At 62.9% G+C, this 56771-nt stretch carries 51 protein-coding genes (2 of these 51 cut by a window edge); 24 read left to right on the top strand and 27 right to left on the bottom strand.

Annotation, left to right across the window (positions count from 1 at the left end; all coding sequences use genetic code 11):
- Positions 1–1459, bottom strand: the 5' portion of a protein-coding gene (locus tag NKJ00_RS19310; protein ID WP_352441277.1) for a tetratricopeptide repeat-containing sulfotransferase family protein. The gene continues 215 nt to the left of window position 1, outside the view; the window shows 1459 of its 1674 coding nt (coding positions 1–1459); it begins with the start codon at positions 1457–1459; its stop codon lies off the left edge, out of view.
- Positions 1460–1577: 118 nt separating this feature from the next.
- On the opposite strand from NKJ00_RS19310, the gene NKJ00_RS19305 reads away from it, so the two are divergent.
- Positions 1578–2690 (top strand): pyridoxal phosphate-dependent aminotransferase, encoded by a 1113-nt coding sequence (locus NKJ00_RS19305; RefSeq protein WP_352630816.1) that lies wholly within the window; start codon positions 1578–1580, stop codon positions 2688–2690.
- Between the two features lie 36 nt (positions 2691–2726).
- On the opposite strand, the gene NKJ00_RS19300 is transcribed toward NKJ00_RS19305, so the two are convergent.
- Entirely contained in the window at positions 2727–3719 is a 993-nt protein-coding gene (locus tag NKJ00_RS19300; RefSeq protein WP_352630814.1) for a bifunctional helix-turn-helix transcriptional regulator/GNAT family N-acetyltransferase, read from the bottom strand.
- Positions 3720–3882: 163 nt separating this feature from the next.
- On the opposite strand from NKJ00_RS19300, the gene NKJ00_RS19295 reads away from it, so the two are divergent.
- The 6 genes from NKJ00_RS19295 to NKJ00_RS19270 all read left to right on the top strand — a co-directional run bounded on the left by NKJ00_RS19295 (position 3883) and on the right by NKJ00_RS19270 (position 10561).
- Positions 3883–4191, top strand: a complete 309-nt coding sequence (locus NKJ00_RS19295; protein WP_352630812.1) for an acylphosphatase — start codon at positions 3883–3885, stop codon at positions 4189–4191.
- A 45-nt stretch (positions 4192–4236) separates the two neighbouring features.
- Positions 4237–4887, top strand: a complete 651-nt coding sequence (locus NKJ00_RS19290) for a TetR/AcrR family transcriptional regulator (RefSeq protein WP_128303020.1) — start codon at positions 4237–4239, stop codon at positions 4885–4887.
- 67 nt (positions 4888–4954) lie between these two features.
- A complete protein-coding gene (locus tag NKJ00_RS19285; protein WP_128303019.1) occupies positions 4955–6118 on the top strand; it encodes an isovaleryl-CoA dehydrogenase in 1164 nt (387 codons plus the stop codon).
- Positions 6119–6120: 2 nt separating this feature from the next.
- On the top strand, positions 6121–7728 hold the full coding sequence (locus NKJ00_RS19280) for a carboxyl transferase domain-containing protein (RefSeq protein WP_352441280.1): 1608 nt from the start codon (positions 6121–6123) through the stop codon (positions 7726–7728).
- A 195-nt stretch (positions 7729–7923) separates the two neighbouring features.
- Positions 7924–8292, top strand: a complete 369-nt coding sequence (locus tag NKJ00_RS19275) for a hypothetical protein (RefSeq protein WP_352441363.1) — start codon at positions 7924–7926, stop codon at positions 8290–8292.
- A 286-nt stretch (positions 8293–8578) separates the two neighbouring features.
- Positions 8579–10561, top strand: coding sequence for an acetyl/propionyl/methylcrotonyl-CoA carboxylase subunit alpha (locus NKJ00_RS19270; protein ID WP_352630809.1), 1983 nt, complete (start codon positions 8579–8581; stop codon positions 10559–10561).
- Positions 10562–10651: 90 nt separating this feature from the next.
- Here the strand turns inward: NKJ00_RS19270 and NKJ00_RS19265 are convergent, their stop codons facing one another.
- Both NKJ00_RS19265 and NKJ00_RS19260 read right to left on the bottom strand, forming a co-directional pair.
- A complete protein-coding gene (locus tag NKJ00_RS19265; protein ID WP_109662624.1) occupies positions 10652–11773 on the bottom strand; it encodes an ABC transporter substrate-binding protein in 1122 nt (373 codons plus the stop codon).
- Positions 11774–12163: 390 nt separating this feature from the next.
- A complete protein-coding gene (locus NKJ00_RS19260) occupies positions 12164–12430 on the bottom strand; it encodes an SEL1-like repeat protein (protein ID WP_352550635.1) in 267 nt (88 codons plus the stop codon).
- A gap of 449 nt (positions 12431–12879) precedes the next feature.
- On the opposite strand from NKJ00_RS19260, the gene NKJ00_RS19255 reads away from it, so the two are divergent.
- From NKJ00_RS19255 to NKJ00_RS19235, 5 genes are all read left to right on the top strand, one after another.
- Positions 12880–13221, top strand: coding sequence for a DUF2147 domain-containing protein (locus NKJ00_RS19255; protein ID WP_352550637.1), 342 nt, complete (start codon positions 12880–12882; stop codon positions 13219–13221).
- A 225-nt stretch (positions 13222–13446) separates the two neighbouring features.
- Positions 13447–13605, top strand: a complete 159-nt coding sequence (locus NKJ00_RS19250; RefSeq protein ID WP_164892865.1) for a hypothetical protein — start codon at positions 13447–13449, stop codon at positions 13603–13605.
- 39 nt (positions 13606–13644) lie between these two features.
- A complete protein-coding gene (locus NKJ00_RS19245) occupies positions 13645–13839 on the top strand; it encodes a hypothetical protein (protein WP_128303015.1) in 195 nt (64 codons plus the stop codon).
- A 116-nt stretch (positions 13840–13955) separates the two neighbouring features.
- A complete protein-coding gene (locus tag NKJ00_RS19240) occupies positions 13956–15419 on the top strand; it encodes an AMP nucleosidase (RefSeq protein ID WP_245486076.1) in 1464 nt (487 codons plus the stop codon).
- 70 nt (positions 15420–15489) lie between these two features.
- Positions 15490–16536, top strand: coding sequence for an endonuclease/exonuclease/phosphatase family protein (locus NKJ00_RS19235; RefSeq protein WP_352550640.1), 1047 nt, complete (start codon positions 15490–15492; stop codon positions 16534–16536).
- 4 nt (positions 16537–16540) lie between these two features.
- Here the strand turns inward: NKJ00_RS19235 and NKJ00_RS19230 are convergent, their stop codons facing one another.
- The 3 genes from NKJ00_RS19230 to NKJ00_RS19220 all read right to left on the bottom strand — a co-directional run bounded on the left by NKJ00_RS19230 (position 16541) and on the right by NKJ00_RS19220 (position 19159).
- Positions 16541–17140 carry a DUF922 domain-containing protein gene (locus tag NKJ00_RS19230; RefSeq protein ID WP_023812834.1) on the bottom strand — a complete coding sequence of 200 codons (600 nt, stop codon included), beginning with the start codon at positions 17138–17140 and terminating at the stop codon, positions 16541–16543.
- A gap of 129 nt (positions 17141–17269) precedes the next feature.
- Positions 17270–18949, bottom strand: a complete 1680-nt coding sequence (locus NKJ00_RS19225; RefSeq protein ID WP_352441285.1) for an electron transfer flavoprotein-ubiquinone oxidoreductase — start codon at positions 18947–18949, stop codon at positions 17270–17272.
- A gap of 63 nt (positions 18950–19012) precedes the next feature.
- The gene (locus NKJ00_RS19220; protein WP_155930595.1) at positions 19013–19159 is read right to left on the bottom strand and encodes a hypothetical protein; all 147 of its coding nucleotides are present in this window, start codon (positions 19157–19159) and stop codon (positions 19013–19015) included.
- A gap of 10 nt (positions 19160–19169) precedes the next feature.
- On the opposite strand from NKJ00_RS19220, the gene NKJ00_RS19215 reads away from it, so the two are divergent.
- The 3 genes from NKJ00_RS19215 to NKJ00_RS19205 all read left to right on the top strand — a co-directional run bounded on the left by NKJ00_RS19215 (position 19170) and on the right by NKJ00_RS19205 (position 21818).
- Positions 19170–19814 (top strand): hypothetical protein, encoded by a 645-nt coding sequence (locus NKJ00_RS19215; protein ID WP_352550641.1) that lies wholly within the window; start codon positions 19170–19172, stop codon positions 19812–19814.
- Between the two features lie 226 nt (positions 19815–20040).
- Positions 20041–20910, top strand: a complete 870-nt coding sequence (locus NKJ00_RS19210) for a uracil-DNA glycosylase (RefSeq protein WP_352630804.1) — start codon at positions 20041–20043, stop codon at positions 20908–20910.
- 92 nt (positions 20911–21002) lie between these two features.
- On the top strand, positions 21003–21818 hold the full coding sequence (locus NKJ00_RS19205; RefSeq protein ID WP_352630802.1) for a helix-turn-helix domain-containing protein: 816 nt from the start codon (positions 21003–21005) through the stop codon (positions 21816–21818).
- Positions 21819–22032: 214 nt separating this feature from the next.
- Here the strand turns inward: NKJ00_RS19205 and NKJ00_RS19200 are convergent, their stop codons facing one another.
- Positions 22033–23010: a DMT family transporter gene (locus NKJ00_RS19200; protein WP_352630800.1), complete on the bottom strand. Its 978-nt coding sequence runs from the start codon at positions 23008–23010 to the stop codon at positions 22033–22035.
- A complete protein-coding gene (locus tag NKJ00_RS19195; RefSeq protein WP_352630798.1) occupies positions 23007–25313 on the bottom strand; it encodes a xanthine dehydrogenase family protein molybdopterin-binding subunit in 2307 nt (768 codons plus the stop codon). The genes NKJ00_RS19200 and NKJ00_RS19195 overlap by 4 nt, the downstream gene beginning before the upstream one ends.
- Before the next feature lie 156 nt (positions 25314–25469).
- Here NKJ00_RS19195 and pepN point away from each other — a divergent pair, with 156 nt between their 5' ends.
- From pepN to NKJ00_RS19180, 3 genes are all read left to right on the top strand, one after another.
- Positions 25470–28115, top strand: a complete 2646-nt coding sequence (pepN, locus tag NKJ00_RS19190) for an aminopeptidase N (protein ID WP_352630795.1) — start codon at positions 25470–25472, stop codon at positions 28113–28115.
- A gap of 181 nt (positions 28116–28296) precedes the next feature.
- The gene (locus tag NKJ00_RS19185; RefSeq protein ID WP_352630793.1) at positions 28297–30618 is read left to right on the top strand and encodes a PAS domain-containing sensor histidine kinase; all 2322 of its coding nucleotides are present in this window, start codon (positions 28297–28299) and stop codon (positions 30616–30618) included.
- A gap of 106 nt (positions 30619–30724) precedes the next feature.
- On the top strand, positions 30725–30985 hold the full coding sequence (locus NKJ00_RS19180; RefSeq protein WP_023812822.1) for a type II toxin-antitoxin system prevent-host-death family antitoxin: 261 nt from the start codon (positions 30725–30727) through the stop codon (positions 30983–30985).
- Between the two features lie 485 nt (positions 30986–31470).
- Here the strand turns inward: NKJ00_RS19180 and NKJ00_RS19175 are convergent, their stop codons facing one another.
- The 4 genes from NKJ00_RS19175 to NKJ00_RS19160 all read right to left on the bottom strand — a co-directional run bounded on the left by NKJ00_RS19175 (position 31471) and on the right by NKJ00_RS19160 (position 38495).
- Entirely contained in the window at positions 31471–34431 is a 2961-nt protein-coding gene (locus NKJ00_RS19175) for a bifunctional [glutamine synthetase] adenylyltransferase/[glutamine synthetase]-adenylyl-L-tyrosine phosphorylase (RefSeq protein ID WP_352609845.1), read from the bottom strand.
- Positions 34431–35909 (bottom strand): sensor histidine kinase, encoded by a 1479-nt coding sequence (locus tag NKJ00_RS19170; RefSeq protein ID WP_352609846.1) that lies wholly within the window; start codon positions 35907–35909, stop codon positions 34431–34433. The genes NKJ00_RS19175 and NKJ00_RS19170 overlap by 1 nt, the downstream gene beginning before the upstream one ends.
- 7 nt (positions 35910–35916) lie before the next feature.
- Positions 35917–36591, bottom strand: a complete 675-nt coding sequence (locus NKJ00_RS19165; protein WP_023812818.1) for a response regulator transcription factor — start codon at positions 36589–36591, stop codon at positions 35917–35919.
- Positions 36592–36941: 350 nt separating this feature from the next.
- Positions 36942–38495, bottom strand: coding sequence for a Do family serine endopeptidase (locus tag NKJ00_RS19160; protein ID WP_352441296.1), 1554 nt, complete (start codon positions 38493–38495; stop codon positions 36942–36944).
- A gap of 196 nt (positions 38496–38691) precedes the next feature.
- On the opposite strand from NKJ00_RS19160, the gene NKJ00_RS19155 reads away from it, so the two are divergent.
- Complete coding sequence (locus NKJ00_RS19155) at positions 38692–38961, top strand: CopG family ribbon-helix-helix protein (RefSeq protein WP_023812816.1); 270 nt, start codon at positions 38692–38694, stop codon at positions 38959–38961.
- A complete protein-coding gene (locus tag NKJ00_RS19150) occupies positions 38958–39266 on the top strand; it encodes a type II toxin-antitoxin system RelE/ParE family toxin (RefSeq protein ID WP_128303003.1) in 309 nt (102 codons plus the stop codon). Before NKJ00_RS19155 ends, NKJ00_RS19150 begins: the two co-directional genes overlap by 4 nt.
- Here NKJ00_RS19150 and NKJ00_RS19145 read toward each other — a convergent pair.
- The 9 genes from NKJ00_RS19145 to NKJ00_RS19105 all read right to left on the bottom strand — a co-directional run bounded on the left by NKJ00_RS19145 (position 39263) and on the right by NKJ00_RS19105 (position 47149).
- Entirely contained in the window at positions 39263–39727 is a 465-nt protein-coding gene (locus tag NKJ00_RS19145; RefSeq protein ID WP_352609848.1) for a cytochrome c-type biogenesis protein, read from the bottom strand. The two genes, NKJ00_RS19150 and NKJ00_RS19145, sit on opposite strands and share 4 nt — an antisense overlap.
- Positions 39724–41715 carry a heme lyase CcmF/NrfE family subunit gene (locus tag NKJ00_RS19140; RefSeq protein WP_352609849.1) on the bottom strand — a complete coding sequence of 664 codons (1992 nt, stop codon included), beginning with the start codon at positions 41713–41715 and terminating at the stop codon, positions 39724–39726. The genes NKJ00_RS19145 and NKJ00_RS19140 overlap by 4 nt, the downstream gene beginning before the upstream one ends.
- 32 nt (positions 41716–41747) lie before the next feature.
- Positions 41748–42191, bottom strand: a complete 444-nt coding sequence (gene ccmE / locus NKJ00_RS19135) for a cytochrome c maturation protein CcmE (RefSeq protein WP_352609850.1) — start codon at positions 42189–42191, stop codon at positions 41748–41750.
- 8 nt (positions 42192–42199) lie between these two features.
- Complete coding sequence (ccmI, locus tag NKJ00_RS19130) at positions 42200–43339, bottom strand: c-type cytochrome biogenesis protein CcmI (RefSeq protein WP_023812811.1); 1140 nt, start codon at positions 43337–43339, stop codon at positions 42200–42202.
- Positions 43340–43432: 93 nt separating this feature from the next.
- On the bottom strand, positions 43433–43870 hold the full coding sequence (locus NKJ00_RS19125) for an RT0821/Lpp0805 family surface protein (protein ID WP_352609852.1): 438 nt from the start codon (positions 43868–43870) through the stop codon (positions 43433–43435).
- Positions 43871–44054: 184 nt separating this feature from the next.
- On the bottom strand, positions 44055–45488 hold the full coding sequence (locus NKJ00_RS19120; RefSeq protein ID WP_352609853.1) for an ATP-binding protein: 1434 nt from the start codon (positions 45486–45488) through the stop codon (positions 44055–44057).
- Positions 45472–46137, bottom strand: coding sequence for a response regulator transcription factor (locus NKJ00_RS19115; protein ID WP_023812809.1), 666 nt, complete (start codon positions 46135–46137; stop codon positions 45472–45474). Before NKJ00_RS19115 ends, NKJ00_RS19120 begins: the two co-directional genes overlap by 17 nt.
- 126 nt (positions 46138–46263) lie before the next feature.
- Positions 46264–46566, bottom strand: a complete 303-nt coding sequence (locus NKJ00_RS19110) for a hypothetical protein (protein WP_352609854.1) — start codon at positions 46564–46566, stop codon at positions 46264–46266.
- A gap of 175 nt (positions 46567–46741) precedes the next feature.
- Positions 46742–47149, bottom strand: coding sequence for a DUF3168 domain-containing protein (locus NKJ00_RS19105; protein ID WP_352609856.1), 408 nt, complete (start codon positions 47147–47149; stop codon positions 46742–46744).
- A 295-nt stretch (positions 47150–47444) separates the two neighbouring features.
- On the opposite strand from NKJ00_RS19105, the gene NKJ00_RS19100 reads away from it, so the two are divergent.
- Positions 47445–48233, top strand: coding sequence for a 2-keto-4-pentenoate hydratase (locus tag NKJ00_RS19100; RefSeq protein ID WP_352630791.1), 789 nt, complete (start codon positions 47445–47447; stop codon positions 48231–48233).
- Here NKJ00_RS19100 and NKJ00_RS19095 read toward each other — a convergent pair.
- The 5 genes from NKJ00_RS19095 to NKJ00_RS19075 form a co-directional block, all read right to left on the bottom strand.
- Positions 48230–49033 (bottom strand): ABC transporter permease, encoded by an 804-nt coding sequence (locus NKJ00_RS19095; RefSeq protein ID WP_352630789.1) that lies wholly within the window; start codon positions 49031–49033, stop codon positions 48230–48232. The two genes, NKJ00_RS19100 and NKJ00_RS19095, sit on opposite strands and share 4 nt — an antisense overlap.
- Positions 49033–49866 carry an ABC transporter permease gene (locus NKJ00_RS19090; RefSeq protein WP_127292559.1) on the bottom strand — a complete coding sequence of 278 codons (834 nt, stop codon included), beginning with the start codon at positions 49864–49866 and terminating at the stop codon, positions 49033–49035. The genes NKJ00_RS19095 and NKJ00_RS19090 overlap by 1 nt, the downstream gene beginning before the upstream one ends.
- A 25-nt stretch (positions 49867–49891) precedes the next feature.
- Positions 49892–51007 (bottom strand): ABC transporter substrate-binding protein, encoded by a 1116-nt coding sequence (locus NKJ00_RS19085; RefSeq protein ID WP_128363576.1) that lies wholly within the window; start codon positions 51005–51007, stop codon positions 49892–49894.
- 67 nt (positions 51008–51074) lie between these two features.
- Positions 51075–52169: an ABC transporter ATP-binding protein gene (locus NKJ00_RS19080; protein WP_352630786.1), complete on the bottom strand. Its 1095-nt coding sequence runs from the start codon at positions 52167–52169 to the stop codon at positions 51075–51077.
- Between the two features lie 119 nt (positions 52170–52288).
- A complete protein-coding gene (locus NKJ00_RS19075; RefSeq protein WP_352630784.1) occupies positions 52289–53185 on the bottom strand; it encodes a LysR substrate-binding domain-containing protein in 897 nt (298 codons plus the stop codon).
- Between the two features lie 84 nt (positions 53186–53269).
- Here NKJ00_RS19075 and NKJ00_RS19070 point away from each other — a divergent pair, with 84 nt between their 5' ends.
- From NKJ00_RS19070 to NKJ00_RS19060, 3 genes are all read left to right on the top strand, one after another.
- Positions 53270–54898, top strand: a complete 1629-nt coding sequence (locus NKJ00_RS19070; protein WP_352630782.1) for a zinc-binding metallopeptidase family protein — start codon at positions 53270–53272, stop codon at positions 54896–54898.
- Complete coding sequence (locus tag NKJ00_RS19065) at positions 54885–55817, top strand: dimethylarginine dimethylaminohydrolase family protein (RefSeq protein WP_127267591.1); 933 nt, start codon at positions 54885–54887, stop codon at positions 55815–55817. Before NKJ00_RS19070 ends, NKJ00_RS19065 begins: the two co-directional genes overlap by 14 nt.
- A 239-nt stretch (positions 55818–56056) precedes the next feature.
- A protein-coding gene (locus NKJ00_RS19060) for an FAD-binding oxidoreductase (protein WP_352630779.1) crosses the window boundary here: on the top strand, positions 56057–56771 show its start. It continues 725 nt past the right edge of the window; the window shows 715 of its 1440 coding nt (coding positions 1–715); its start codon is at positions 56057–56059; its stop codon lies beyond the right edge, outside the window.

Below are 56771 nucleotides of genomic sequence, written 5' to 3'. Positions count from 1 at the left end.
CCTCGACCAGCGTTTCGTAGCGATTTTCGAAGATAAGGCCTGGAAAAACCTCGTTCCAATGGCGCATCAGTCGGTCATACTCGCGGTAGTACAGACCTAGTATCCGCAAATCAGTATTGTAGCTGTGTCCTTTGTTGAAGCTCTGGACAAAGCAAGAGACGCAATTGTCGATGGCATCACGGCGACAATGAATGATGCGCGCGTTGGGAAAGAGAAGGCCGATAAGGCCGATCATTTCAAAATTGTGCGGCATCTTGTCCACCACGCGAAGCGCGGCAGGCGCCCACTCCCTAAGGTAGGACAGATGCTCTTCCGCCAACTTTCTGGACAGATCTTGCGTGACCGACATGACCGGCCGGCTCAAATCGCCGGCCGATGAGGTTTTAAGGCCGATTGCATTGGCGACCCGCCTTAATTTGTTAAGCTCGCCTGCCCCTTGAACATCGGGATGGCTGGCGCAGATCTGTTCCGTGAGCGTTGTGCCCGACCGCGGCATACCGACCACGAACACAGGCACTTCGGAAGGATTTCCATAGCCGGCCCTGGCCGCCAGAAAGTCCGGCGTGAAGGTTTCAATCAGGGAGTCGATCCAGCGGCGATACAGATTGATGTCGAAGGTGTAGCCGGAGGCCCGTTTCCCCCTATTGAAATGGTCGAATGCCTCACTGTAGCGCTTGAGGTCGTTCAGTACCTTGCCGGCAGCGTGATGGAGCTTGTAAGCACCGTCCGGATCAAGCTTGGGATTGCCGAGTTCACGCAGGATGGATTGGAGTTCCTCCGGCTCTTCGGTGAATTTTTTCGTCTGTACGAGGTCGTGGTAGGCAGCCGGCACGTCGATGCGACGTCCGATTGCTTCTTTCAGAAAGGCGGCGGCCTCATCCATGCGCCCCAGGCCGCTGAGCGCGCTGGCCAGCCCCGCCCGCACTTTGGGATGATCGCGGTTGATCTTGAGCGCTTTCTCGTAAAGCGGCAAAGCCATGTCGGGTTTGTCAAACTTGGTGTAGGCGCGCCCCAGTGCACAAAGCACTTCGATAAGTCTGGGCTGCAGTTCCAAAGCATACAGCATATGCTTGATGGCTGGCGAATATTCGCTGACCTTCACATAGGCCTCGCCGAGGCTGAGGTGGTAGTAAGGGTTTTTAGGTTCCTCGCCGACCGCCCGCGCGAAATATCGCAAGGCCATCTCGTCATCGTAACGCTGGTACAGGGTCCCCAGGATGTACAGAGCGAGCGGATGGTTTGGCGTGCGCGCCAGCACCCGAAGGCACAGGTCCTGAGCCTCGTCGAGCCGCTGGGCCTGCTGAAGGGCATAGGCCTGGTTCAGCAGCGCTTCGTCGGCCTGCGCTCGCGATTGAGCGTTTCCTTGGCTCACTGTCGGCTTGAGTATCGGCCCCTTCGCTTTCGGCGTGGGCCCGGGCTTGATGTGCTTTGACCAAGCAGGCGGGAGACGGTTGTTCATGATATCTCGCTAGCAAAAAGAGCCGGATGAATCCAGCGTTACGGATCTGCCCAGCGGCAACTTGCACCGACCCATCCGGCGCGCTAGCAAGAAGGCCCTTTTCAAACGAGCTTCCACCATGCCCCAGCGCCCTCCCCTCATGCCGCTCATCGCAGCGCTTCCCTCGACGGTGCCGTTTGTCGGCCCCGAAGCGCAGGAGCGCGAGCGTGGCCGCGCTTTCCGCGCCCGCATCGGCGCCAATGAGAGCAGCTTTGGTCCCTCGCCGCGCGTCACCGCCCGGATGGCCGAGATCGCCGGCGACATGTGGATGTATTGCGATCCCGACAATCACGATCTGAAGCTGGCGGTTGCCGCCCATCACGGCCTAGAAGCCGAGAACGTCGTTGTCGGCGAGGGCATAGATGGCCTGCTCAGCCTTGTGGCACGCATGTACGTCGCGCCCGGCGATGCTGTGGTCACCTCGCTCGGCGCTTACCCGACCTTCAACTTCCACATTGCCGGTGTCGGCGGGCGGCTGGTGACAGTTCCTTACGAGAACGACCGGGAAAGCCTGGATGGCCTGCTGGCGGCGGTGCGCAAGGACAAGGCCCCGCTGGTCTATCTCTCCAACCCGGACAATCCAATGGGCAGTTGGTGGGAGGGGAGCGAGATCATCCGCTTCATCGAGGCGCTGCCGCAAACCACCATGCTTGTGCTCGACGAGGCCTATGGCGAACTCGGGCCGGCCTCGGCGCTGCCGCCGATCGATATCTCCAGGCCAAACGTCATCCGCATGCGCACCTTCTCGAAGGCTTACGGGCTGGCGGGCATACGCTGCGGCTATGCGATCGCCGAGGCCCAGGTGATCCGCGACTTCGAGAAGATCCGCAACCATTATGGCGTCAGCCGCATGGCGCAGATCGCCGGCGTCGAGGCGCTCGCCGACCAGGACTATCTCAGAAGCGTGGTGGCGCGGGTCGCGGCCGGCCGCCGACGCATCGCCGGCATTGCCGAAGCGAACGGGTTGAAGCCACTGGCGTCGGCGACCAATTTCGTCACCATCGATTGCTGCGGCGATGGCGCCTTCGCGCTGAAAGTTCTGCAAGGCCTGCTGTCGCGCGACGTGTTCATCCGCAAACCGATGGTGCCACGGCTCGACCGCTGTATCCGCGTCAGCGTCGGTCTCGATCACGAACTCGATATTCTTGCCGAGGAGTTGCCTGGCGCGCTGGCAACGGCGCGGGGGAACTAGAATCGCGTCTGCAAGCAAACCGGCAGCAAAAGCTGCCTACAAATCCATTTCCCAGGTCTGGCCGGTCAGATCCTTGCCGAAGCTGTGGTGGTGCTCCTGCGAGACCAGCCTGAAGCCGGCACGTTCGTAGATCGCGCGCGCCGCAACGAGGATATCGTTGGTCCACAGCACCAGCTTGGCGTAGCCGCAAGCCCGGGCCTGGTTCACGCATTCCGCGACCAGTCGTTTGCCGATGCCGAGGCCGCGCGCCGGCGACTCGACATGCAGCATTCTCAGCTTGGCCACTTCGTCGTCCTGATGAACCAGGAACACCGCGCCGACCGGCTCACCACCGCGCTCGGCGATCCAGCAGAAATCGCGGCCGGGCACGAAATTGCGAATGAAATCGGCGCCGATCTCGGCGAGCATGGCCTCGAACTCGATCGTCCAGCCATATTCCTCGGCATAGAGTTGGGCCTGGCGCTGCACGACCCAGCCGACATCGCCGACGCGATGCGGCCGCAACGTCACCTCGCTGCTGTCACGGGTGGGATCGCCCAGCAATTCCCCCGCCTTGCGCAAGGCGCTGCGCAGTTCATGCAACCTGTCGTCGGGGACGCTTTCGATCAGCCGCGCCGTGTCCCGATCGGCCGCCGCTTGCAGTCTGGCAAGCGCTGCCTCGCCTCGTGAGGTCAGCGAGAGGACCCTTCGGCGCCCGTCAGCCGGGTCCGTTCTGGCCTCGGTCAGCCCCTGGCCCGCGAACTTGCGCAGGATCCGCGTCAGATAGGCGGCATCGACACGCAACTGTCTTGATATTTCAGAGGCCGCCGGGCCATTCTCCAGCCGAAAAGCCCCAGCCAGGAAACCTCGCTCGCCCGCGATTTCGGCGGAAGCCGGGTTGCTGCGGTGACCCAATTCGAACAGCACGCGCGCCTCGGTCAAAGTGAATGCACTTTGTGTCAGCGTCTCGTCGAGAAGGCCGACGGTGCGCGTGTAGAAGCGATTGAAGCGCCTGACATCGGCCACCAATGCGTTGCGTTCGTCCAACATCCAGCCAACTCCCAATAGGGCAGCTCCATTTTTCAAAATTAATGGACTGAGTCAATGAAATTTCAAAGCCAGAGGGCCCAGCTATTGCGTCGTGCGCGCAACTCTCATGTTGCATTCCCTGAGCCATGCACCAGATTTTAACGAGACAGGCTTGGAGAGATTCATGACTGGTCATCGCAGGAAAGTGCAGGCGCGCATCTACGGCAATGTGCAAGGCGTCGGCTTCAGAGCATGGGCCCGGGATGAGGCCACAGGCCTTGGTCTTGCGGGCTGGGTTTGCAATGAAGCGGATGGGGCCGTAACGACGCAAATTGCAGGCCTTGATGAAGCGGTCTCGACAATGATCAAGCGCCTCTGGGAAGGGCCGGCCGGAGCTTCTGTTTCCAAGGTCGACATCGAGGAGTTGGTGGCAGAAAACGCTTCTGTTGGGTCAGGATCGTTGCATGAAGGTGAGTTTGGATTGGCGTCTTGAATTAATTGAACGTTCGTTTTATTATTGCTTCGCAGAGGAGCTGACATGGCACGCACCGCTGGGTCCGATGGCGAAAAGACAGAAGCGACCATCCGTGAGGCGGCGGTCAACCTCATCGCGCGCCTTGGCTACGAAGCGATGTCGATGCGCCAGTTGGCCGCCGAGGTCGGCGTCCAGGCAGCCGCGCTCTACCGCTACTTTCCAACCAAGGAAGAGCTTCTGTTCACGCTGATGCGCGAGCACATGGAAGGTCTGGCCACAGCATGGGAAGCAGCCCGGCCGGCGGATGGAGATCCGGCGCAACTGCTCTCCGCCTATGTGCGCAATCACATCGCCTTTCATATCGAGCGACGGCACGCCACGCATGTGTCGAACATGGAATTGCGCAGTCTGTCGCCCGAACGGCTGACACAGATACTGCGTATGCGCACGGCTTACGAGAAGGAGTTGCGCGCCATCCTGCGCGACGGCGACGAGACGGGCGCTTTCAGCATCGACGACACCGGGCTGACGGCCATGGCGCTGATCCAGATGATGACCGGCGTCATCGTCTGGTTTCGGCCGGGCGAACGGCTGTCCATCGCGGAAGTGACCACGACATATCTTTCAATGACAATGCGGCTCGTCGGCGCGAAGATCGACGCCTACAGCGCCGCGCGTCCCTTCGGACGCGCAAAGGACGCTGCAGCATTTTGATTTCGCGCATGATCCCTTTCCGAAAATCAAAGTCGATTTTTCGGGGTCATGCGCAGGGAGGAGAAAAATGTACACCAACACGCTCAGCTTCGGGCATGACGAGGAGATCGAGGCGCTGCGCGACATGGTGCGGCGCTTCGCCCAGGATCGCATTGCGCCGATCGCCGCCGACATCGATCGCTCGAACGAATTCCCGGCGCATCTGTGGGGCGAACTCGGCGCGCTCGGCCTGCTTGGGATCACCGCCAACCCCGATTTCGGCGGCAGCGGCATGGGTTATCTCGCGCATGTGATCGCCGTCGAGGAAATCTCGCGCGCTTCGGCCTCGGTCGGCCTCTCCTACGGCGCCCACTCCAATCTCTGCGTCAACCAGATCAACCGCTGGGCGACGACGGCGCAGAAGGAAAAATTCCTGCCGCCACTGTGCTCGGGCGAGCGTGTCGGCGCGCTGGCGATGTCGGAATCCGGCGCCGGCTCGGACGTCGTCTCGCTCAAGCTGCGCGCCGAAAAGCGCAACGACCGCTACGTGCTCAACGGCACCAAGATGTGGATCACCAACGGGCCTGACGCCGAGACCCTGGTCGTCTACGCCAAGACCGACCCGGACCTGAAATCGCGCGGCATCACCGCTTTCATCGTCGAGAAGGCTTTTGCCGGGTTTTCCGTGGCGCAAAAGCTCGACAAGCTCGGCATGCGCGGCTCCAACACCGGCGAACTGGTGTTCAGGGATGTCGAGGTGCCCTTCGACAATGTGCTGCATGAGGAAGGGCGCGGCGTCGAGGTGCTGATGTCTGGCCTCGACTATGAGCGCACGGTGCTCGCCGGCGGCCCGATCGGCCTTATGGCGGCGTGCCTCGACGTGGCGGTCCCCTATGTGCACGAGCGCAAGCAGTTCGGCCAGGCGATCGGCGAGTTCCAGCTGGTGCAAGGCAAGTTGGCCGACATGTACACGACGATGAACGCCGCGCGCGCCTATGTCTATGCCGTCGCCGCAGCCTGCGACCGCGGCCAGACGACACGCAAGGACGCCGCCGGCTGCGTGCTGTTTGCCGCCGAGAAGGCGACGCTGATGGCGCTCGACGCCATCCAGCTGCTTGGCGGCAATGGCTACATCAACGACTATCCGACCGGCCGCCTGCTTCGCGACGCCAAGCTCTATGAGATCGGCGCCGGCACCAGCGAAATCCGCCGCTGGCTGATCGGCCGCGAGATCATGGCGGAGGGGGTGTAGGTATGGCCACATTGCAAACCCAGATCTCCCCTTCCTCCGAAGCATTCCGCGCCAATGCCGAGCGCATGCGGGCGCTGGTCGCCGACATTGCGGAGAAGGCGGGCACCGTCGAGCGCGGGGGCTCGGATGAGGCGCGCGAGCGGCATGTTTCGCGCGGCAAGCTGTTGCCGCGGGAGCGCCTGGCCCAGTTGCTCGACACCGGCTCGCCCTTCCTCGAGATCGGCCAGTTCGCGGCATGGTCGATGTATGGCGAGGAGATCTCTTCGGCCGGAATGATCGCCGGCATCGGCCGCGTCGAAGGCACCGAGGTCATGGTCGTCGTCAACGACGCCACGGTGAAGGGCGGCACCTACTATCCGCTGACGGTGAAGAAGCATCTGCGCGCGCAGGAGATCGCGCTGCAGAACAATTTGCCTTGCATCTACCTCGTCGACAGCGGCGGCGCCAACCTGCCCAATCAGGACGAGGTGTTTCCCGACCGGGAGCATTTCGGCCGCATCTTCTACAACCAGGCCAATATGTCGGCATCAGGCATTCCGCAGATCGCCTGCGTCATGGGTTCCTGCACGGCGGGCGGCGCCTATGTGCCGGCGATGTCGGACGAAACGATCATGGTGCGCAACCAGGCAACCATCTTCCTCGGCGGTCCGCCGCTGGTGAAAGCGGCAACCGGAGAGGATGTCAGTGCCGAGGATCTTGGCGGCGCCGATGTGCACACCAGGCTCTCCGGTGTTGCCGACCACTATGCGCTGGACGACGACCATGCGCTCGCCATCTGTCGCCGCATCGTCAAAAACCTGAATCGGAACAAGACTGTAAGCCTAAACTTACAGAGATCGATTCCGCCGCTTCATCCGGCGGATGAACTCTACGGCATCGTGCCGACCGACCTGCGCCAGCCCTATGACGCACGCGAGGTGATTGCGCGCATCGTCGACGGTTCCGAATTCGACGAGTTCAAGCAGAATTACGGCACCACGCTGATCACCGGCTTTGCCCATCTCCATGGCATGCCGGTCGGCATCATCGCCAACAACGGCGTGCTGTTTTCCGAAAGTGCTGTGAAGGGCGCGCACTTCATCGAACTGTGCTGCCAGCGCAAGATCCCATTGGTCTTCCTGCAAAACATCACCGGCTTCATGGTCGGTCGAAAATATGAAGCAGGCGGCATCGCCAAGGACGGCGCCAAGCTGGTGATGGCGGTCGCCACCGCCCGCGTGCCGAAAGTGACCGTCATCATCGGCGGTTCGTTCGGCGCCGGCAATTATGGCATGTGCGGCCGCGCCTATTCGCCGCGCTTCCTGTGGATGTGGCCGAACGCCCGCATCTCGGTGATGGGCGGCGAGCAAGCAGCAACGGTGCTTGCCATGGTCAAGCGCGAAGGCATCGAGCGCAAGGGCGGGGAATGGAGCGCCGAGGAAGAGGCGAAATTCAAGAAGCCGATCCTGATGAAATACGAGCATGAGGGCCATCCGCTCTATTCGTCCGCACGCCTCTGGGACGACGGCATCATCGACCCTGCGAAGACCCGCGACGTGCTGGCGCTCAGCCTGTCCGCCGCGCTCAACGCCGAAATCGAGGACACGCGCTTCGGCGTGTTTCGGATGTGAGAATGGACGGTCAACTTCGACGGACAAACGGCGGAACTATACCGGCAGGCCGTTGCTGCCGTGCGAAAAGGCTGAACTGTATGGACCAACCGATTCATCAGCATAGGCGGCTTCGAATCTCAAACAGTGAACTGGCGGCGAGGCAAAATATTCGATACTGCTTATCCAGCATGGGGCAATGGGGACGGGCTGGAAATGAAACTGAAATATTGCCAGGGAACGGCTGCTTCGATACTTTCAGTATTTCTAATATTAACCGCGACCGGCATCGGCTCGGCGGAATCGCTCGCGGGACGCAAGGGAGACGTGCGTTTTCCGCCGACCTTGGGTTCGGGCGAATGCAACGTTGCCTACAAGGGCTACGTCGCGGCGAGCGGCCATTCGGCTTACGCCACAACCTTTTATTCGCGTGTCGTCGACCTCTACATTGTCTGCGGGACGAAGCTCGACGCGCCGTCCCAGAAGGCGGCGGAAGAGACGGCGCTGCGCAATTGCCAGGCCGGCTTGACACGGTGGAAGCTCAAGACCGCGAGTGGCGGCTGCGCAATTTCGTCATCGAAATAGATACTACCGACCGCAAGGTAGAGCACTCCCTTGGTAAGGGAGAGGTCTACGCCGAGGGCTGGAATGGCTCGCTGGACAGTACCCCCCTCTGTCCTGCCGGACGTCTCCCCCGCATTGGGGGAGATCGACTGTCGCTATCGCTTTCGCCAAATTCCAACATTGAAAGTTCGCAGCGAGGGCAAAGCTGCCAATCTCCCTCCTTGCGGGGGAGATGTCCGGCAGGACAGAGGGGGGTGTTGAAGCGCCCTGCTTCCCATGGACTGCGAGCCTTACATGCGGAGGCTCCATGTTTGCCAAGATCCTGATTGCCAATCGCGGCGAGATCGCCTGTCGTGTCATCCGCACGGCTCGGAAACTGGGTGTGCGCACTGTCGCCGTCTATTCGGATGCCGACGCGAGATCCCTGCATGTCGAGATGGCCGACGAGGCGGTGCATATCGGCCCCTCGCGCGTCGGCGAAAGCTATCTGCGCGGTGATAAGATCATCGCCGCGGCCTTGACTACCGGCGCACAAGCCATTCATCCCGGCTACGGCTTCCTGTCGGAAAATCCCGATTTCGCCGACCAGGTGACGGCGGCGGGGCTCATTTTCATCGGCCCGTCGGCGGCCTCGATCCGTGCCATGGGGCTGAAGGACGCGGCCAAGCGTCTGATGGAAAAAGCCGGCGTTCCGGTCGTTCCGGGCTACCATGGCGAGGCGCAGGAGATCGTGCTACTTGCCTCCAAGGCACGCGAGATCGGCTATCCCGTGCTGATCAAGGCACGCGCTGGCGGCGGCGGCAAGGGTATGCGCCGGGTCGAGCATCCCGATGAGTTTTCCGAAGCGTTGTCCAGCGCGCGGCGCGAGGCGAAAGCTGCGTTCGGCGACGACCGTGTGCTGGTCGAAAAATATGTCGACAAGCCGCGCCATATCGAAGTGCAGGTGTTCGGCGACAATTTCGGCAACGCCGTGCACCTCTACGAGCGCGACTGCTCGGCGCAGCGCCGCCACCAGAAGGTGATCGAGGAATCGCCCGCGCCCGGCATGACCGAGGCTTTGCGCAAGGCGATGACGGATGCGGCGGTGAAGGCCGCCAAGGCGATCAATTATTCAGGCGCCGGCACCATCGAGTTCATCGTCGATGCCTCGCAAGGCCTGAAAGCCGACCGCTTCTGGTTCATGGAGATGAACACCCGTCTGCAGGTCGAGCACCCCGTCACCGAAATGGTGACCGGCACCGATCTGGTCGAGTGGCAGTTGCGGGTCGCCAGCGGCGAAAAGCTGCCGAAGACGCAAAGCGAGATCGCGCTTACCGGCCATGCCTTCGAGGCGCGCATCTATGCCGAGGACGCGGCAAAAGGTTTTCTGCCGGCAACGGGCACGCTGCATCATCTGAGATTTCCAGACGCGGCCCCGCAAGGCGCCACGATGCGCATCGAGACCGGCGTGCGGGCGGGTGACGCCATCTCGCCGTACTACGATCCGATGATCGCCAAGCTGGTCGTCCACGCCACGGACCGCCAGGCGGCTCTGGAAGCGCTTGGCGCGGCGCTATCCCGGACCGAGATCGCCGGCTCGACCGTCAACACCGCCTTTCTTGCCGCTCTCGCCGCCGATCCGGATTTCGCCGCAGGCGACGTCGACACCAGCCTGATTGGCAGACACCAGGCGGCTTTGACGATCGTCCCGCCGCCGAGCGGAGAAACCATAGCCGCGGCCGCAGTCGCAGCCTCGGGGGCCGGAGCATCGCCGTTGTCAGACGATCCGTGGTCGTCGCTTGCCGGTTATGCCCATTTCCACAGCGTGGCGCGACGCACATGGCTGAAGTTCGGTGAAGACGATATCGCGGCGAAGGTTTCGGTGCGGCCGGATGGGCGCTTCCAGGTCGCGCTGGACAAGCCCTATGACGATACCAATTCGCATGATTTTCGCGCCGCGCCACGCCTCGCCCGCTGGCCAGGCCACATCACCGTGTTCGAAGGCGCCGTTGGCTACACCTTCGCCGTGCCGGACCCGTTGGCGCGGGCCGATGACGCGGCGGCAAGCACCGGCAGCCTGCGTGCGCCGATGCCGGGACTGGTCAAGCTGGTGCGCGTGGGAAAGGGCGATGCCGTGATCAAGGGCCAGCCGCTGCTGATCCTGGAGGCGATGAAGATGGAGCACACCATCTCCGCGCCGCATGACGGCGTGATCGCCGAGATCGCCACCGAGGGCGCGCAGGTGACCGACGGGACGGTGCTGGTGCGGTTCGTCGAGGAGCACAACGCCGCGACCACAGCAGTGAGCTGACGGTTCGGAAGGCCAACGACAGGGCAAACAAGAAAATGGCCGGGACGAACCCGGCCATTTCTCTATGCTATCCAGTCGCCAGGGCGGCGATTACTGCGCAATCGGCGCGTATTTGCCGTCATGCCACTGGTTGATGTCGTAGCTGGCATTCTTGAGGTCGCCCTTCTCGTCGAAGGTGACATCACCGACAACGGTGCTGATCGGCGTGCCGTTCTTCAACGCTTCGGCAACCTTGGCCGGGTCGTCGCTGCCGGCACGCTTGATGCCTTCGGCGAATGCCTGGATGGTGGCGTAAGAGAACAGCGTGAAGCCCTCCGGCACGAAACCGCCGGCCTTGATCTTCTCGACGGCAGCCTTGGCTTCCGGCTTTGCCTGCGGATCCGACGGGAAGACGAACATGGTGCCCTCGCCGGCCGGGCCAGCGACCTGCCAGAATTCCGGCGAGGCGATGGAGTCCGGCATGATCAGCTGGAACTTCAGGTTCTGTTCCGCCGACTGACGCAGGATCAGGCCAGCTTCAGGATGGTAGCCGCCGAAATAGACGACGTCGGCTTTCAAGTCCTTGAGCTTGGTGACGAGAGCCGAATAGTCCTTCTCGCCAGCGTTGATGCCGTCATAGTAGACCTCCTTGAGGCCGCCGGCATTCATCGTTGCCCTGACGGCGTCAGCCACGCCCTGTCCGTAGGCGCTCTTGTCGTGCAGGACGACGACATTCTTGCCGGCAAACTTCTTGGCGATCCATGGGCCGATGAAGGCGCCCTGCGCATCGTCACGCGTGTAAAGGCGCATGATCGTCGGCCAGCCGGCCTTGGCGGCCGCGTCGGTCAGCACCGGGTTGGAAGAAGCCGGGCTCATCATCAGCGCGCCGGCTTCGGCATAGACGGCCGAGGCCGGAATGCTCGAACCGGAGCAGGCATGGCCGTCGATGAACTTGACGCCATCGGCGACGACGCGGTTGGCAACCGACACGGCCTGCTTGGGATCGCACTGGTCGTCTTCGATATCGAGCTTGATCATCGACCCGTTGACGCCGCCAGCGGCGTTGATCGCGTCGGCAGCGGCCTGTGCGCCCTGCTTGAACTGATCGCCGATGGTGGCGAGCTGTCCGGTCATCGGGCCGATCACCGCAAAGGTGATGTCATCGGCGAATGCAACCGGCGTGCTCATCATCAGGCCGAATATGGCCGCGTTCAAAATACTCAATTTTTTCATGATGGTAGAACTCCTCCACTCACGCGCGGCCGCCCCGGCCCCGCTTCTTCCAGAGAGGCCGGACAATTTCATCCTTCATTCGGCCTGTCTAGGCGCATTGGCGCCGCTCGATTGGGCCTGCGAGACGTCATCCACGCAAAAAGCCACGCCAGCCTTGTTCCGGCTGGTCGTGGCTTTTTTGCCCGTCGAGCAATCTCCAGGCGCCCCCCGCCTAAAAATCCCGCTCAGCTTCCCTGTGTCGCGCACGACTGGGCCTTGCGGCCTGCCGCGTTCTCTTTCTTGACACCGTGACCGTCTTGCGCGGCCTTCGTTCCGCCGGGTCTGGCCGTCTGTGCGGTCTTGATCCCGGAGCTTCCCTGTCGTCGATAGCCTGTCTGCGATCGGCAGATTTCAGTGCATGGTCATCCATTCGCGGGCTTCGCGCAGCGCCGTGGCGATCTCGACCTTCGACATGGCGGCCGACATTTCCGAGCGCAGTTCGGCAGCGCGGGCCGAGCCCTTGATTGCGGCGATGTTGAACCATTTGTGGGCGGCAACGACATCGGTCTCGCAATCGCGGCCGGTCGCATACATCATGCCCAGTTCGAAAAGGATGTCGGCCTGGGCAGTTGCTCCCATGGCGCCGAAACCTGCTTCAAGCATTTCAAAACGTGCCATTTCAATCCCCTGTTTTCCGGCCCCTGTCAGGCTCCCGAGAGCTGCCTTCTTTCGTCTTGCCGGCTGCTCTTCCGATGCTTTCGAGAATGCCGTGCAGGCTTGAATCCGTCGTTAAATGGCGTGCTTAATTTGAGGAAAACAAAGCTAAAACAAGAGGTAAACGCCGAAAATCGTTAAGGATACAAACCCAGCAATTCAGCCTGCTTGCGTCAAATTTGACGAGAGTTTTCTCACGCGGAGGCAAGACTTCGCTAACCACGGCAGACAAAGGCGATGCGCCGAACGTTTCATTTCGTCGTCGAGGAGGCGCTTTCAGGCGGCTTCAAAATCCCAAAGTCTTCCGCTACGGCACCGCTTTTGTTTTGCCGGGAGCTGGATTAGCTTACGTTTGCGTAAGCGGCAGACCGGCGAGGCGGAGCATCCGGCCGGACATCCACAGGGAGGAAGACATGTTTCGAAAACTGAGCCTGGCCCTTGCGGCCACATTGATCGTGGCGGGTGCGGCATGGGCCGATCCGATCGAAGGCAATTGGAAGACGCAGGCCGGCGAAACCGCGGCCATCGCCGGCGGCGGCTCGTTTTCCATCACCCTCAGGTCCGGGAAATATGCCGGCAAGACCATCGGCTCGCTCAAGGCGACGGGCGACAACAAATATGCCGGCAACATCACCGATCCGGCAAACGACAGGACCTATTCGGGCAAGGCGACATTGTCGGGCAGCTCTCTCAAGATGAGCGGCTGCGTGCTGGGCGGACTGATCTGCAAGAGCCAGACCTGGCATAAGCTCTGATCGACCGCACCCTTACGACATGATGACGGGGCGTCGACGGGCCCCGTTTTCGTTTTGTCGACACATGCTGCGCCGGTGATGCTCGATACCCGCCGGCGGCTATCCAAACCGACGCCGGCGCCGTCGAAACCCCGTCAACCATCTTGAACCGCAGATGAACGCCGGCATCAGAGCCGGTTCAGTTGCATCAGGGCATTCTCCGGCGTGTTGAAGGAGACCGACCCAATGCTTGCTCGCCGCTTCACCATCGTCTGCCTGCTGGTGAGCCTGTTTGGAATGTTCTTCGCCATCCTCGTCGCCGAAGCGGGCCGTCCGGCCCGCGCCTGGGACGAAGCCAGTTCCGGAACCTGCCGCCTCGCCTGCCCCACCCATCTTCGCAACTGAACAAAGAACCAAGACCTCGAAAAGAAAAGCTGAAACACCATGAACCGCATCGCCGCCAACGCTCTCAAGACCATTCGGCTTCTGCCGCGGGCGGCGCTTATCCTGGCGGTTCTGGCCGCTCCGGTTCTGGCCGTGCCGATGATGCGCTCCGATGCCGGCTCGACGATCGACGCACCTGCCCTGAAGAAGTCCGGCGTCGGCTTTGTGCTCCTGGTCAGCCTGCAGCGCGGTTGAAGAAAAACGGCGCTTTGGCCGCCTTCGGTCGCGACACCCCTCCCAAGTGCCGATCCAAGTCTCTATATTGAGCCATGGAAAAGCGAATCTACCCACAAGCCATCGAATCTGTCGTCATGCCGGAGCCTTTTGGCCGGCAAAGCTTTGATAGCGCCGAAAAAGCCGTCAAGGCACTGCAGGCGCTTTACGACCGCAACACCAAATTCCTGCGCGACTCCTTCGCAGAGCTGGCGGCAGCAGGCGGCGACAATGGCAAGCGCTACCGGGCCTTCTATCCGGAGATCGGCGTCACCACCAACTCATTCACCCAGATCGACTCGCGCCAGGCCTATGGCCATATGCCGACGCCTGGGCATTTTTCCACCACCATCACCCAGCCGGGCCTGTTCGAAAGCTACCTCGTCGAGCAGTTGCGCCTGATCATGCGCAATCATGGGGTTGCGGTCACGGTGTCGGAATCGACCACGCCGATCCCGCTGCATTTCGCCTTCCTTGAAGGCACCCATGTCGACGGCGCGACGGCGGAGCGCATCAAGCGGCCGATCCGCGACCTGTTCGACGTGCCGGATCTCGACGGCACCGACGACCAGATCGCCAACGGCACCTTCGAAGTGGCCTTTGGCGAGCCGAGGCCGTTGGCGCCCTTCACTGCGCAGCGCATCGACTATTCGCTGCACCGGCTGTCGCACTATACGGCGACCACACCGCAGCAGTTCCAGAACTTCGTACTGTTCACCAATTATCAGTTCTACATCGACGAGTTCGTCGCCCGCGCCCGCGACCTGATGGCCAATGGCGGCGGCGGATACACGGAGTTCGTCGAGCCGGGCAATGTCATCACCAAGAGCGGGCAAAGCGCGCCCAGCGAAGGCGTTGCACCGCCGCGCCTGCCACAGATGCCGGCCTATCACCTGAAGAAGTCGGGACATGGCGGCATCACCATGGTGAATATCGGCGTCGGGCCTTCCAACGCCAAGACCATCACCGACCATATTGCGGTGCTGAGGCCGCATGCCTGGGTGATGCTCGGCCACTGTGCCGGCCTGCGCAACACCCAAGCGCTGGGCGACTATGTGCTGGCGCATGCCTATGTGCGCGAGGACCATGTGCTGGACGACGATCTTCCGGTCTGGGTGCCGATCCCGCCGCTGGCCGAGATCCAGGTGGCGTTGCAGGAAGCCGTCGCCGAAGTCACCGGCCTTACCGGCTACGACCTGAAGCGCATCATGCGCACGGGCACCGTCGCCACCATCGACAATCGCAACTGGGAACTGCGCGACCAGCGTGGCCCGGTCCAGCGTCTGTCGCAATCTCGCGCCATCGCACTCGACATGGAATCGGCGACGATTGCCGCCAATGGCTTCCGCTTCCGCGTTCCCTACGGCACGCTGCTGTGCGTTTCGGACAAACCGCTGCATGGCGAGTTGAAGCTGCCCGGCATGGCGACCGAATTCTACAAGCGCCAGGTGGCGCAGCACCTGACCATCGGCATCAGGGCGATGGAGAAGCTCGCGGAAATGCCGATGGAGCGGTTGCATTCGCGCAAGCTCAGAAGTTTTTCGGAAACGGCGTTCCAGTAGGCCGATACCACGCATCGCGTAGGCATTTCTCATCTTGATTGGGCCGCATTTCTGCCGATAAGCAGGCGGCATGGAGAGAGCGAGCTTCGGGACATTGCTGATTTCGGTTGCATTCCTGGCAATGCTGGCCTGTTCGATCGCGCTGGTGGCCGGGTTTTTCGGAACGCTGCATCCCGCCTTCGATTCCTTCTCGCATTTCCGCGTCCACCTTGCCGTGCTGATGGCGCTTTGCGCACTGCCGCTGCTGGCCACGACATTTCGCCTGCAGGCGGCCGTGGCACTGCTTTTTGCCGTGGCGGCCTTCGCCACCACTTCCGGGTCGCTGTCCTTCTCCCGCCTGTGGCCGGTTCAGGCCGCCTATGAAGCCAAGAACGAAGACCGCGCGATCTACAAGCTGCTGCAGATGAACCTGCGCTACGACAATCCGACGCCGAAGAAGGTGCTGTCGCTGATCGGCCGGACCAATCCCGACGTGATCACCCTGGACGAGGTATCGGCGATGTGGGCGACCGAGCTTGGCTATATCAGCAGCGCCTATCCATACCGGATCCTCTGTCCTTATCCCAACGGCATATTCGGCGTCGCGCTGCTCTCGCGGCGGCCCTTTGCCGCCGACACCGAGGCGCGTTGCGAAAGGCGCGGCGCCATGGCGACAGCGACCGTCGACTTCGGCGGCATCGACGTCGATGTCGCCGCGATCCATCTCAGTTGGCCGTGGCCACGCGAGCAGTACTGGCAGATCGGCGAGTTGACGGAGCCGCTTTCCGCGCTCGGCGAGACGGCCATCATGGCGGGCGACTGCAATGCTGCGCCGTGGAGTGCCGCCGTGCGGCGGGTCGCGGCGCTTGGCGGGCTGACCGTGATGCCGTCCGCCGGCCCGACCTGGATCCACATCAAGCTGCCGGACTTGCTGCGGCGCTTCGCCGGCCTGCCGATCGACCAGGTTTTCAGCAAGGGCGGCGTGACCATCCATTCCGCGACACGGCTGGAGGACACGGGCTCGGATCACCTCCCGGTCATGGTGGAGTTCTCACTCAGGCTGAACCAGCAAAAGCCGCTCGACGAACATGAAACCGCGACCGCGGCCATAAGCCAGACCGGCAAGACGCCAGGCTGAAGGATCAGGGCCTGACCAAAGCGATGACGAGATGCTGGACATGGCCGCCATCGCGATGCTCGCGCGCATCGAAAGCGAGCTGCTTGGCCTCATATGCGGCATTGGTGGCCTTGATACGTCGCTGTGCCTCGCGACGTGTCTTGTAGCAGAACCGGTCGTCGGCAATCCTGAGGCCGGAGATCGATCTTTCCGTGGCCCGCATCATCTCCCTGGCGATGCGGCCATGGGTTTCCTCATGGGCGCGGACGCCGGCGAAGAACCGCGTCCAGCGCTTCCGGAGCGTCGGAGTGGTGGCCGAGGCGACACGCGGAAACGTATAGAAGAGATTGAGCGTGCCGTTGGCACGCCGCAAGCGGCAAACGCCATTGTCCTGGCTGGTGTCAAGGTCCCAGTCCACTGCGTAGCCGGTCAGCGCGATGGCATGCGTCATGAAGCCGTGCTTCGGCCCCTTGCGGTCCATAGCCTGCATCAGCGCCAGCCCCGTGTTCCCGGTGATGTCGTAGGTCCGCGTCTTGACCACCACCCTGGTGCCGGCCGAGGCCGCCGAAGCCAAACCGAACAGCGCACCGATCGCCACAAGGCATGCCAGAACCGCCAAGCGCATTGGCCATCTCCTTATCGTCAAGGAATGGAACCATAAGCGTGCGGCAGTTTCAACAGTCCTAATGTTTCACATGCCACGGGAGACCCCGAGCCGTCGTCGGGGTCTTTGCACGCTGTGGCCGGCGCGGGCCTACATGCCCTGGTAGACCGGGCCTTCTCCGCCTTGCGGCGGCACCCAGTTGATGTTCTGGTTCGGGTCCTTGATGTCGCATGTCTTGCAGTGGACGCAGTTCTGCGCGTTGATGACGAAGCGCACATCCTTGGCCGTGGGATCGGCGGCGGCATTGCCATCCTTGTCGACCCACTCGTAAACCCCGGCCGGACAGTAGCGCGTCGAGGGGCCCGCAAAGACATCGTGCTCGGACCGCTTCTGCAGTTCCATGTCGCCGACAAGCAGGTGGACCGGCTCGTTTTCCTCGTGATTGGTGTTGGACAGGAACACCGAGGACAGCCTGTCGAAGGTCAGCACGCCATCGGGCTTCGGATAGGCGATCTTCTTGTGCTGGGCGGCAGGCTCGAGCGTCGCATAGTCGGCCTTGCCATGCTTCAGCGTGCCGAAGGGCGAGACACCGAACAGCGTGTTCAGCCACATGTCGAGGCCGCCGAGGCCGACCCCGACGATCGTGCCGAAGCGCGACCACAGCGGCTTGACGTTGCGCACCTTCTTCAAATCCTTGCCGATGTCGGTCGCGCGCCAGGCTTCCTCGTAGGAAGCGAGTTCGTCGTTGGCGCGCCCGGCACCGATCGCCTCTGCGACATGCTCGGCCGCCAGCATGCCGGACAGCACGGCATTGTGCGAGCCCTTGATGCGCGGCACGTTGACGAAGCCCGCCGCACATCCCATCAGCGCACCACCGGGAAAGGAGAGTTTCGGCACCGACTGCCAGCCGCCCTCGGTGATGGCGCGCGCGCCATAGCCGAGGCGCTTGGCGCCGTCGAAAGTCCCGCTGATCGCCGGATGGGTCTTGAAGCGCTGGAATTCCTCGAACGGCGACAGATAGGGGTTCTTGTAATTGAGGTGGAGGACGAAGCCGACCGCCACCTGATTGTCCTCGAGATGGTAGAGGAACGAGCCGCCGCCGGTCTTCAAGTCAAGCGGCCAGCCGAAGGAATGCTGGACCAGCCCCGGACGGTGGTTCTCCGGCTTGACCTGCCAGAGTTCCTTCAGGCCGATGCCGTATTTGCCCGGTTCGCGGCCATCGGAAAGCTTGTATCTGGCGATCAGTTGCTTGGCGAGCGAGCCGCGAGCGCCCTCCCCGATCAGCACATATTTGCCCATCAGCGCCATGCCGGGTGCGAAGCCCGGACCGTGCGTTCCGTCCTTCTCGATGCCCATGTCGCCGGTGACGACGCCGGTGACGGCGCCTTGCTCATTGTAGAGCAGGCCGGCAGCGGCAAAGCCCGGATAGATCTCGACGCCGAGCGCTTCGGCCTTGGTCGCCAGCCAGCGGCAGACATTGCCGAGCGAGACGATGTAGTTGCCGTGATTGTTCATCAGCGGCGGCATCAGCATGTTGGGCAGGCGAAACGAGCCGGCAGGGCCAAGGACCAGGAAATGGTCTGATGTGACCGGCGTCTTAAAGGGATGGCCGTCCTCATCGCGCCAGCCCGGCAAGAGCCTGTCGATGCCGATCGGATCGACAACGGCGCCGGAGAGAATATGGGCGCCGACCTCACCGCCCTTCTCCAGGACGACGACCGAAAGCTCGGGATTGACCTGCTTGAGGCGGATCGCGGCGGCGAGGCCCGCCGGTCCGGCGCCGACGATAACCACGTCGAATTCCATGCTTTCGCGTTCGATGTCGCTCATCAACCCCTCCGCACTGGCTTATCCCATTCGGGTATCTTGCTGGCTCCCGCGCTGCATAGCGCATCAATTGACGACAGGAAACCGGCGCATACGTGACAATGCCGTTTTGGCCAAAAAGTCGCGCATTGCGAGGCTGGAAGACTGCTTTTCGCCCGGCATTGCCTGCGAGGCGCGCGTTTTTAATTGTTCGACGGCTTGCTTATCGGCCATACTTCACGCCATGCGCATTCCTGGGCCAGCCGGCTTTTCATCGACGCGCTTTCTTTTCCCGCCCGGCCGGATCCGCCGGGCGCTCCTTTTGGCCCTTCTGATGCTGGCGCCGCATCACGCTGCCGCCGACGAAGTGAAGGTCTGGGCGGCAGGCGCCTACTCCTTCTCCGACGAGCTTGGCGGCTTCCGCATCACCGGCGCCTCGGGCATCGGAACGAAGGACGATCCGTTCGTCATCACCGAAGAGCTGAATTCGTCAACGCCGGTGACGCTGACGATCCGCACGACAAAGCCGATCCAGGCCTTCGGCAAGGCCGGCGAATTCGCAAACGGCATGATGTATATGCGCATCGATGTACTCAACAACAGCGGCCAGGCCTGGGTCGAATTCCAGTTCGAATTGCAGGAGATCCTGAATCGGCCGAGCGTGTTCGGCGACGGGCTTTCCTTCGACCAGCGCAACAAGACGCCGGACAATATTTTGTCGAGCAATTTCGCCGATTTCGATCGCGATTTCGAACCCTATGACCGGCTGCTGTTCAGGAATGGCAAGGTCGACCCGCTGAAAACCGCCAGGTTCGAATTCCTGATGACCGACTACACGCCGCGCTGGACTTTCTATCTGGTGCAGGATCCGCGCATACCAACGGGGTAGACGATAGGAATTTTTTCTTGACTCGGTGACCTCAGCTATGGTACATTTTTGCCTATGGTGCTGATTTGCGCCAGTGACCCGCCGGACAGGCGGGTTTTTCGTTTGATGCTCCGTCAGCCGACGCGCCGGCGAAAGGCTCCGAAGGAACCCGTTAACCCGGGTTCGTTGCCCTGGTAGAGAAACTGCCAGCCTTGCAAATTGCCGCCACGCGGACGAATGTGAATCGATGACTGCCGCTTCCCCAACCAACAGACCTGATATCGCCGACCTGCTGGCCTTTTATGCCAGCGTTGGTGTCGACGAGGCGCTCGAAGAGCAGCCGGTGAACCGGTTCACCGAGGTCTCGCCAAAGCCGATGGAGCGCGCGCCGACCGCAGCGCCTTCGGGTGACACCGCCGCACAGCAGCGTTCGACAAATCGCCCCGAAGGGGGCGACAGGCCAAATGCGCCACCTGTTTTGCGCGCACCGTCGGCCACGGTTCCCGACGAAATTCAGGCAGCACTTGCCCGCCAATTGGCAACGACGGCAACAACGCTTGACGAGCTTCGCCAGCACATGGCGGCGTTCGACGGCTGCAATCTCAAGGCCACCGCCAAGAGCTTGGTGTTCGCCGACGGCAACCCGGAAGCCGCCGTCATGCTGGTCGGCGAGGCACCCGGCCGCGATGAGGACATCGAGGGCCTGCCCTTCGTCGGCCGATCGGGCCGGCTGCTCGACCGCATGCTGGCGGCGATCGGACTCGACCGCACTTCAGTCTATATCGCCAATGTCATTCCCTGGCGGCCGCCGGGCAATCGCACGCCGACGCCGCACGAAACCGAGATCTGCCGGCCCTTCATCGAGCGGCAGATCGAACTGGTCAATCCCAAGGTGCTGATCAACCTTGGCGGCCCGTCAGCCAAGACCTTGCTCAACACCTCGGAGGGCATATTGCGGCTGCGCGGCAATTGGCGCGTTCACACGACGGCATCCGGCATCGCCATTCCGGCAATGCCCACGCTGCACCCGGCCTATCTCTTGCGAACGCCCGCGCACAAGAAGCTGGCGTGGCGGGATTTTCTCGAGGTGAAGGCAAAGCTGCGGGAAGTTGGCTGAGGCTTGGCGAGTAGCCAATCTCCGACATGGATGCCGTACCGATAACCTCCGAGGTAATTGAAATACGTCTGCTCTCGACCTAATCATGCCTCATGACAACACCCCAAACGTCCGCCGGCAGCCTCATTCGCGAATGGCGCACCCGCCGCCGCATGTCGCAGCTCGACCTCGCCATGGAGGCCGAGATCTCGCAGCGGCATCTGAGCTTCGTCGAAAGCGGCCGCGCCGCGCCCTCGCGCGACATGGTGCTGCATCTGGCCGAGCAATTGTCGATACCGCTGAGGCAACGCAATCAATTGCTGCTCGCCGCCGGTTTTGCGCCCAGCTTCGGCGAACGCTCCCTGACCGACACGACGCTGGCGCCGGCGATGGCGGCCGTCGAGATCGTCCTCAAAGGCCACGAGCCTTTCCCGGCACTCGCCGTCGACCGCCACTGGAACCTGGTTTCGGCCAATGCCGCCATTGCACCCTTCCTTGACGATGTCAGCGAGGCTTCGCTGCTGACGCCGCCGGTCAACGTGCTTCGCCTCAGCCTGCATCCCGGCGGCATCGCACCGCGCATCGTCAACCTTCAGGAATGGCGAACGCATCTGCTCGAGCGCCTGAAACACCAGAACGATGCCAGCGGCGACGAGGTGCTGATCGAACTCGAGCGTGAGCTAAGGACTTATCCGTCCGGCTTGAAAGGCAGCCGGCCGACACCGGTCGAGCCAAATGCCATCGTACACCCGCTCAGGCTGGCCTATGGCGATCAGGTGCTGTCATTCATCAGCACCATCACCGTGTTCGGCACGCCGCTCGACGTGACGCTGTCGGAACTGGCGATCGAATCGTTTTTCCCGGCCGATGAGCAGACGAGGACTGTGCTGGTGCGATTGGCGAAGGAACGGGCTGCGAAGGTGTCGTAGTCGGCAAGGCCGAGGGACAGCACCCCCCTCTGTCCTGCCGGACATCTCCCCCGCAAGGAGGGAGATTGGCAGCTCAACCGCTGGCTCTCGCTTTCAATGTTGGTGATTGGCGAAAGCCGATGTGACATCTGATCTCCCCCCTTGCGGGGGAGATGGCCGGCAGGCCAGAGGGGGGTGTAAAGGATCGCCAGCTTTTCAAGCTTCGTTTAAATAGTCACCCCTGCGGCGACGCCGCCTTGCGCGTGCGGGTGCGCTCCAGGCCAAGCTGGCGTTCGCGCCAGATGATGAAGATGCCGGCGGCGACGACGATCAGGCCGCCGACAAGCATATGGAGCGTGGCGACGTCGCCGAAGACGAGATAGCCGACGACGACGCCGAGGATCATCGAGGTGTATTCGAACGGCGCCACCACCGAGGCCTCGGCATGGCGATAGGCCGCCGTCATCAGGATCTGGCCGAGGCCGCCGCAGAAGCCGGCGGCAACAAGGAGAGCTGCCTGGAGCGGCGTCAGCGCCTGCCAGCCGAATGGCAGCGACAGCAGCGACATGACGCTCGCCGTCACCGAAAACCACAGCACGATGGTCGCTGTGCGCTCGCTTTGCACGAGATTGCGCACCAAGAGCATGGCGACGGCCGAGATCGCCGCCGCGACAAGAGCGGCCATGACGCCGAGCACTTCCTGGTCGTCGAGCGCCTCGTCTGAACTCAGCAGCGTCAGTTCCGGCCAGGAGATGATCAGCACGCCGACCAGGCCGACCGCGACCGCACTCCAGCGATAGACACGGATGGCCTCGCCGAGGAAGATGGAGCTGAACACCACCACCAGCAGCGGCTGCGCGTAGTTCAGCGTGATCGCTTCCGGCAGCGGCAGTCGGGTCAACGCAAAAAAGCCGAGCCCCATGGCGCAGACGCCGACCAGGCCGCGGGCGATGTGGTTGAACGGACGCCTGGTGGTGAAGGCAGTGCCGAGTTCTTTCCTGAAAGCCAGGAAGGCGATGATCGGGAAGATGGCGAAGAAAGAGCGGAAGAAGACAATCTGGCCGGCCGGAACCGTGCCTGCGGCTTTGATGCAGGTCTGCATGCCGACGAAGACCGCCACCGACACGATCTTGAGCATGATGCCGGTAAGCGTGTCGTGCCCGCCGGCATCATCGCTGGCTGTGGCCGGGGGGCTGCCGGGGCCTGCTGTCACGCTCCCGACGCTTCTCGGATCGTCGCCCAGATACGCGCGGGCGTTGCCGGCATGTCGATGTGCTTGACGCCATAAGCGCGCCAGAGCGCGTCGGTCACCGCATTGAGTGCCGCCGGGGTCGAGCCGATGGTGCCGGCCTCGCCCGCGCCTTTGATGCCGAGTGCATTGGTGGTCGAAGGCACGTTGCGGGTCTCGAAATGGAAGAACGGGAAATTGTCGGCGCGCGGCATGGCGTAATCCATGAAGCTCGCCGTCAAAAGCTGTCCATCCTCGCCATAGATAGTGTCTTCGGTCAGTGCCTGGCCGATACCTTGCACGACGCCGCCATGCACCTGGCCGGCGAGCAGGATCGGGTTCACGGTGACGCCGAAATCGTCGACGATGGTGTAGCGGACGATCTCGGTCGCGCCGGTGTCGGGATCGATCTCGATCTCGCAGATATGGGTGCCGTTGGGATAGGTGCATTCGTCCTGCACGAACTCGCCAAAGCCCTTGAGATCGTCCGGCGTCTTGGCGGCCTTGGCGATAGCGGAAAAATCGAGCGAGCGATCGGTGCCGACGATGCGGGCGACACCGTCGGACAATTCGATGTCGCCGGCAGAAGCCTCCAGTTCGTCGGCTGCGATGCGCTTGATCTTGTTGGCCAGATCCTCGCCCGCGCGGGAAGCCGATACACCTCCCAGCGGAATGGAGCGCGAGCCGCCGGTGCCGCCGCCGGCCTTCAGCTCATCGGTATCGCCCTGGCGGACATGAATCTTGTCGATGTCGAGATTGAGCTTTTCCGACAGGAACTGCGCATAGGCGGTGGCGTGTCCCTGCCCGTTGGTCTGGGTGCCGATCTTCAGCGTCACCGTGCCGTCGCCATTGAGTTCGACGAAGGCCGGTTCGGAGCCCGGAAAGGCACAGGCCTCGATATAGGTCGCCATGCCGAGGCCGCGGATTTTTCCGCCGGCCTTCGATTGCGCCAGCCGCTCCGGAAACGCTTTCCATTCGGATTGCTCGATGGCGCGCTCCATATGGCCTTCGAATTCACCGGTGTCGTAGAGGCGGCCGGTTTGCGTCCGGTAGGGAAATTGCTCCGGCCGGATGAAGTTGCGGCGGCGGATCTCCTCGACAGGCAGGCCGAGATCGTGGGCGCAGGCATCGACCAGCTTTTCCAGCAGGAAGGCTGCTTCCGGTCGGCCGGCACCGCGATAGGCATCGACCGGGCAGGTGTTGGTGTAGAGGCCGGTCACCGAGACGTCGAGCGCCTGGATATCATAGACACCGGTCGACATGGTGACGCCGATATAGGGGATGAACGGACCGTATTGCGAGATATAGGCGCCGATGTTGGCGAGCAGGTCCACCTTCATGCCGAGAAAGCGGCCGTCCTTGTCCAGCGCCATTTCGGCCGTGACGAAATTGTCGCGCCCTTGCGCGTCGGTCAGGAAGTGTTCCGTGCGGTCGCCGGCCCATTTCACCGGGCGGCCAAGCCGCTTTGCCGCTTCCAGCACCAGCGGATATTCGCGGTAGACGAAGCTCTTCGGCCCGAAACCACCGCCGACATCAGGCGTGATGACGCGCAGCTGGTCTTTCTTGATCTTGAACACGCTGGCCAGGATATACTGCATGGAGTGCACGCCTTGCGACCCGGTGGTCAGCACGAAGCGCTTCTCCTCGACGTTCCATTCGCCGATCGCGGAGCGCGGCTCCATGTAGTTGCACACCAGCCGGTTGTTGACGAACTCGATGCGGGTGACATGGGCGGCCTTGGCGAAAGCCGCTTCGGTCTTTTTCTTGTCGCCCATGTGGTAGCTGAAGGCGCGGTTGGAACCAAGCTCCGGCCAGACCAGCGGCGTGCCTTCGGCAAGTGCATTTGCCGTCCCCGAGGCCGCGTCTTCGCCGTCATAGTCGACATCGATCAGTTCGGCGGCATCCTGCGCCAAGGCTCGGCTGTCGGCGACGACGAAGGCAACGGCATCGCCGACATAGTTGACGCGGTCGCGGCACAGGATCGGGATGTCGCGCGTCGGAGCCTTGGTGCCGTCCGGCTGTTCCTGCATGACGCCGGATTTCAGATCGCCGAGATGGGCAAGATCCTTGCCGGTCAGCACCAGATGGACGCCAGGTGCCGCCTTCGCCGCCTCGGTCGAACCGATGGTGAAGCTGGCCTTGGCGACCGGCGAGCGCAGGACATAGCCATGCAGGACGCCAGCCGGCTGGATGTCGTCGGTATAGCGGCCCTGGCCCTGGATGAAGGCGGCATCCTCGCGCCGCAGCACGGATGCGCCCATGCCGAATTTCGGTGTGACGACGGTCATGGATGCCTCGTGATGATGACAGGAGAAGGAACGCCTGAAATAGGCATTGCCTCAGTTTTGTCGAGGGGCGGTTTCGTGTAAAGAGCGCGGACTTTAAATTTCTTGGACCAGCGGACACAATCCGCCGCCAACGCAATCGACAGGAAAACCCACGGAATGCGCACGGACACCGGCCAGGTCTTCAAACTCGAAGACTATCGCCCCAACGACTACCTCATTCCGAAAACCGACCTTACCTTCCGCCTTTCGCCAGACGCAACGCGTGTCACCGCCGTGCTCACGATAGAGCGTCGTGACGACGTCTCCGTGTCGGCACCGCTGGTGCTCGACGGCGACGGGCTGACCCTCAAGCGCATAGAGATCGACGGCAACAAGGTAAAGCCGGCGGATCTGCTGGCGACGCCCGATCAACTGACCATCCTCAAGCCGCCGGCGGCGCGTCGCTTCCAGTTGCTCATAGAGACCGAGGTGGCGCCGGCCGGCAACGAAGCCCTGATGGGCCTCTACCGCTCGAGCCATGTCTACTGCACGCAATGCGAAGCCGAGGGCTTTCGCCGCATCACCTATTTCCTCGATCGTCCCGACATCCTGTCCGTCTACACGGTGCGCATAGAGGCAATACGTGACGAAGCGCCGCTGCTCCTGTCCAACGGCAACCCGGTCGACAGGGGCGACCTCGGCGACGGCTGGCACTATGCAGTGTGGCACGACCCTTTCCCCAAGCCGTCCTATTTGTTCGCGCTGGTGGCCGGCAATCTCGGCCAGCTTGCGGACAGTTTCGTCACGCTATCGGGCCGCACGATCGAACTCGGCATCTATGTCGAGCCCGGCAAGGAGAACCTGGCCGGCTACGCGATGGATGCTCTGAAGCGGTCGATGAAATGGGACGAGGAGGCGTTCGGCCGCGAATACGATCTCGACGTCTTCAACATCGTCGCCGTGTCCGACTTCAACATGGGCGCGATGGAGAACAAGGGCCTTAACATCTTCAACGACAAATATGTGCTGGCCGACCGGGAGACCGCGACGGACGCCGATTTCGCCAATATCGAGGCGATCATCGCGCATGAGTATTTCCACAATTGGACAGGCAACAGAATCACTTGCCGCGACTGGTTCCAGCTCTGCCTGAAGGAAGGCCTGACGGTTTTCCGCGATCACGAATTCTCTGCCGACCAGCGTTCGCGCGCGGTCAAGCGCATCGCCGAAGTGCGCACCTTGCGCGCCCACCAGTTTCCCGAGGACCAAGGTCCGCTGGCGCATCCGGTGCGGCCGCGCCGCTACCGCGAAATCAACAATTTTTACACCGCGACGGTCTACGAGAAGGGCTCCGAAGTGGTGCGCATGATCCGCACAATTCTCGGTGCCGACGTCTTTCGCGCCGGCATGGACCTCTATTTCGAGCGGCACGACGGTGACGCGGCGACGATCGAGGATTTCATCAAGGTGTTCGAGGATGCGTCCGGCCGCGACCTGTCGCAGTTCGCGCTCTGGTATCATCAGGCGGGAACGCCGAACCTGACGATCAGTTCGACGCACAATCCGGCCGCGCAAGAATTCACGCTCGAAATCGAGCAGTCGGTGCCGCCGACACCGTCCGAAAGCCGCAAGCGGCTGATGCACATCCCGCTGGCTTTCGGCCTGATCGGCGCCGGCGGCAAGCCTGTGCCGTATAGCGGCGTCGAAGGCGCCAGCGTCGAGGACGGCGTCATCCATATCCGCAAGCGTCGCCACACGGTGCGGTTCTCAGGCGTCACCGAGCGCCCGGCCGTGTCGCTCAACCGCGGCTTTTCGGCGCCGGTGACATTGTCCGTCGAGCAGAAAGCCGACGACCAGTTCTTTCTCGCCCGCCATGACAGCGACGCCTTCTCGCGCTGGCAGGCCTTCAACACATTGCTGACTGATGCACTGATATCAGCCTTCCGCGAGGTCCTCGGCGGCAAGCAGCCGGCCTTTGCACCGCGGCTGATCGAACTCGCCGGCAGCATCGCCGGTGACGAGACGCTGGAGCCGGCCTATCGAGCACTGGCGCTGGCATTGCCCGGCGAAGCCGACATCGCCCGCGACATCGGCAGGAACATCGACCCCGATGCCATCTATGCCGCTCGCGAGGCACTGGCGTTGGCGATCGGCACTGCGAACCGGGACGTTTTTTCGGGCCTCTACCGCAGCCTTGCCGACAGAGAAGCGTTCAGCCCCGACGCGGCGAGCGCCGGACGACGCGCCTTGCGCAACACCTTGCTGGATTATCTGTCGCTGCAGCCGGGTGGAGCAGCACTCGCCGCCGGGCATTTCCAGTCGGCGACCAACATGACCGACCGCGCGGCAGCACTTGCCGTGCTCGCGCATCGTCACCACGGTTCGCCCGAGACGGTCGAGGCGCTGGCGGCTTTCGAGACGACCTATGGGTCCGACCCGCTGGTCATGGACAAATGGTTCCAGATCCAGGCCAGCGTTCCGGGGCCGCAAACCGTCGACACCGTGAAGGCCCTGACCAACCACCCGGCCTTCTCGATGGGCAATCCAAATCGAGTTCGCTCGCTGATCGGCACCTTCTCCAGCGCCAACCAGACCGGCTTCCATCGTGCTGACGGCGAAGGCTACTGGTTCTTTGCTCAGACTGTGCTCGAGGTCGAAAAACGCAACCCGCAAGTGGCGGCAAGGCTGGCGACGGCGCTCAGATCGTGGCGTTCGCTCGAACCTTTGCGGCAAGCCAAGGCCAGGGAAGCGCTGCTGTCGATCGCCGGCGCCGAAAACCTGTCGGCGGATCTGCGCGATATCGTCGAGCGCACGCTGGCGTAGGGAGAGCGATCTCCCCCTTGTGGGGGAGATCGACCATTTTGGCGTTATTTTAGTCGATTTTTAATCTTTTTTCGCCGGACCACTGGACAAGGCGAATCACCTTTGATTCTTTACTGACGATTCGGATGTGCGGCGTTTGCCGGATCACCAAGCAGCATAGGCAATTCGGGGAGTGCCATTTATGGCGAAGGCGGACGCGTGGGGCGCGCCCGGAGGGACGGTTTTTGCGCATCGCGAGACGCGCGGCGACGGTCTTGCCGGGAATACGCGGCTCATCGCCGAACCGGCCTACCGGCGGCTTCTGGCCGCCGAGCCGCTGCTGCGCCGATCAATACCCGCCCTCATCATCACATTCCTGATCGTCATCGCGGCGCTGCGCGTGCTGTCACTGATGAACGAGCGCGACGATGTCGAGCGCAATGCCAAGGCGATCCTGACGCTGGCGGCGGGCCAGCTGGCCAGTTCGCTCGCCACCACCTCGGAAACGGCGCCCGGCGCCATACAGGATCTGCTGGAGACCACCAGCCGACAGGGCGCGATGGGCCGCAGCCATGTGCTTGTCATCACCGACAGCGCTTTCAAGATCGTCGCGGTGACGCCGCGCTCGATGTCATGGCAGGGCCATTCGCTGGACGGCCTCGTCGAGGGCGGCCAGCCCTTGTTCATGTTCGGCGATCGTGCCGGCGTCATGGACGTCAACATCGACGGACGGGACTGGTACGCGGCGGTCAGCCTGGCGAATGGCGGCAGGGGCGCATCGGCGGCCCTGGTGCCACAGGACGCGGTTTTCGATGCCTGGCGCAAGACCGTTTCGCTGAACGTCACCCTGTTCGTGCTGACGGCCGGCGTGCTGATCGTCATCCTCTACGCTTATTTCGGCCAGGCCGCGCGTGCGCAGGCGGCCGACCGCATCTACCTCGAAGCGCATCAGCGCATCGACATGGCGCTGGTTCGCGGCCGCTGCGGCCTGTGGGACTGGGACATGGTGCGCGGCAAGATGTACTGGTCGCGCTCGATGTACGACATGCTCGGCTACAAGCCGTGCGAAACGATGCTGTCCTTCGGCGAGGTCGATCAGATCATCCATCCCGAGGACGGCGACCTGTTTGAACTCGCCAACAGAATTGTCGCACGCGAGATCGACCATATCGACCAGGTGTTCCGGATGCGGCATTCCGACGGCCAATGGGTCTGGATGCGCGCGCGGGCACAAGTCATCGATCCGGAGGCCCCGGAGATCCAGTTGATCGGCATCGCCGTCGACGTCACCGAACAGCGTCATCTGGCGCTGCGTTCCGAGGCGGCCGACCTTCGCCTCAGAACGGCGATCGAGAACATCAACGAATCCTTCGTGCTGTGGGATTCGACGCAGCGCCTGATCATGTGCAATTCCAAATACCAGCAGGACAACGGGCTTTCGGACCGCGACGTGATGCCGGGCACCGCGCGCGCGGCGCTGGAAGAACGCATGCTGGCCTTTGCTTCCGAACGGCGGCTTGCCCACACCAGCGGCCTGCAGGGCGGCGCCACTTTCGAGCGGCAGCTGGCCGATGGCCGCTGGCTGCAGGTCAACGAACTGAAGACCCGGGACGGCGGCATCGTCTCGGTCGGCTCCGACATCACCCAGATCAAGCTGCACCAGGAGAAGCTGGTCGACAGCGAGCGACGGCTGATGGCAACGATCCATGATCTCAGCCTCGCGCGGCGGGCCGAAGAGGAGCGTTCGCGCGAACTGGTCGACCTCAACCGCAAATACATGAAGGAAACCGAACGCGCCGAAGCGGCGAACCGGGCCAAATCCGAATTCCTGGCCAACATGTCGCATGAGTTGCGCACGCCGCTGAACGCCATCATCGGCTTCTCCGAACTGATGGAACAAGGGCTGTTCGGCCCGCTCGGATCGGAGCGCTACGAGGAATATGCCACCGACATCAACAGCAGCGGAAAATATCTGCTGGGCGTCATCAACGACATTCTCGACATGTCCAAGATCGAGGCCGGCCAATTCTCGCTGGACCGGGAAGAGATCGATCTTGGCCCGCTGATCAGCGAAACGGTTCGCGTCGTCTCGCTGCAGGCGGCGCAAAAGGCCATCACCGTGGAAACGCGCATTGCCGATGCGCTGACGCTGGTCGCCGATCGCCGCGCGATCAAGCAGATCGTCATCAACCTTTTGTCCAATGCGGTGAAATTCACCGGCCAGGGCGGCCACATATCGGTCAGGGCCCGCAACACATCCGGCGCGCTGGTGCTGACGATCGAGGACAATGGCTGCGGCATTCCCAAGGAGGCGCTCGGCAAGCTAGGACGGCCCTTCGAGCAGGTGCAGAACCAGTTCTCCAAGAGCCATGCCGGGTCTGGCCTTGGCCTTGCCATCTCACGTTCGCTGGCCGAGCTTCAGGGCGGCGCGCTGAAGATCCGGTCGAGCGAAGGTGTCGGCACGATCGTGTCGGTGCGCATTCCGGTGAAGAGGGCCGTGCCGGCGATCAAGGTTGCAGCGTGAATATTTTATCACCATCCCAGGCCTGATCCACCTCATGGACGCGAGGTGAACGCTTTGACAAAGTTATCTATTTTATCCACCTTAGATAAGAAAGGTAGACTTTGTCATGCGAGTGACTTCAACAGAATTCCAGCAGAATGTCGGGCGTTTTCAGGACGCTGCCCAGCGTGCGCCGGTCGCAATCACAAAGAATGGCCGGACCCACACGGTACTCCTGTCGGCGGCGATGTTCGAGGTGTTGGTCAAGGGACGAGTCGCCCGTAACGCGGAAGAACTGGATGATGAGACGCTGAACGCCATCGCCGAAAGCGCCGTACCGAGCGAATATGCCGGGCTCGATGCGATGCTCAAAGACTGGACACCGTGAGCCTGCCCAAACCTATCCCGGGTCTGGTGATTTCCTATTCTTACCTCTGGGTGAGAGAACACGAAAGGGTGCCGAAGAAGGTCGCAAAAACCGACCATGCGCCATTGTCGCCGCGCGCCGGGTCGTGGAGGGCCGTGAAGTCATAACGGTCGTTCCGGTCACACACTCGCCACCGGCTGATCCTGCCGATGCAGTAGAAATACCTGCGCCACTCAAAGCCCATCTCGGCCTCGATGACACGCCGTCATGGATCGTCGTGACCGAAACCAATGACTTCCTCTGGCCGGGTCCCGATCTCAGGCCCATCGCGGGAAGCAAACCGTCCCGATTCGACTATGGTATGCTGCCGCCGCGCTTCTACGCCTATCTGCGGGAGAGAATTTTGCAGGCTCACGCACGCCGCGCGCTCCGGCAGATTCGGCGAACAGAGTAGCTGCATGAGACTGGAAAACACGAAACGTCTTCAATTCCAAGGGACGATCGCTTCACGGTGATCCCGAACGAAACAAAAGATCAAAGTCCTTCCTGACCTTCTGCGACGTCTCCTTGAGGTGTGCTTCCAGCACACCGAAATCCGGCAAGTCGGTCACCGCCAGAAGCAGATCCGAAAGCCCCGGCGGAACGTCGTCGCGCTCGAAGGCTCCGGTGAGGCACAGCCGCGTCATCTGGGTCAGTGCAAGATAGAGCGCGTAGGCATCGCCAAGCTCCTGCCTTATCCCGGCATCGGCGAAGCCCGATGCAAGGCGCGACAGGATCTCGGCGGTGCCGGTGGCGCGGCGCCCGGTCTCGACGTGCCCGGTGATGACGGCCACCTGGGCGATGAATTCCAGATCGATCAATCCTCCGGGAATAAGCTTGATGTCCCAGAGATCGCGCGGCGGCTTTTCCTTCTCGATCATACCCCGCATGTCCGCAGCCTCGGCCATCACCTTGGCGGCGTCGCGCGGCTGTCCAAGCACCGTCGCCACTTCCGCTTCAACCTCGCCGCACAGGCTGGCGTCGCCGGCAATGGCGCGGGCGCGGGCCAGCGCCATGTGTTCCCAGGTCCAAGCTTCCTGGCGCTGGTATTTCTTGAAGGCATCGATATGGGTGGCCACCGGCCCCTTGTTGCCGGACGGCCGCAGGCGCAGGTCGAGTTCGTAGAGCACCCCCTCCGCCGTCGGCGCGGACACCGCCGCGATCAGCCTTTGCGTCATGCGGGTGTAGTAATGCGAAGGCGCCAGCGGCTTGTCGCCGTTGGACTCTTCGGCATCCGGCGCGTGGTCGTAGAGCAGGATCAGGTCGACATCCGATCCGGCAGTCAACTCGCGGCTGCCGAGCTTGCCCATGCCGAGCAGCGAAACCACGCCGCCGGCAATGATGCCGTGGCGTGCCGCGAATTCGGCCGTCACCGCCTTCAACGCAGCCTCGATGGTGAGATCCGCCAGATCGGAAAAGGCGCGGCCGGCCCGCGCCGGATCGATCGAGCCGGCGAGCAGCCGGACACCAATCAGGAATTTCTGCTCGGAGGCAAAAATGCGCAGCCGGTCGAGCACATCCTCGTAAAGTCGGTCGCCCTCGACGAAGGCGGAAAGCCGCGCCGACAGATAGGCGCGGTCCGGTAGTTCGGTGAGCAAGGCCGGGTCGAGCAAACCATCGAAGACATGCGGCCTGCGGGTGATGATCGCCGCCAGCCGGGGGGCGGCCCCCATGATCGTCGCCAGAAGCTTCAGCAGGGCAGGATTGGACTGCAGCAGGGAGAACAGCTGGATGCCAGCCGGCAGGCCGGCGAGAAACTCGTCGAAGCGCATCAGAGCTTCGTCGGCCCGGCGCGTCTGGCCGAAGGCGCGCAGCAGCGCCGGCGTCAGTTCCGTCAGCCGCTCGCGTGCCTCCGCCGACTGGGTGAGGCGATAGCGGCCGAAATGCCAGCCACGGATGACGCGGCAGATGTCGCTTGGCCGCTGAAAGCCGAGCCCGTGCAAGGTCTGCAGCGTATCGGGATCGTCGACATCGCCGGTGAAGACCAGGTTGCCGATGCCGGTCGATAGTTCGGGTGCTGTTTCGAACAGTGCCGCGTAGTGGCGTTCGACCTGCTGCAGCGAGGCACGGAACGCTTGGGAAAAGGCAGAAGCGTCGGCAAAGGCGAGCATGCGGGCGATGCGCTCCAGGCCTTCATCATCTTCCGGCAGTGTGTGCGTCTGCTCGTCGGCAACCATCTGCACGGCATGTTCGACGCGGCGCAGGAACCAGTACTGGCGGGCAAGCGCATCGCGCGCCTCGGTGGTGATCCAGCCGCGGGTCGCAAGCTCACCGAGCATCGGCACGGTCTCGCGGCCACGCAGTTCAGGGAAGCGTCCGCCGGCGATGAGCTGCTGGGTCTGGACGAAGAACTCGATCTCTCGAATGCCGCCGCGGCCAAGCTTAACGTTGTGGCCTTTGACCGCAATCTCGCCATGGCCCTTGTGGGCGTGGATCTGGCGCTTGATCGAATGGACGTCGGCAATCGCCGCGTAGTCCATGTATTTGCGCCAGATATAGGGCTGCAACTCCTTGAGGAAGGCCGCACCCGCGGCCAGATCGCCTGCCACCGGGCGTGCCTTGATCATCGCGGCGCGCTCCCAGTTCTGGCCGCGTGCCTCATAGTAGCGCAATGCCGCCTCGACCGGGATCGCCAGCGGTGTCGAACCGGGGTCTGGGCGCAGTCTCAGATCGGTGCGGAAGACATAACCGTGTTCGGTGCGGTCCTGCAGGATGCGCACCAGGCGGCGCGTCAGCCTCGAAAACAACTCGGTGGCGTCGAGCGGATCGACGACGGCGGGCGCTTCCGGATCGAAGAAAACCACCAGATCGATGTCGGAGGAAAAATTCAGCTCATGCGCGCCGAGCTTGCCCATGCCGAGCAGGATCCAGCCCGACTGTTTCGACGGATTGCCGACATCCGGCAGTTTGAGTTTGCCCTGGCCATGCGCGTCACGCAGCAGGAAGTCGACGGCCGCACGGGTGCAGGCGTCTGCAAGATCGCTCAATCGCCGGACCGTCAGCGCCGTTTCGGCCTCGCCGGCAAGATCGGCCAGCGCGATCAGGAAATGCGCCTCCGCCTTCCACTGGCGCAGCTCCATCATCAGGCCGGATTCCGAGACTGCTTCGGTTAGATGCACCTGGTCGATGGCGGCGCCGATCGCCTTCAGCCGAGCCTCGATCGTCTGCTCGAACAGCCCGTCCAGGATTTGCGGCCGGCGACGTGCGGTATCACGCAGGAACGGCGACAGATCGAAGACGGCGGCAAGGAAATCCTGGCCCTCCCCTTTGCCTGCCAGGAACTTGGCCAGCCGCGTCAGTCCTTCTTCGCGCGCGGCGGAAGCGATCTCGGCCAGTTCCAACCGCGCACGGTCCTTGTCGAGCGGAGCAAGCTTGGCAGCCGGCTTCAGCAGCCATCCAGTCTCCACCCGCTTCGCTGCAGTGCTCATCAGTGATCCTCCCGAGCCGGGAAACTCATGACCACGGATAGTCCAGGATTGCCAGGCAAGAGTTCAAGCCGGCCATTGTGGAACGTCATGACCGCCTTGGCGAGGCTGAGGCCAAGACCGGAACCCGGCTGCGAACGGCTCTTCTCCAGCCGCACGAAACGTTCCGTGGCGCGCGCGCGGTCGCCATCGTCGGGAATGCCGTGTCCATTGTCGGTAACCGACAGGCGAACGTCCGCACCGGCTCGCTCGAGCGTGACGCGCACCGCCGGCTGGGCATTGGCGCCGGTGGAATATTTGATGGCGTTGTCGACGATGTTCGACAGCGCCTGACCGATCAGTTCGCGGTTGCCGTTGACGGACACCGCCTCGCGCGCGTCTGCTTCCAGTGACACGCCTGCCTCTTCCGCCACCGGCTCGTAGAGTTCGACGACATCGCGCACGGCCTCCGCCAGATCGACGCGGTTGGTGTTCTCCGAGGAGTAGCCAGCCTCCAGCCGGGAGATCATCAGGATGGCGTTGAAGGTTTTTATCAACTGGTCTGACTCGGCAATGGTGCCTTCCAGCGCCTGCCGGTAATCGGTGGGCTTTTGCTTGCCCGAAAGCGTCGCTTCGGCCCGATTGCGCAGCCGGGTCAGCGGCGTCTTCAGATCATGCGCGATGTTGTCGGAAACCTGCTTCAGGCCTTCATTCAGCGCGGCGATCCTGGCCAGCATGGCATTGAGATTTTCGGAGAGCCGGTCGAACTCATCGCCAACCCCCGTCACCGGCAGCCTGCCCGACAGATCGCCGCCCATAATGCGGCGGCTGGCTTCCGACACGCTGTCGATGCGCTTCAGCGCGGCGCGGCCGACAAAAAACCAGATCAGCAATCCGCCCAGCCCCATCATGCCGAGCGCCAGCATCAGCGCACGGCGGATGACCGCACGAAACCGCTCCGGCTCGCCAAGGTCGCGGCCGACCAGCATGATCATCTGGTTCGGCAGCCGCAGCACCAGCGCTATGGCGTTGTGGCCCTTTTCGCCCTGCGCCTGCGCATCGTTCTGCTCGGATTGGGTGGTGGTACCCTGCTCGGCGGGAAGGTTGCGCAGGCGCTCGAGCTCTCCCTCGCCAAAGCGCTGATAAGAGAACGGACTGCTGGTCCAGCCTTCGTTCTCGAGAACGCCCGGCTCCAGGCTCTGCACATTGCCGGTCAGGATTTGGCCGTTGGCGTCGGCGATCAGGTAAAGGTTGGCGCCGGGCTGGCGCGAGCGCTGTTCCACCACGCGCACCAGGATCGGCAGGCCACCGCGCTGGTACGCGCGGGCAAGGCCGAGCACTTCGTCATTGATGGTCTCCTGCGTCTGCGCGGTCAGCATTCGCGCCGACAGCGACGTCATGTAGAAGACGAGCGCCACCGCGCACAGCGCGAAGAGCAGGAAGTAGAGCGCCGAAAGCCGCGCTGCCGTCGTCTTCATGATGGCTGGCACGGAAAGAGCCATGCCGCAGCTAGCCGCTCTTCAGCATATAGCCGGCGCCGCGAACCGTATGCAGGATGGGCTTGTCGAAGCCCTTCTCGATCTTGCCGCGCAGGCGGGAGACATGGACGTCAATGACATTGGTCTGCGGATCGAAATGGTAGTCCCAGACATTTTCCAGCAGCATGGTGCGCGTCACCACCTGGCCGGCATGCCGCATCAGATATTCGAGCAAGCGGAATTCACGCGGCTGCAACGTTATCTCGCGTGACGCACGGCGGACCGAATGCGACAGCCTGTCGAGTTCGAGATCGCCGACGCGGTAGACGGTTTCGGCTTCCTTGGCGCTGGCGCGACGGTTCAGAACCTCAACGCGGGCGAGAAGCTCGGAGAAGGCATAGGGTTTCGTCAGGTAGTCGTCGCCGCCGGCGCGCAGCCCCGTGACCCTATCATCGACTTCGCCGAGCGCCGACAGGATCAGCACTGGCGTTGTGTTGCCCCTGGACCGGAGACCGGCAATGACCGACAGGCCGTCGCGACGCGGCATCATCCGGTCGATCACCATCACGTCGTAGTCGCCGGCGTCGGCGAGCGCAAAGCCGGTTTCGCCGTCACCGGCGACATGAGCGGTGTGACCGGCCTCGGCAAAGGCTTTCTGCAAGTAATCCGCAGCCTCGCGATCGTCTTCTATGACGAGAATCTTCATAGGGCTGTTATACGCGATTTCGCCGGAAGGTTGAGTGGCAGACATCTGCATTGTGGCCTTTGCCAAAGCGCACCGCGATCAAGATTGCCCGAAGCCGTGCGCGATAAAGCTGCTCGCCGCCGATGTCGTTTGCATCGGATCGCGGAAGCGCTTTTGAAAGTGTGCGGCAGCGGACGATGGGAAGCCCGCTGCCGCCGGGGGAAGGCGCGATGACTGACTAACGCGCGCTCCTCCATGCTTTCCCGCACGGCGGCTCGGGGTATTGAAACTGCCGCACTGGAAAAGTCCAACCTGCCGCCGGAACGCCCTCACCCACCTGGAAAGGCCGAGAGAACGCTCCGGGACCGACCTCAGCCTTTGGCGACGGGCAGCGCGACGAACCGATTGGTGTCGTCGCGGGTGATCTGCATCAGCACTGCCTTGCGGCCGGATTTGACTGCTTCGGTCATCGCCTTGGTGACGTCTTCGGTGCCGTTCACTTCGGTCGAATTGACTGACGTGATGACGTCGCCCGGCTGGATGCCGCGATCGGCGGCGTCGCTGTCGGGATCGACATCGGTCACCACCAGTCCCTTGCCGTTTTCAGACTTGGTAACGGTCAGGCCGAGATCGGCCAGCGTGTCGGGCTTGGCCGGGGCGGCGGGCTGCTGCTGATCGACAGAGGCCTGCTTGTCGCTCGAAGGCAGTTTGCCGAGATCGACCTTGACCGTCTGGCTCTTGCCGTCGCGCCACACGGTGACGTCGACCGACTTGCCAGGCGAATAGGCGCCGATCAGCCGGGCCAGTTCCTTCGGCGAAGCGACATCCTTGCCGTCGACCTGGGTGATCACGTCACCGGCCGTGATGCCCGCCTTCTTGCCGGGACCATCGTCCTGGGCACTGGAAACCAGTGCGCCGTTGTTGGACTTCAGACCAAGCGACTCAGCGATGTCGGAGGTGACCGGCTGGATTTCCACACCGAGCCAGCCGCGCTGCACGGAACCGCTCTTCATCAGGTCCTGAACGACCTGCTTGGCGGTCGAAGCGGGAATGTCGAAGGCGATGCCGACGCTGCCGCCTGACGGCGAGAAGATCGCGGTGTTGATGCCGACGACCTGGCCGTTGAGGTTGAAGGTCGGACCGCCAGAATTGCCGCGGTTGACCGATGCGTCGATCTGGATGAAGTCGTCATAAGGGCCAGCGCCGATGTCACGGCCGCGGGCGGAGACGATGCCGGCGGTGACGGTTCCACCAAGGCCGAACGGATTGCCGACGGCCACCACCCAGTCGCCGACGCGAACCTTGGAGTCATCGGCGAAGTCGACATAGGTAAACTTGCCGACGCCGTCGACCTTAAGCACGGCGAGATCGGTGCGCGGGTCGGTGCCGATCAGCTTGGCGTCGAGCTCCTTGCCGTCATGCATCACCACGGTGAAGGCCGAGCCTTCCGAAACGACGTGGTTGTTGGTGACGAGGTAGCCGTCATCCGAGATGAAGAAGCCGGACCCTTGAGCAACCGGCCGCGGCTGGTCGTTGTTGCGGTCGCGGTGGCTGAAGCGCCTGTTGCCGCCACCCTGGCCGTCCTGGTCACCAAAGCCACGGAATTCCTTGAAGAAGCGGCGCAGCTGTGGATTGTTGGGCAGGTTGTTCATGCCATCCTGGTCGTCGGACGGGTCGGAGCCATCATCGGCGGCCGGGCTGATCTTGGCCTTGACCTTGACGCTGACAACGGCGGGAGAAACGCGCTCGACGACATCGGCGAAGCCCGGCACCTGCGGCGCCTCGACGCGCACGGCATCGGCCAGAACAGGGCTGGTTCCGCTGGTCAGCGCGCCAACGCCGATCGCACCGGCCACGGCGACAGATGCGACGGCAGCCATGAGACGCTTGCGGGTGACCGAATATGAATTGGGGGCAATATTCATGGATTTCTTATCCTCTTTCAACGGACGCTGCTTGGTCGGCATCCTCAGGAAAGGAGAATTAGAGCGGCACACATTACAGCGCCATTTCCGACACATGAAACTTTGGTAATGTTTGGGAGTCAGGGGACGTACAATCCCCTTGGCTGCCATGTCCGATGTGCTATCTTGTACACAACTCAGCACAAGGCTTTCATAAATGACAGCAAGCACCACCATGACCATCCGGGTCTCTCCCGAAACCAAGCTGAAGCTGGAGCGGATCGCCACCGACACCCGGCGTAGCAAATCGTTCCTCGCCGCCGAGGCGGTCTCGGCCTACGTCGATCGCGAACTCGATATCATTGAAGGCATCAAACGCGGCATGGAAGATGCGGCGGCTGGCCGTGTCGTGCCTCACGACGATGCGATGGCGGAAATCGACGCAGTCATCGAATCGGCGGAAGCCAGGCGCTTGGGCAAGGCGTGAAGCGGTTCGTCGCCTGGTCGCGAGAAGCGCTGGACGATCTTAAGCAGCAAGTTGCCTTTATCGCTCAGGACAATCCTGCTGCCGCCCGACGCCTGGCGGATCGTATTCATGAAATGGGCCAGGGCCTTGGTGAGATGGCGACGGGCCGCCCAGGCCGAGTGACAGGCACATATGAGAAGCTCATCGACCGCCTGCCCTACATCATTGCCTACGAGTTGCGCCCAATCGCTGGCCGTCAGAGCGTCGTTATCCTGCGCGTCATTCACACGTCGCGAGACTGGCCCTCGGAGGAATGGCCAAGCTAATTGCCTAGTATCTTGTCCAGCGCCGCCTGTTCCTCAGTGGTCAACGCATTGGTCGCCAGCACGCGGCGCGACCGCGCGGTCAGCACGATGAAAACGCCTCCTATCAGCAACAGCAGGACGGGCGTGCCCCATAGCAACGCATTGCGCAGGTCGAAACGCGGCTTCAGCAGCACGAACTCGCCATAGCGCGAAACCACGTAGTCCATGACCTGCTGGTCGGTGTCGCCGGCGACGAGGCGCTGACGCACAAGGACGCGCAAGTCGCGGGCAAGGTCGGCATCGGATTCGTCGATCGACTGGTTCTGGCAGACCATGCAGCGCAAGCCTTCCGACAGCGCCCGCGCCCGCGCCTCCAGCGTCGGATCAGGCAGCACCTCGTCAGGCTTCACCGCCAGGGCCGTGCCGGCAAAGAACAGCGCCAGCAGCAGGACAATGGAGGTCAGCGAAAGCCGCGCGTTCATGGCAGGGTCGCGGATGGCACCGCGCTCGCCTGCTTGCGCCGCCGCGACGGCGCGCCGACGCGCAGGCGCCGGTCCATCAGCGACATCGCCGCGCCCGCCATCATCATCAGGCCGCCGCCCCAGATCAACGTCACCAGCGGCTTCCACCACAGACGGACGACGACGGAACCGTCATTGCCCTCGTCGCCGAGCGAGATGTAGAGCTGCGAGAAACCAATCGTCCTGATGCCCGATTCCGTCGTCGTCATCTGCCGCACCGGATAAAACCGTTTGGCGGAGCTGATTTCGCCAACAGGGCTGCCGCTGACGCCGATCAGTTCGAAGCGGCCGAGATCCTCGCTGTAATTCGGTCCCTGGGCCGGATAAAGCCCGACGAAACGCAGCGTATGGCCGGACAGTTCGACGGTCTCACCGGCATGCATCGACAGGATCTTCTCGGTGCCGAAGCAAAGTGTGCCGACGATGCCGAGCGTGGTCAGGCCGAGGCCAAGGTGAGCGAAGGCGGTGCCGAAGACCGAGCGCGGCAGGCCGAGCAAGCGCCTGACCATGATCCCCGTTGCGGCGGTCCGAAAGCCGGATTTGACGGCGAGGTCGGTGAGCGCGCCAAGGATCAGCCAGACGGCAAGGCCAACGCCCAGGGCTGCGAACACCGAGGCGCCGTCGATGAACAGAACGGTGACCAGCGTCGCCAGCAGCGCCGCTGCAAAGGCCACCATAAGGCGCTGCGCGACGGCGAAGACATCGCCGCGCTTCCAGGCCAGCAAAGGCCCGAACGGAACCACGAGCAGCAGCGGCACCATCAGCGGTCCGAAGGTGAGATTGAAGAACGGCGCGCCGACCGAGATCTTGTCGGCTGAGAAGGCTTCGACGGCGAGCGGGTAGAGTGTGCCGACGAGGACGGTCGCCGTCGCCGTCGTCAGGAACAGATTGTTGAGGACCAGCGCCCCTTCTCGGGAAATCGGTTGGAACAGGCCGCCGGTCGTCAGCCGGGAAGCGCGCAGCGCAAACAGCGCCAGCGAGCCGCCGATAAACAGCGTCAGGATGCACAGGATAAACACGCCCCGGGTCGGATCGGTGGCAAAGGCGTGCACGGAGGTCAAGACGCCTGAACGCACGAGGAAGGTGCCGAGCAGCGACAGCGAAAAGGTCAGGATGGCGAGCAGCAGCGTCCAGATCTTCAGCGCCGAGCGCTTTTCCATGACGATGGCCGAATGGAGCAGCGCGGTCCCCGCCAGCCACGGCATAAAGGAGGCGTTCTCGACCGGATCCCAGAACCAGAAACCGCCCCAACCGAGTTCGTAGTAGGCCCAGTACGATCCCATGGCGATGCCGCCGGTCAGGAACATCCAGGCGACCAGCGTCCACGGCCGCACCCAGCGCGCCCAGGACGCGTCGATGCGGCCTTCGATGAGAGCGGCAACCGAGAAGGAAAAACAGATCGAGAAGCCGACATAGCCGAGATAGAGGAAAGGCGGGTGGATGGCGAGGCCGAGATCCTGCAGGATCGGGTTGAGATCGCGGCCTTCGATCGGCGCCGGATTGAGCCGGATGAACGGATTGGACGTCGCCAGGATGAACAGGAAGAAGGCGGCGCCGATGGCGCCTTGCACCGCTAGCACATTGGCGCGCAGCGTCGCCGGCAGGTTGGAGCCGAAAGCGGCGACGAGCGCGCCGAAAAAGGTCAGGATCAACACCCAAAGCAGCATCGAGCCTTCATGATTGCCCCAGGTTCCGGTGATCTTGTAGATCAACGGCTGTAAGGAATGCGAGTTTTCCCACACGCTTGCCACCGAGAAATCGGAGCTTGCATAGGCACTCGCCAACGCTGCGAAGGACAGCGCCGTCAAGGCAAAGCCGGTCACTGCGACCGGACCGCCGACGGCCATGAGGCGCTGGTTGTTCAGGCGCGCGCCAAACAGCGGCACCACCGTCTGCACTAGCGAAAGCGCAAACGCCAGGACGAGGGCGAAATGGCCCGTTTCAACCATGTCCGTGATCCATTGTCGCTCTCCTGCCGGAGCTATTCACTCTTGTTCTCCTGCCAGACGCCCTTGGCCTTGAGGCCGTCCGCAACCTCCTTGGGCATGTAGCGCTCATCATGCTTGGCCAGCACGCTATCGGCAACAAAAACCCCGTCCGGGCCGAAAGTACCCTCGGTGATGACGCCCTGCTCTTCGCGGAAAAGGTCGGGCAGGATGCCGGTGTAGGTGACCTTGACCGATTTGTGCGTGTCGGTCACCGAAAAGCCGACCGTGGCCCCCTGTCCGCGGTGGATCGTGCCTTTTTCGACCAATCCACCCAACCGGATGCGCTGGCCAGGCTGGACGCTGGCGGTGGTGAGATCGGCCGGCATGTAGAAATAGGAGGCCTTCTGGCCAAGCGCGTAAAAAGTCAGCCCGGTCGCGGCACCCAGGAAGACCAGCCCGCCCGCGATCACCGACAATCGTTTCTGCTTGCGCGTCATGTCTTGTTCTACTCCGTCGCCGCAAGCCCAAGCGAAGCGGCAAAGGCAGTGAATTTCTTCGCCTGGTCGCTGTCGGCTCCAAAGACGGCAATGGCGCGACCGAGCGCCTCACGCGCCTGATCGGCCTTGCCGAGCACGACATAGGAACGAACGAGCCGCATCCATCCTTCCGGATCGCGCGGATTTTGCCGCAGTTTGTCGTCGAGGCCGGCAACCATCGTATTGATCATGGTCTCCCGGTCCTGCGGCGACATCGAGGATGCGGCGTCGACATCGCCGGCATCGGGACCGTTGGTGGCGCCGCCGGAAGCGACGTCGGAGCTTCCGGATTTGGCGAGCGCCTGCTCGACGGCACCGCGCCATGGCGAATCCGGCGGCAATCTGTCCAGCATCGCCTGCCATGCCGTGGTCGCTTCCTTGGCGCGACCCTCCTGCGCCAATGCCATGGCCAGGTAGAAGCTGGCCTTCGCATTGGCCGGATCGAGCTTCAGGGCTGCTTCGAAAGCATCCTGGGCATCGGCCGAGACAATGCCGCCTGCCGCGCTGGCGATCGCCTCGCCGAGACCGGCCTGGCGAACGGCGCTGTCGCCATCGAGCCGAATGGCGTTGCGATAGGCTCCTGCCGCGTCGGAAAAGCGCTGCATGCGCAGATAGACCGGTGCCAGCACGTCCCAGCCCCTGCCGTCAGTGGGATTGGCGGCCAGATGGGCTTCGGCCCGCGCCACCAGCTCGTCGACCGAACTGTCGGCAGGATTCTTGGCCAACCGCTCGCTGAGCGGTTGCGACGGCAGGTCAGGAGAGCCAAGCTTGACATAGAGCCCCCAACTGACCAGCGGCACCGCCAGCACGGCTACGGTTGCCACCAGCCTTGCCGTGACCGGCGCTCGGCCAGGGTTTGCGCCGCCGACGGCACCCGCATTGTCAAGGCGAAGGATGCGGCGAGCGATCTCGGCGCGGGCCTCGGCGGCTTCGGCCGGCTGGATCAAGCCACGCGCGGCGTCGCGGTCAAGCTCGGACAATTGGTCCCGATAGACTTCGAGATCATGTTCGCCGCTCGACGACGCGCCCTTGGCGCTGGCGGCCAGCGGCAGCAGCACCGCCAGGCTTGCACCCAGCGTGAGAATGGCGGCTATGACCCAGAACAGCATGGTTCTTCCAATACCGGCAGAGCTCTGCCGTGCCAACAGATGCATGCTGCGACGCTTTGACGACGCCAGCCGCCAATCGTCGGCAGACGGTCGTCAGGTCAGCGGCGTCCAGCTGCCATCGGCGTTGCGGCAAGCGGTTCCACGCGCCGTGACCCCGGCGCCGCCGGAAAATACCGTCTGCGTGTACTGGCGGCAGTCCTGCGAACCGACGCGGTAGGGCTGGGCCGGAACCACCTCGCCGTAGCGCGAAGCCTGGGCGCCCTTCCACGTCACCTTCTGGCCGCTGGTCGTGTATTCTAGCGCCTTGTACTCAGCCTCAAGCGCGCTGCGCTTCTCGGTCTCGCTGAGACCGTTGCCGATCGCCCCACTGATGAGGCCGCCGCCCATCGCCGAAATGATCGTCGTGGTCACCTTGCCGCTGGAAGGAGGTGTCGAGGCCGGTGTCGCGGACACGGTTGGACCCTTGCCGCTCAAGGTGGTGCAGCCGGAAACAGCCAGCAATGCGGAAACAAGAGCGACGCGAATCTTCATGCCAACAACCGGTTTTCTTGAGTTGGAGCCTGCCATGGATGCGCCGGGGGCCGCGTCATCGGAGAAGTTGGCGTGGCCATAGTATTGATATTTGTCGGAAATTTGGCGCTGGCCGCTGCGGGACCAATGGACATGCCGCCAATAACATCTTCCGTCCCTCTATGTCGATTGGCCCGGGTGAACATCACTGAAGGCTCCGCAATCGCACCACCGCCTTCAATCCGCCCATACCGGATCGTTCGAGCGCCAGAACGCCTCCATACTCGTTGACGAGGTCTGCGACAATGGCTAGGCCCAGCCCCGTTCCGGGCTTTGTCTCGTCCAGACGCCGTCCGCGCTTCAGCGCCTCGCGCGCCTTATCCTCGGGAATGCCCGGACCGTCATCCTCTATGCCGATCTCGAAAAGGCCGGCCGGGTCGTCCTTGCCGGTCAAGGGCACGACCGAGACCTGCACCGCGCTCTTTGCCCATTTCATCGCGTTTTCAAGGAGATTGCCCAGCAATTCCTCAAGGTCCTCGCGCTCGCCGGCGAAGACGATCTCGGTTGCCGGCAGTGACAGCGACAGATTTGTCTGCGGATTGAGCTTCTGCATAACCCGCACCATGCGCTGCACCAGCGGCGTCACCGGCGTGCGGTAGACGACGCTGTCGCGTTGTGCCGCCACGCGGGCGCGCTGGAGATAGTGTTCGACCTGCTTCTGCATGGAAGCGGCCTGTTCGGCGATCAGCTGCCCCTTGGCGCCGCCGAGCGCGCGGCCCTCGTTGAGCAGCACCGCCAGCGGCGTCTTCAGCGAATGGGCGAGATTGCCGACCTGTGTTCGCGACCGCTCGACGATGCGCCTGTTGTTTTCGATCAACGCATTGGTTTCGTTGGCAAGCGGTTCGATCTCGGCCGGGAAGCGGCCGTCGAGCCTCTGGGCGGTGCCTTCGCGCACCATGGCGAGCGCGTTCCTGACCCGGCGCAGCGGCTGCAGGCCGAGCAGAATGGCGATCGCGTTGATGGCGATCATGCCGACGCCGAACAGGCTGAGATAGGTCAGCAGGCGGCGCTGAAAGGTAGCGATTTCCTGTTCGAGTTCGCTCTGGTTGCCCATGACGCGGAAACGCGCGGCCCGGTTCTTGGCGTCGAGAACGAATTCGCTCTCGAAAACTTCGAGTTGCTCGCCGTCGATGCCTTCGGCTGCGTAGCTGCGCTGAAAGCTGGCATTGAACGGCACCTCGGCAACGCTCGGTGACGGGATCGTCGTGGTCATCGACGACGAGTGAAGATCGCCATGCACGCCTTCCGAAGCGGGCTCCACCGACCAGTACCAGCCCGAATTCGGCTCCGAGAACCGAAGGTCGCCGAGGTCTGGCGCGCCAGTCAGCGCCCCGCTGTCGGAGATGCCTATCGAACCGATCAGGTTGAACAGATGCGCCGAAAGCAGGCTGTCGAAGCCGCGTTCGCTGGCCTGGCGGTAGAGCGTGGTTATCAACGTGAAGATGACAACGAGCGTCACGATCGCCCAGACCGTGGAAAAGGCGATGACGCGGAACGTCAGCGAACGCGGCCACAAACGCAGCGAAAGCGGCGCCCTTGCGGTTGGTTTGAGCGGTTCCGAGTTACGCCTCCGGCTCACGCATGCGGTAGCCCATGCCGCGCACGGTTTCGATCATGTCGATGCCCATCTTCTTGCGCAGCCGCCCGACAAACACCTCGATAGTGTTGGAATCGCGGTCGAAATCCTGATCGTAGAGATGCTCGACCAGTTCGGTCCGCGAGACGACCTCGCCCATATGGTGCATCAGATAGGCAAGCAGGCGGAATTCGTGCGAGGTCAGCTTCAGCGGCACGCCGTCGACATCGGCCTTGGAGGCCTTGGTGTCGAGGCGCAGCGGCCCGCAGGTCAGTTCGGACGAGGCATGGCCGGCAGCGCGCCGGATCAGGGCCCGCAGCCTGGCCAGCACCTCCTCGATGTGGAACGGCTTGGTGACGTAGTCATCGGCGCCGGCATCGATGCCGGAGACCTTGTCGCTCCAGCGGTCGCGCGCCGTCAGGATCAGCACCGGCATCTTGCGGCCGCCGCGCCGCCAGCGCTCGACCACGCTGATGCCGTCCATCTGCGGCAGGCCGATATCGAGCACGACGGCGTCGTAGGGCTCGGTGTCGCCAAGGAAATGGCCTTCCTCGCCGTCGAAGGCGCGGTCGACGACATAGCCGGCATCGACCAGCGCATCCGATATCTGCCGATTGAGATCCTTGTCATCTTCGACGACGAGTACGCGCATGCGGAGTTCGATACCTGTTGATGAGCTTTGTCAGATTGAAGAGCTTTGTCAGATTGAAGACTGGGGCAGATATAGGCCGATTCCGGCGGTCTGGGAAACTGAGGGTCTATAAGTTGGAAAAATGGGTCAGTTCAGCGGAACGACGATCTCGGAACGGCGCGGACGTTGTCCGTCCTTGCCTGGAACGAGCACGACGATGACACAGACAGGCTGACCGCCGCGCGTCGATTGCGAGGCCTTGGCCAGCGTTCCGCCATTCTGCTCGGCCACCTGCTGGCCGATGGCGTAGCAATCGGACGCCGCCAGTACGATCGGGCTGGCCAGGTCGGGCGGCGCGACGACCGGTATCGCTATCGCCTGCGACGCGAACAGTCCGGCAGCACAAAGCGCCAGTGTCGCGGTTCGGAAGTGGGAGCGAAGCGTTTTCATGACCGGCGTTGTAACGCATCGGTGCTGAACGTGAAATGAACGGTGAACGCCGCTGAAAACATGCTCGCCACACCCCTGCAACGCGAGACAATCAACCTGGAATTTCACCGCCTCGAACAGGTGAAATCCCGCGAAAGTCCAGTCTAGACTCGGTTTTGACCATATTGAAAGCGCATCAGGCATTTTCCTGCGTTATCGCGCGAAAACGCAGCAGCCCGTGATGCACGAGCAGATCCTCGTCATGGCGGGCTTCGGCAAATTCCAGCGACAGTCGTGTCTGGCCGCGAGGGCCAATCACCAATGCTGCGTCGGCAAGGCGCGCCTGGATGGCGGCCATGATGGCTAGCGTTTCGGCGTCGCCATGGGCTTTCGACCAGACATGCAGCGTAATCAACTGGTCGTCGGTGTTCTCGGTGCTCGTATCCCAGTCGAAAGCGGAGGTATGGCCCCAGGTCACGTACGGAAAAGCGGCATTGTCGGCTGGCCGTTCGAGCAGTCCGGCGCCGCCCAGCAAGGCCGACAGCGATGCATCGCTTTTCAGCCTGAGAAACAGTGCCTGCTGTAAATCGCCTGGCGCGGTCATCGTCTTTTCCTCCGGTTCCTGCGCTGCCGACTATTGCTTTTCGGAAGCCTGTCCGCGTTCTGCGTGTTCTGACAGATATAGCCATTCGACGCGCGGAGGCGATGGCGATTCGTCATCGCAATGATGGATGCCGATGATCTCGAAAGGGCGACTTTGCCAACACCATCGTCCGCGGGGACCGAGCTGTGAACATGGACTCTCGATTCCTGGTCACATATTCTCGCTCCATACAGCGTCGCATGACGCAATGTTTCCTTGCCGTTTTTGATCCACGAAGCCATTTCGAAAGCTGATGATGCTCGATGCAGAAAAGACCAGGGCTGCGTCGCGGTTGTTGGTAGGCCACCGGGACAAGGGCACCCGTCTCGACGCCATACCTGAGGCGTTGCGCCCACAAACACGGCTCGAAGGTTACGCCATCCAGTCGCATGTCATGGATCGCTCGGTGGCCCCACTTTTCGGCTGGAAGATTGCCGCGACCAGTCTGGCCGGACAAAGGCACATCAACGTCGACGGCCCGATGGCCGGACGTCTCCTGGCCGAGAAAGCGGTGGAGGTCGGCGGGACCGTTTCCCTGGCGACGAGCAAGATGCGCGTGGCCGAGATCGAATTCGCTTTCCGCTTCGGCCGCGAGCTGCCGCCTCGTCTGGCACCCTATGAAATCGCCGAGGTGATGGAAGCCGTGGCGACCTTGCATCCGGCGATCGAAATCCCGGACTCACGGTATGACGATTTCTGCGCCGTCGGGGCGCCGCAGCTCATTGCGGACAATGCCTGCGCCAATCTGTTTGTCATCGGCGAGGCGGCGGAAGACGACTGGCGGGACGCGGACCTTGCAAAGCACCCCGTGGTCGCCTCCGTTTCCGGAAGGTCGCAACATAGCGGATCGGGAGCAGCCGTGTTGGGCGATCCTCGCATCGCGCTCACCTGGCTCGTCAACGAGCTGTCGGGCCTGGGCATAGCGCTCCAACCGGGACAGGTGGTGATTACAGGTACCTGCGTGACGCCGATTGGCGTCGAGGCAGGTGACGAAGTCACTGGCGATCTAGGCAGGTTTGGCCGTGTCTCTGTGCGATTTGTTTAGGCTCCGCGCTGCCTGGCCACGAAACTGCGCACCGCCAGCACCAGCACTGTGATGATGATCAGGATCACCGAGAGCGCGGCGATCGCCGGGTCGATGTTGTCGCGCAGGCCCATCCACATCAGCCTCGGCAGCGTGATGGCGTTGACCGAGGTGATGAACAGGGTGACGCCGATTTCTTCCCAGGACAGCACGAAGGAGAGCAGTGCCGCGGTAATGATGCCGAACTTGATGTTGGGCATGATGATGCGGGTGGCGCGCTCCCACAAAGTGGCGCCTAAGCCCCGGGCGGCAAGGTCGATGCGGCGGTCGAGCTGGCTGAGCGAGACCAGCATCAGCACGGTGGCGAAGGGCACGGTCATCACCGAATGGGCCATGGCGACGCCCAGCCAGGTGTCATAGCCGAAGAAAGAGCTGAAACCCGAGATCGAGGTCAGCAGGAAGTAGAGCGTGATCGCCGAGACCACCGGCGGCACCACCATCGGCAGCAGCACGAAGCCGACCAGGGCCGCGGTGAAGCGCGGCTGGAACATCCAGACGCCAAGACTGAAGCACAGCGCGAGCACGGTGGAAAAGGCGCTGCTGACGACGCCGATGCGGATCGAGAGCAGGATCGATTGGAGCCAGCGTGGATCCTCGATCAGCGCCCGGTAGTGGCGCAGCGACAGTTCGCCCGACGGCATGGCCAGCATGCGGCTCGGCGTCAGCGACACAGGGATGACGGCGAGCAGCGGCATCAGCAGGAACAGCGCCACGAAGGCGGCGATGATCAGCGAGACGGGACCGGGGCGGTAGGTCGGCATCAGATCAACTGCTTCGGTCTGACATAGCGGAACAAAAGCGCCATCAGCGCGCCGACGAACAGCACCAGCACGACGCTGATGGCCGCGCCCAAGCCCCAGTCCGGGCTCTGGAAGATCCTGAGATAGATCAGCTCGGCGATCATGACGCTGCGGCCGCCGCCGAGGATCGCCGGCGTGACGAAGAAACCGAGCGAGAAGACGAACACGATCATTGCCGCGCCTATGATGCCGGAGCGCGTCATCGGCACGAACACCGTCCAGAAGGTGCGCATGCGGCTGGAACCGAGGCCACGCGCAGCTAAAAGCACGCGGTCGTCGAGGCTGCGCATGGAAGATGCCAGCGGGAAAACGGCGAAAGGAATGAGGAAGTGCGTCATGCCGACGATGACGCCGAATTCGTTGCGCACCAACGCCAACGGTTCGGAAATGAAGCCGATCGCCTGCAACCAGGTGTTGATCAGGCCGCGATTGGAGAGCAGCGCCACCCAGCCGAAAGCACGGGTCAGCACGGAAATCCAGAAGGGGACGAGAATGCAGAACTCGGCGATCAGGCGCTGTGCCGGGGTTCCACGCACCCAGACGACGGTGATGGCGTAGGCAGCTGCCACCGAAACGACAGTGACGACCGCCGCGATGCGCAGCGTGCGGATGAACACCGACTGCACGAGATCGTCGGTGAGCAGCGCCTCATACTGGCCGAGGCCGGGCGTCGGCAGTGTAAAGCTCCATTTGACGACGCCGAGGAACGGCCAGGCATAGGCCAGGACAAGAAACAGGAGCAGCGGCGCCATCAACAGCGCCGCGCCCATCCTGTCGGAGAGATAGGATCTCATTTCGACCCGATTACCCCTGCCCTGATCAGGCCGAGATGATCTTGGTGTATTCGTCGAGCGCCGGCCCGTAGTTCTTGGCGTACCAGTCCATGTCGAGCGCGATCTGCTTCTTCATGTTCTCGGGATCGACCGGGTTGATGCGCTTCTTGTCGGCCGGGATCAGCGCGTCTGCCGCCGGGTTTGCAGGACCTTGGCCGAGCTTGTCGAACATGACCAGCTGCTTTTCAGGGTCCTGGGCACTGGCGATGAACTTCATCGCAGCGTCCTTGCCGCCGGGATTGTTCTTGAGCACGGCCAGCGCGCCAGGCGAGATCAGGCCCTGATCCCAGATGAACTTGATCTTGCCGCCGGAATCCTGCTCGATCAGTGATGCACGGGTCGACCAGACGATTGCCATCGAGGCCTCGCCATTGAGCAGCACGCTCTGGCTTTCGGCGCCGCCACCCCAATAGGCAACGACGTTTTCCTTGAAGGCGGCGATCTTGTCATGGGCGCGCTTGAGATCGAGCGGGTAGAGCGACGCAGGCGCGATGCCGTCGGCCAGCAGGGCTGCTTCCCAGCTCGACACGCCCCATTTGTAGAGCGAGCGCTTGCCGGGGAATTTCTTCACGTCGAAGAAATCGGCCATGCCGGTCGGCGCGTCCTTGCCGTACTTCTCGGAATCATAGGCGATGACATAGGAGAAGAAATAGGTCGAGGCGGCGTATTCCCAACCAAAGCCGGGCCGCATCTTCTTCTTGTCGACGATGTTGTAATCGATCGGCTCGAGAGCCCCCTGGGCGCCGAGCGTGATGGCCGAGAACGGATCGACATCGACGAGATCCCAGGTCGGCGCGCCGCTCTTGAATTGCGCGGCGATGGCACCTTCGGTCGGACCCGAACCGTCCATCTTGACGGTGATGCCGGTGTCCTTGGTGAAGGCCTGGCCATAGGCGGCATCGTAGGCGGTGATGGCATCGCCACCCCAGTTGACCAGCACCAGCTCCTTGGCCTGCGCAAAGGCACCTGTCGAGCGCAGCAGCATCGGCGTGCCGGCCAGCACGAGTGCCGCCAACTGTGTGAACTGCCGGCGCGAGATCTCACCGCGGCCTGCCCTGGCGGACAGGCTCTCGATGGCTTGTTTCTTGGTATCATGTGTCATGTCAGTTCCCCTTTTTTGTTGTTGATAGTGCCGGAATCGGTGCTGCGATATCTCGCCACACCGTTCGTCATTGCCCTCCATGCGGAAGGAGGAAACCCTTTTCCGCCGGCCAGGTGAGCCAGACGGAGTTGCCCTTGCTCAACGCCGCGGCAGCCACCTCGCTCGGCACCGAGACCGTGACCTTGGCGCCTTGCCGCGTCGTCAGGTCGAGCCGCGTTGCCGCGCCGAGATAGGTGGAGTTGGTGGCGGTAGCGGCGATCCCATTCTCACCATCTGCCGCCTCGCCCGATATCGACATGTATTCGGGCCGGATCGCCAGGATGGCATCCCCGCGCACGAGTTCGGCCTTGCAGCCCATGCTGACCGCGCGGTCCTCGCACAGGCCGGTCGAGCCATTGCCGGCAGGCTTGACCCCCTTCAGCGGCAGCATGTTGATCTCGCCGAGGAACTCGGCGACGAAGCGGTTGTCCGGCCGGTCGTAGACCTCGTCGGGCGCTCCAACCTGCAGCAATTTGCCGTGATTGAAGATGGCGACGCGCGACGACAGCGCCAGTGCCTCGCTCTGGTCGTGGGTGACGAAGACGAAGGTGGTGCCGGTCTCCTGGTGCAGCCGCTTCATCTCGGCCTGCATCTGGCCGCGCAGGCCCTTGTCGAGCGCGGAAAACGGTTCGTCGAGCAACAGCACGCCCGGTTCGAACACCAGCGCGCGGGCCAGCGCCACGCGCTGCTGCTGGCCGCCCGACAGTTGCGCCGGCAGTTTTTTCTCGTGGCCCTTGAGGCCGACGCGCTCGATCATCTCGCCGACACGGCGCTTGATGTCGGCGGCCGATTTCTTGCGCACCTTGAGTGGGAAGGCGATGTTGGCTTCGACGCTCATATGCGGGAACAGCGCGTAGCCCTGGAACACCATGCCGGCGGCACGTTGCTCGGCCGGCCGGTCGGTGATGTCGACGCCGTCGCTGAACAGCTTGCCTTCGGTCGGCTGCACGAAGCCGGCAAGGATCATCAGGAAGGTGGTCTTGCCCGAACCGGACGGCCCGAGCAGGGTCAGGAACTCGCCACGGCCGATATCGAGCGACAGATTGTCCAGCGCACGGAACGAGCCGAAGCTCTTGCCGATCCCGATTGCCTTGATCTCTGCGGCACGGCCGGGTTGCTGCATACTGCCCTTTCCCTAACGCTTGTCGAAATCGTAGGCAGGGTGCCGGCTCACCGCAACCGAATAGTTTTCGCGTGATCGGCAAATTTCATTCATCTATGGCGAGATGTCGCCACCTGCCCTCAATACGGCAGAATGCGGTTCTCCTGGAGTTTCGACCGCAGCCATCCTGCGAACGCTTCCAGAACCGGATGCGAAGCCTTGGCGTGTTCAGAGACCAGGAAATAGGAGCGCGGCGACTTGATCGCGATGTCGAACGGCCTGACCAGCCGGCCCTCGCTCAGCGCCCGCCGGCTGGTCAGTTCGTCGCCCATGGCGATGCCCTGGCCGGCAATCGCCGCCGAAAAGACGAGGTTCATGTCCGAAAAGAAGATGCCGCCCTCAATGTCGGGGTTTTCCACCTTGGACAGCGCCAGCCAGCGTGCCCAATCCTCGGTGTCATCGAGATGCAGCAGGTTGGCGCGCAGCACGTCCGACGGCCGGGAAAAACCGCCGACCTTGTTGAGCAGCGTCGGGCTGCAGAGCGGCGTGAACGAGATTTCGCAGAGCGGCTCGACCGACCGGTTCGGCCAATTGCCGACACCAAACGCAATGAAGGCATCGGCATCGGCATTGCTGACATCGTCGAGCCGGCGCGGCGTCAGGATGCGCAGCGCCACGTCAGGATACATCTGCCGGAACTCGCCGATATGGGTGCACAAGAACAGCGAGGCGAAGCCGGGCGTGCAACTGACGGCGAACGAGCCGCCGACTCCGGTGCCGGCATCGCGCGTCACCGCGTCGCCCAGAACGGTGAGCGCCTTGCGCACATCGCTGGCGTAGCGCTGGCCGCGCGGCGTCAGCGCCACGCCCTTGCCGATACGTTCGAGCAGGTCGAAGCCGAGGTCGCGCTCCAGCAGGCGAAGCTGATGGCTGACAGCGCTGCGGGTCAGGTGCAACTCGTCGGCGGCGCGCCAGACGCTGCCGTGCCGGGCGAAGCTGTCGAGCGCGCGCAGCGCTTGTGTCGATGGTATACGCAAGGAACCTCAGGTGAACCGAATTTGCACGAACCGGGAAAACATATCACTTTTTAGCGACCCGCTTCACTGCTTTCTTCTCATGCCATGGAGAAACCGGTGGCCACCTCGGCGCAAGCAACCGCCCTTGCCTGTCTCGACGGCATCCAGCCGTTGTTGTCCGCGTGGACACGCACCATCTTCGATTACGGCGAGACCGCGTGGCGGGAGTATCAATCCGCCGCCTGGTATGTCGAGCGACTGAAACTCGAAGGCTTTTCCGTCGAAGAAGGCTCCGCCGGCATGCCGACCGCCTTCTGCGCGCATTGGACCAACGGCCCCGGCCCGACCATCGGCATGTACGCCGAATACGACGCGGTGCCGGGCAATTGCCAGGATGCCGCTACGGTCGAGCGTCCGCGCCGGGGACTTGGCAACCAGGCCGGCGGCCACACCGACCCGCATTCCGGCCTCGGGATTTCGAGCCTCGGCGGGCTGCTGGCGACCAAGGCGGCGATGCAGCGCCATGGCATATCAGGCACGCTGCGCTTCACCGGCGAGCCGGCGGAAAAGGTACGCGGGTCAAAGCCGATCCATGCCGCCAAGGGCTATTATGACGGCCTTGCCGGCATGATCTCCTTTCACCCGTTCTACATGCTGCCGCTCTGTAACACGGCGCGCTGGGACACACATTGCGGCGCGGCCTACGCGATGATCTATCGTTTCATCTGCGACCAACCGGAGCGCTGGGCGCTGGCTGCGGGTGCTGCACCCATTCCACAAGCACATTCGGCGGCGCGCGCCCCCGGCGCCAACGACGCATTGATGATGATGTACATGGCCTCCAAGGCTCTGCGCGATTCCATGCTGCCGCACCAGGGCGGCTGGTCGATCAGCGAGGCGATCCTGACGGCGGGGCAAGCGACCGCCGACAATTTGCCGGCGGGACTGGCCGAGATCCAGTACATGATCCGCGTGCCGACGCTTGCCATGGCCGAGCAGGTCACCGCGGTGCTCGACCGCAATGCCGAGGCCGCTGCCAGCATGAGCGGCTGCCGCCATGAGCGGCATTGGGTGTCGAAGTCACGGCCGGGACTTGCCAACCACGCCATGGCCGAGATCGCCTATGAAGCACTGTCGACGGCTGGGCCGCCGCGCTGGGACGAAGACGCCAAAGCCATCGCACGCGAAATACAGGTCAATGCCGGGCGCATGGCGAGCGACGAACCGTTCATCGGAGAACTCGAGCGCCTGATCGAGCCGCAGGCGGCGGAAGCGATCCTGCGCCGCGATCTGCCGCCCTCGCAAGTCAATTCGACCTCCGACGATTACACCGACATGAGCTGGCATACGCCGACGGCGCGGTTCTATGTCGCCCGCCCGGCGCTGCGTTCGGAGACCGGCTACCCCTATCCGGCATGGGTGATGAATGCGATGGGCGGCATTTCGGCGACGATCGACCCGATGGTCATCTGCGCGTCCAAGACGGTCGCGCTGGCGGCGCTCCGCCTGCTGGAAGACCAGACCGCCCGCGATGCGGCGATGAATGAATTCGTCGCCCGCACCGGCGGCGGAATCGGCGGCTCGAACTGGATCGCGCCGCTCTGCGATTACGAACCGCCGATTGGATTTCGCTGGCCTGAATATGTCACCACCCCGCGCGGACGGGACTGGTGGATACCGAGCAACCAAACACCCCAAGCTGCCTCACGAGGAGAACCCCATGACCGTTCATGACCGCATTGTCGCCGAGCCGTTTTCGCTGCAGCGCCGGAACCCCGCCGGCGGCACCAAGCCGCTGACCGCCTGGGGCTTCGCCAACGAGACCGACGTGCTGACCGACGTCCTGCTTGGCTCACCCAATTTCCTGCGCCATCTGTCAACCAGCTCGCTGTCGCGAAAGCATCTGCGCGAGGCGCCCTGCAACGTCCAGATCGCCCAGGCCCAGCACAAGGACCTGGTTGCCGCCTACGAGCATTTCGGCGTCAACATCCACTGGCACGAGCCGACGCCTGAGCTGCCGATGCAGGTCTATTCCCGCGATTCCAGCGTCATGACGCCTTACGGCGCCTTCATCACCGCCATGGCCAACTGGTGGCGGCGCGGCGAGAACTATGCCGCGATCCGCACCTACGAAAAGCTCGGCATCCCGATCTACGACATGGTCACCGCGGGCACGTTCGAGGGCGGCGACTTCAACGTCATCGAGGACGGCGTCGTGCTGATCGGCTGCGGCGGCGCGCGTACGCAGGAAGAAGGCGCACGCCAGGTGCAGGCATGGTTCGACAAGGAAGGTTGGGAAACCCGCATCGCCTTCATCGACGAGTATTATGTTCATATCGACCTGATGGTGGTGCCTATCGCCGAGAAACTGACCGCTGTCTGCCTCGCCTGCACCGAACCCGGCATTGTCGACTGGTTGAAGGGCAAGGGCCACGAGATCATCGACGTGCCGTTCCAGGATACGATGGCGCTCGGCTGCAACTTCATGTCGCTGGGCAGGGACCGGGTGATCGCGCCGACCTCCAGCCAGGCGCTGATCGGTCAGCTCAAGGCGCGCGGCTTCGAGGTCGCGGCCGTCGACATGAGCGAGATCTCGAAGACCGGCGGCGGCATCCACTGCATGGCGCAGGCGCTGAAGCGTGAACCGGCCTGAGGAGTGGGATAGCGCTACGCTGCTTCGCTCACATTCGCATCAGCATGATCGGCATCCTGGCGGCCGAGGGTGCAAGGTCGCGCGCGCAAAACGGCTGAGATCGCCGGCTGGCGGCACCGTGTGCCCCGCTTGCGAGTCGCAACGCTGCCCGATGCGAAACTTGCGCGATAGCTAATATAAGCGCACAGTAAAAACGTCTTTTGGGAGAGGACAGCTCATCTGCAAATCGGGAGGAAAGCATGAACACCATGAGCCTCACCACGCTTGAACGCGGCAAAACGACAGTCGACGCCGCAGCCCTGGAAGCGTTTTCGGCACAATTGCGCGGCAAAATGCTGAGCGAAGGCGATGCCGCGTATGACGAAGCACGGACCGTCTGGAATGCCACGGTCGACCGGCTGCCCGGGCTGATCGTGTGCTGCGTCGGAGCTTCCGATGTCATCAGTGCCGTGAATTTCGCCAGGGAGAACAGGCTTCTCGTCTCGGTGCGCGGCGGCGGCCACAACATTGCCGGAAGTGCGGTCTGCGATGGTGGCCTGATGATTGATCTGTCATTGATGAAATCGGTGCGGGTCGATGTCGCTGCGCGGCGGGCATGGGTCGGGCCTGGCGCGACGCTTGCCGATGTCGACAAGGAAACGCAGGCCTTCGGGCTGGTGGTACCGACCGGCATCAACTCGACCACCGGCATATCCGGCCTGACGCTGGGTGGCGGCTTCGGCTGGATCACCCGCAAATTCGGGCTGACCATCGACAATCTTGCCTCGGCCGATGTGGTCACCGCCGATGGCAAACTGCTCCGGGCCAGCCAGACTGAAAATCCCGATTTGTTCTGGGCGCTGCGCGGCGGCGGCGGCAATTTCGGCGTCGTCACGGCATTCGAGTTCCATCTCCATGAGTTTGGACCGCAAGTGCTGGCAGGGCTTGTCGTCCATCCCTTCGCCGATGCCGAAA

It is taken from the genome of Mesorhizobium sp. M0227 (genome assembly GCF_040321855.1).
Taxonomy (GTDB): Bacteria; Pseudomonadota; Alphaproteobacteria; order Rhizobiales; family Rhizobiaceae; genus Mesorhizobium.
The sequence above is the reverse complement of the archived record's forward strand: the minus strand, read 5'-3'. Positions and strand labels throughout refer to the sequence as shown.

Excerpts from the sequence above, each read along its gene's own strand:
- NKJ00_RS19080 (WP_352630786.1), bottom strand. The coding sequence starts at position 52,169 with ATGCAGCAACCCGGCCGTGCCGCAGAGATCAAGGCAATCGGGATCGGC.
- NKJ00_RS19235 (WP_352550640.1), top strand. The coding sequence starts at position 15,490 with ATGGAGAGAGCGAGCTTCGGGACATTGCTGATTTCGGTTGCATTCCTG.
- NKJ00_RS19180 (WP_023812822.1), top strand. The coding sequence starts at position 30,725 with ATGCGAGTGACTTCAACAGAATTCCAGCAGAATGTCGGGCGTTTTCAG.
- NKJ00_RS19065 (WP_127267591.1), top strand. The coding sequence starts at position 54,885 with ATGACCGTTCATGACCGCATTGTCGCCGAGCCGTTTTCGCTGCAGCGC.
- NKJ00_RS19255 (WP_352550637.1), top strand. The coding sequence starts at position 12,880 with ATGTTTCGAAAACTGAGCCTGGCCCTTGCGGCCACATTGATCGTGGCG.
- NKJ00_RS19225 (WP_352441285.1), bottom strand. The coding sequence starts at position 18,949 with ATGAGCGACATCGAACGCGAAAGCATGGAATTCGACGTGGTTATCGTC.
- NKJ00_RS19170 (WP_352609846.1), bottom strand. The coding sequence starts at position 35,909 with ATGGCTCTTTCCGTGCCAGCCATCATGAAGACGACGGCAGCGCGGCTT.
- NKJ00_RS19295 (WP_352630812.1), top strand. The coding sequence starts at position 3,883 with ATGACTGGTCATCGCAGGAAAGTGCAGGCGCGCATCTACGGCAATGTG.
- NKJ00_RS19265 (WP_109662624.1), bottom strand. The coding sequence starts at position 11,773 with ATGAAAAAATTGAGTATTTTGAACGCGGCCATATTCGGCCTGATGATG.
- NKJ00_RS19175 (WP_352609845.1), bottom strand. The coding sequence starts at position 34,431 with ATGAGCACTGCAGCGAAGCGGGTGGAGACTGGATGGCTGCTGAAGCCG.
- NKJ00_RS19280 (WP_352441280.1), top strand. The coding sequence starts at position 6,121 with ATGGCCACATTGCAAACCCAGATCTCCCCTTCCTCCGAAGCATTCCGC.
- NKJ00_RS19140 (WP_352609849.1), bottom strand. The coding sequence starts at position 41,715 with ATGGTTGAAACGGGCCATTTCGCCCTCGTCCTGGCGTTTGCGCTTTCG.
- NKJ00_RS19285 (WP_128303019.1), top strand. The coding sequence starts at position 4,955 with ATGTACACCAACACGCTCAGCTTCGGGCATGACGAGGAGATCGAGGCG.
- NKJ00_RS19260 (WP_352550635.1), bottom strand. The coding sequence starts at position 12,430 with ATGGCACGTTTTGAAATGCTTGAAGCAGGTTTCGGCGCCATGGGAGCA.
- NKJ00_RS19185 (WP_352630793.1), top strand. The coding sequence starts at position 28,297 with ATGGCGAAGGCGGACGCGTGGGGCGCGCCCGGAGGGACGGTTTTTGCG.
- ccmE (WP_352609850.1), bottom strand. The coding sequence starts at position 42,191 with ATGACGCGCAAGCAGAAACGATTGTCGGTGATCGCGGGCGGGCTGGTC.
- NKJ00_RS19205 (WP_352630802.1), top strand. The coding sequence starts at position 21,003 with ATGACAACACCCCAAACGTCCGCCGGCAGCCTCATTCGCGAATGGCGC.
- NKJ00_RS19240 (WP_245486076.1), top strand. The coding sequence starts at position 13,956 with ATGCCGGAGCCTTTTGGCCGGCAAAGCTTTGATAGCGCCGAAAAAGCC.
- NKJ00_RS19100 (WP_352630791.1), top strand. The coding sequence starts at position 47,445 with ATGCTCGATGCAGAAAAGACCAGGGCTGCGTCGCGGTTGTTGGTAGGC.
- ccmI (WP_023812811.1), bottom strand. The coding sequence starts at position 43,339 with ATGCTGTTCTGGGTCATAGCCGCCATTCTCACGCTGGGTGCAAGCCTG.
- NKJ00_RS19070 (WP_352630782.1), top strand. The coding sequence starts at position 53,270 with ATGGAGAAACCGGTGGCCACCTCGGCGCAAGCAACCGCCCTTGCCTGT.
- NKJ00_RS19210 (WP_352630804.1), top strand. The coding sequence starts at position 20,041 with ATGACTGCCGCTTCCCCAACCAACAGACCTGATATCGCCGACCTGCTG.
- NKJ00_RS19145 (WP_352609848.1), bottom strand. The coding sequence starts at position 39,727 with ATGAACGCGCGGCTTTCGCTGACCTCCATTGTCCTGCTGCTGGCGCTG.
- NKJ00_RS19220 (WP_155930595.1), bottom strand. The coding sequence starts at position 19,159 with ATGGCCGATAAGCAAGCCGTCGAACAATTAAAAACGCGCGCCTCGCAG.
- NKJ00_RS19165 (WP_023812818.1), bottom strand. The coding sequence starts at position 36,591 with ATGAAGATTCTCGTCATAGAAGACGATCGCGAGGCTGCGGATTACTTG.
- NKJ00_RS19245 (WP_128303015.1), top strand. The coding sequence starts at position 13,645 with ATGAACCGCATCGCCGCCAACGCTCTCAAGACCATTCGGCTTCTGCCG.
- NKJ00_RS19095 (WP_352630789.1), bottom strand. The coding sequence starts at position 49,033 with ATGCCGACCTACCGCCCCGGTCCCGTCTCGCTGATCATCGCCGCCTTC.
- NKJ00_RS19290 (WP_128303020.1), top strand. The coding sequence starts at position 4,237 with ATGGCACGCACCGCTGGGTCCGATGGCGAAAAGACAGAAGCGACCATC.
- NKJ00_RS19125 (WP_352609852.1), bottom strand. The coding sequence starts at position 43,870 with ATGAAGATTCGCGTCGCTCTTGTTTCCGCATTGCTGGCTGTTTCCGGC.
- NKJ00_RS19230 (WP_023812834.1), bottom strand. The coding sequence starts at position 17,140 with ATGCGCTTGGCGGTTCTGGCATGCCTTGTGGCGATCGGTGCGCTGTTC.
- NKJ00_RS19155 (WP_023812816.1), top strand. The coding sequence starts at position 38,692 with ATGACAGCAAGCACCACCATGACCATCCGGGTCTCTCCCGAAACCAAG.
- NKJ00_RS19160 (WP_352441296.1), bottom strand. The coding sequence starts at position 38,495 with ATGAATATTGCCCCCAATTCATATTCGGTCACCCGCAAGCGTCTCATG.
- NKJ00_RS19300 (WP_352630814.1), bottom strand. The coding sequence starts at position 3,719 with ATGTTGGACGAACGCAACGCATTGGTGGCCGATGTCAGGCGCTTCAAT.
- NKJ00_RS19215 (WP_352550641.1), top strand. The coding sequence starts at position 19,170 with ATGCGCATTCCTGGGCCAGCCGGCTTTTCATCGACGCGCTTTCTTTTC.
- NKJ00_RS19195 (WP_352630798.1), bottom strand. The coding sequence starts at position 25,313 with ATGACCGTCGTCACACCGAAATTCGGCATGGGCGCATCCGTGCTGCGG.
- NKJ00_RS19115 (WP_023812809.1), bottom strand. The coding sequence starts at position 46,137 with ATGCGCGTACTCGTCGTCGAAGATGACAAGGATCTCAATCGGCAGATA.
- NKJ00_RS19305 (WP_352630816.1), top strand. The coding sequence starts at position 1,578 with ATGCCCCAGCGCCCTCCCCTCATGCCGCTCATCGCAGCGCTTCCCTCG.
- pepN (WP_352630795.1), top strand. The coding sequence starts at position 25,470 with ATGCGCACGGACACCGGCCAGGTCTTCAAACTCGAAGACTATCGCCCC.
- NKJ00_RS19105 (WP_352609856.1), bottom strand. The coding sequence starts at position 47,149 with ATGACCGCGCCAGGCGATTTACAGCAGGCACTGTTTCTCAGGCTGAAA.
- NKJ00_RS19110 (WP_352609854.1), bottom strand. The coding sequence starts at position 46,566 with ATGAAAACGCTTCGCTCCCACTTCCGAACCGCGACACTGGCGCTTTGT.
- NKJ00_RS19090 (WP_127292559.1), bottom strand. The coding sequence starts at position 49,866 with ATGAGATCCTATCTCTCCGACAGGATGGGCGCGGCGCTGTTGATGGCG.
- NKJ00_RS19270 (WP_352630809.1), top strand. The coding sequence starts at position 8,579 with ATGTTTGCCAAGATCCTGATTGCCAATCGCGGCGAGATCGCCTGTCGT.
- NKJ00_RS19250 (WP_164892865.1), top strand. The coding sequence starts at position 13,447 with ATGCTTGCTCGCCGCTTCACCATCGTCTGCCTGCTGGTGAGCCTGTTT.
- NKJ00_RS19085 (WP_128363576.1), bottom strand. The coding sequence starts at position 51,007 with ATGACACATGATACCAAGAAACAAGCCATCGAGAGCCTGTCCGCCAGG.
- NKJ00_RS19275 (WP_352441363.1), top strand. The coding sequence starts at position 7,924 with ATGAAACTGAAATATTGCCAGGGAACGGCTGCTTCGATACTTTCAGTA.